Source organism: Bartonella sp. AC158YNML (genome assembly GCF_042196725.1).
Classification (GTDB): domain Bacteria; phylum Pseudomonadota; class Alphaproteobacteria; order Rhizobiales; family Rhizobiaceae; genus Bartonella.
This window is the reverse complement of the sequence record NZ_JBHIQU010000011.1, coordinates 1-47,003: the sequence shown is the minus strand read 5'-3', so window position 1 is coordinate 47,003 and position 47,003 is coordinate 1. Positions and strand designations below refer to the sequence as shown.

Genomic DNA, 47,003 nt, shown 5'->3' with positions numbered 1-47,003 from the left:
GAGGCCCATTATGTTAAAGGACGTAAAACAAAACAGTCCCTTCAGGGTATTTTAGGTGTACGCTATAGTTTTTAATTTATAGGGGTATTTTTTGATTGATTTCAGTGTGTGAGGGGATTTTCAAACCTAGATATGAAATGTCTAGGTTCGCTTTCTTAAAAAAATAAAGCTTTCATAAAAGGTATATATATTTTTACGTGTTGGATTTTTCTTATAATTTTTTATTGCTTAAATGATAATTTTGATGAGAAGCATTTGGGAGTATAAAAGAAGCTTCAACATTTTCTGAGAGGCGGGTACACTCTTATAATGTATTTCTATTTTTATTAAGTGTTCTTTATAATTCATTCTATATTTTTGAGAATTTTTGTAGATTTTTGCAGAGTCACTTGGCAAAAGGCTGCTTGCTCGTTATAGAAATAGCCAGAGAATGTTATCAATGAAATAAAGGTGGTTAAATGGCTTTAGAGCGTACTTTTTCGATGATTAAACCAGATGCAACACGTCGTAATTTGACGGGTGCAATTACGAAAATGCTTGAGGATGCAGGACTGCGTGTTATTGCATCTAAACGTGTCTGGATGAGTAAGCGTGAGGCTGAAAAATTCTATGCTGTTCATAAGGAGCGTCCTTTTTTTAGCGAATTGGTGGAATTTATGTCTTCTGGTCCAACAGTGGTACAGGTTCTAGAAGGCGAGAATGCAATAGCTAAAAACCGTGAAGTAATGGGGGCTACGAATCCTAGTGATGCAGAAGAAGGGACAATTCGTAAGGTTCATGCTTTATCGATTGGCGAAAATTCTGTCCATGGATCCGATAGTGCTGAAACAGCAAAAACAGAAATCGCTTTTTGGTTTTCTGAGATAGAAATTGTTGCTTAATAAAAGCGTAAAGTAAATAAGAAGCAAAAAACTTGAAAAACTATGTTTCGGGTTTTTTGCTTACAAAGTTATAGATTTTTTTGCAAAGACATATCGCATTCATCGTTTTTTTAGCTTTTAATGTTGCGACTGCTTTTGCGAGGCGGGACAAAAAGCATATTTATTTTTTTCTTAAAGAGTTTTTATCTATATGCCAGCTTCGTTTGTGATGTGCAAAAGAAGTGTTTTGATTGATTGTTCGTGAATAGATTTAAAATAAGTAAGCCTCACGGGCTTTCTTCTTTTGTTTAAGGGCAAAAAGGTAAATTATCATTATAAATCTTACATATTCTTTTCACAAAATAACATGCTTTAAACCTGCACGAAAATAATCCCATCCTGTCCACAATGTAAGGAGAGCAGCAATCCACAGCATAGTAATGCCAAATTCTACCGTATAAGGGAAAATTTTATTACCGGCCGGTCCCGCTAAAAGAAAGATAATAGCGATCATTTGTACAAAAGTTTTCCATTTCGCAAGACGAGAAACTGGAACACTCACTTTTAATTCAGCTAAATATTCACGTAATCCTGATACAAGAATTTCGCGGCAAAGAATGATAATGGCTGCCCATAGAGTCCATCCAGCGATAGTGCTGTCTGCGGCAAGCAAGAGCAAACAAGCAGAGACGAGAAGTTTATCGGCAATTGGATCTAACATGCGACCAATATTGGATGTTTGTTCCCAAATACGGGCAAGGTAACCGTCAAGAAAATCGGTAATAGATGCAATAATAAAAATGGAAACGGCAATCCAGCGTGCGATATCACTTGATTGTAGGCGTCCTTCTACAAAAAAGCAGGCTACAACCATTGGAACTGCAACAATTCGTGCATAAGTTAAAATATTTGGAAAAGAAAAAGTATGATTTTTCATAGAGCCATTTTAAATTTTTGTGAAAAAATATATTCCCTAAACGTAACAAGGCGGAGGTTATGAAACAAGTCTATTTTTCATGAAAATGGTTATGAATTTTCTGTGCAATTGTCATAGAGATTCCCGTAACTTTTTTTAAATCTTCAAGTGAGGCATTAGCAATAGCTTTGGCACTTCCAAAATGATGAAGCAACGCACGCTTTCTTGTTGGACCGATATTTTCGATTTTATCAAGAGGGTTTTTGAATGTTGCTTTTTTTCGTTTTATTCTATGCGTTCCAATGGCAAAACGATGAGCTTCATCACGCAAACGTTGCAGAAAATAAAGGATAGGATCACGTGGGGGAAGTGTAAAGGAGGAGGAACCTTTTATAAAAAATCGTTCACATCCTGCATTACGGTCAACACCTTTAGCGATTCCAACAACTGTGAAGAGGTCATTTAATTGTAATTCATCAAGTATTGCATGTACACTGTTGATTTGTCCTTCGCCTCCATCAATTAAGATAAGATCAGGCCAGATGGGAAAAAGATCATCATCTTTTATGTCATGATTTCTATAGGGGAGATCATGCTCTTTGATAAGGCGTGAAAATCTTCGTTTAATCACTTCTTTCATCATGCCAAAATCATCGCCAGGCGTAATATCTGTTGAGCGAATATTGAATTTGCGGTATTGATTTTTAACAAATCCCATTTGACCAGCAACAATCATTACACCTACAGCATTTGTTCCCATAATATGAGAATTGTCATAGACTTCTATGCGGCGCGGAGGAGAAGGAAGTTGGAATGTTTCAGCAAGACCTTGAAGCAATTTTGTATGGGTGGCTGTTTCAGCAAGCTTATGTTCAAGTGCTTCATGAGCATTCAGATAGGCATGATTAACAAGATTTTTCTGTTCACCTTGTTTGGGTAGAGAGAGAGAGACTTTGTGATTTGCTTTAAGACTAAACGCTTCTGTAAGAAGTGTCTTTTCTTCAATTTCTTCAGATAAAAGGATGCTTTTGGGAAGTGGTTTATCATCATAAAATTGGGCAAGAAAACTTGCTAAAATTTCAGTACGGGGAAAAGAGGGATCTGCTTTAGGAAAATAAGCACGGTTTCCCCAATTTTGCCCCATGCGAAAAAAGAACACTTGGATACAGGTCATTCCTTCTTTTTGCGCAATCGCAAAAACATCCGCTTCTTTTATCGTTTGAGGATTTATACCTTGATGGCTTTGTATGTGAGAAAGGGCTGATAGGCGGTCACGATAGGAAGCTGCTTGTTCAAAATCAAGATTTTCTGCGGCTTTATGCATAGCTTGAACCATATCGTTTTTAACAGATTGATCTTTTCCCGAAAGGAATGCTTTTGCTCCTTTTACCAGTTCTTTATAATCACTGTCACTAATTTCATGTGTACAAGGTGCAGAACATCGCTTAATTTGATAAAGCAAACAGGGGCGTGTACGGTTTTCAAACACTGCATCGGTACAGGTCCGTAATAAAAAAGCGCGTTGTAAAACATGAAGTGTTTGTGTTACCGCACCAGCAGAGGCAAAAGGACCAAAATAATGGGCTTTTCGTGTTCGAGCACCACGATGTTTATAAAGTGCAGGTGCTCGATGATCATCTGTAATCATAATATAAGGGAAACTTTTATCATCACGCAGGAGTACATTAAAATGTGGACGCAATCTTTTGATCAGATTGGCTTCTAAAAGAAGAGCTTCTGTTTCAGTGTGGGTGACAATAAATTCCATATGATATGTTGCACGAATCATGCGAGTAATACGATTATTATGTCTTTGTTCACGTGTATAGTTTGAAACACGTTTTTTGAGATTACGGGCTTTGCCAACATAGAGAATATCACCATTTTCACCAATCATCCGGTAAATCCCTGGCTTATGCGGAAGGTGTCTAACAAACTCTTGTATGAATTTGACACCTTGGAATTGATTTTTCTCATTACTTTGATTGGCATTATTCCACGTAATGTTAGAGAGAAAAGAAAGTTTTTCTCGTTCATTTTGCGAACAATTTATATTATTTTTTAGGACCATTCCGTTTATTAAGAATATGTTTTTTGTTTAATATATAAAATATTCTTTTCTATAAATAGCGCATTATAGCATAAGAATATGACTTTAGAGTACCTATTTTTCATAAAATATGAGGGGTGTTATTTAAGACAGATTTATGAATTCACTCAATTTATTCGTTAAAATGGTCAAAATAGAAAATCCATCATGATAAGAGCATAAACTTTCTCAAAAAGAGAAAAAATTAATTCACGCTAATCGTTATTCGTTTATCATTATTATATGTTTATATAATCTAAAAAAATCAAAGAGTTATAGCATTTAATACCTTTGTATCTTAATCACGATATTTTCATTTAAGGGAAATATAGGGAAAAATCTAACATAACAGATGTTCTTTTTGAATCCACTTATGCGTTATTTGGGCATTTTCATCTTGACCAAGACGATTGATAAGAAAGGGGGTGAGTTTTTTCATTTCTTCTTCCAAAAGATAGGGAGGGTTAATAATAATCATACCGCTTCCATTCATTGTAGGTGATGTTGATTTTTTTCGGATACGCATTTCAAGTTGGAGAATTTTAGGAATTCCTGTTTGATAAAGCGCATGAAGAAAACTTTCAATTTCTTTGTCATATTTAACAGGATACCATAAAGCGTAGATCCCTCCAGAAAAACGGCGATAGGCTTTCATTAATCCCTCAATAAGGCGGGAAAATTCTCCAGTTTTTTCAAAGGGAGGGTCAACAAGGATAAACCCACGTTTTTCTTTTGGTGGTAAATGAGCATTTAAGGAAAGCCAACCATCTAAATGCAGAACTTTTGTCTGATAATCGCCGGCAAAGTTTTTTGCTAAAATGTGATAATCTTCATTATGCAATTCTATCGCAGTGAGGCGATCTTGTTTCCGTAATAATTGGCGAATAAGAACGGGAGATCCAGGATAAAATACAATTTCTTTTTCCCCTTTATTGAGGACATTAATGATATCATACCACGGATCAAGAAGTGCTCTTAAATCTTTTGGGATAGGAGTTGAAAAAATGCGTTGAACACCTTCACGCCACTCTCCTGTTTTATGTGCTTCTAAAGAAGAGAGGTCATAAATGCCGATTCCTGCATGTGTGTCTATAACGCGAAAAGCTTTTTCTTTGCGTTTGAGATATTCTACAATGCGAGTGACAATAATGTGTTTAAAAACATCAGCAAAATTGCCAGCATGATAAATATGCCTATAATTCATTGAAGAAACTCTATAATATGGATAACTATATCAGATTATTAGCATAGAATAATAGAATTGATATCCATAAAAATTTTCTTGTAGAAATCAAATAAGACTCTCATTAAAAAATTGTACGCATAAAATATTAATATCATGGAGGCATTTATTCATTAGGATTTTAAATCTTTTATATGAAAGTTGGATAGTAAGAGGGTGAACATTTCACTGGAATCTCTCTATTGAATAAAGATGAAAGCGGGCATCGTCATATTCCTAATATTGTGACTTATTTACTAGCGCTCTTGACACTTGAGCTGGTCTATAAGGGCTATTTTAATAGTTTTTATCTCTCTATGCTAACCTTGTTTATGATGTGCAAGTGAGTGATTTTTATAAATGAATATATTTTATGCGTTAATAAAACATATTCCCAGATATGATCACGTGCACAAATGTTGCCTCATATGCATTTTGAGTGAGCCCATATTGCGGTATCACACTTAATGTTTAGAAAAGTATGATGTTGCACCTTTTAAAAATTTGACTGATTGATTGACGACGATCATTGATCATATTGCTTATGAAAAATTGATATCAGGATTCCTGCAACGCAAAGAGTTATTGAAAATATTATTCGTAAGAGATAGGTTTTAAGGAACCTTTAATGTTAGATGATGTGTCAAAAAAAGCTCTTGCAGGGAATATACTTTCGGAAAATTTTAGATACATGTAAATTTTTTATAGAAGGTTATGATATTATTCTCATTGGTAAAGTTGATTAGGGAGAGATATTCACAATTTCATGTATGATACCGTTTTTAAAAGGAAAGACATTGGATACAATATTTGCAGGAAGATGAGCCGTCCAAGAGATCATATGAAGTTTCTTTAGAAAAGTTTTTAAGCCTTTTGAACTTTATAGGAAGTGGTTTATAATTTTTGAATGGTTTATATTATAATGCTCTAAAAGGGATGAGAGGATAAAAGGTTCTTTTGCACTAAAAGGCGTGTGATTGCTTTTAAGTTGAGAAAAAAATATATAAGTAAAATACATGGTATTTGATATATTACTTCAGAGTAAGCATGCACAAATGAAATCAAATTTAAAAGCATAGAGTTAAAAAAATGGGTAATATTTTTTCACCAACGCATTTAATTGTAATTTTACTGATTATATTTGTGCTTTTCGGGCGCGGTAAAATTTCTGAATTAATGGGTGATGTTGCTAAGGGAATTAAGGCTTTCAAAAAGAATATGAAGGAAGACGATGACAGCATTGAGGATAAAGTTGAAATGGCAGCTCCTTCTCAAATGATTGATATAGAACCTCAACAATCTCAGCCATTATCGGTGAAACATGTAACCGCACGCAAAAAGGCTTCTTCTGCCTCTAAAAGAGGCAAGGCATCTATTACTAAAAAACAGCGTGTCAAATAACAAAAACGTTATCATCATTGTGCATTATTTTTTACGGGGAAGTCGAGTTAAGAGATGTTTGGGATTGATGGGTCGGAGTTTGTTGTAATCTTACTTGTTCTCATTATTGTCATTGGACCGAAAGATTTACCTAAAATACTAAAGGCAATAGCAAAGGTAAGAGCTTATGTATGTTCAACAGTAAATGAACTTCGTTACCAGTTTGATGATGCAATAAGACAAATTGAGCTCGATAATTTGCAAAAAACATGTTCAGATATTAATGATCTTAATCCAAGTAAGAAGTTGACAGAGACTTTTGATCCCATACAGGATGCAGTAGAGGATATCCATGATAATTCTGATGTTAAGGCAACACATCATAAATTAGAAAAAGATGAAGAACTTTGGGCGTGTGATCAAAAGACAACCAATACAGATGTGATATCTATTACACCCTATCATTCTGAAAGCATTTTTGTCGTTTCTAAAGATAAAGAAGATGTATCATGAATGTTAAGAAAGATGAAGTTGATGCCAATATGGCAACACTTATAGAACATTTAATTGAACTTCGTCAGCGAATTATTGCTACCTTGGTTGTATTTTTGATCACTTTTATGATGTGTTTTTTTGTTAAAGATTATATCTTAAGTTTTTTACTATGGCCGTATCAGTGGGCAATGAAAATAGCAGGGAGTAATCCTGAGAGTATTCGTTTGCAATCGACACAAGTATGGGAAACTTTTTTAACAAAGATGAAACTCGCGGCTTTTGGGGGGATTATTTTATCTTTTCCCTATACGGCTTTTCAGTTTTATAGTTTTATTGCACCAGGGCTTTATAAAAATGAACGTATGGCTTTTTTACCCTTTCTCATTGGTGGTCCTATTTTATTTTGTATTGGGGGAGCGTTTGTTTATGCTCTATTGGCACCAATAATACTATGGTTTAGTCTTTCACAACAATTTCTTCCAGATGTTCATTTAAGAATAGATTTTATAGTGCGTATTTCCGATTATTTGAGCTTTATGACATCATTTATCCTAGTTTTTGGTTTGATTTTTCAATTACCTCTTATCATCAGTCTTTTAACAAAAGTTGGATTTTTAACATCTCGTGATTTGGTATCAAAACGAAAATGGGCTATCTTGCTTTCTTTTATTATTGCGGCAATAGTAACCCCTTCGGATTTTTTTACGATGTTTGCAGTGGCTTTACCAACGATAGCACTTTACGAGATCTCAATTTTAATTGCTTACGGTATAGAAAAGAGAAGAAAATCCGCTTAAGAGAATTGTATAATCTTATGCGATAACAAATGAATAAAAACAATATAAATGAGGAATTTTGATGCTTGATATTAAGTGGATTCGTGAAAATCCTGAGAAATTAGATAAAGCACTTGTAAACAGAGGTCTTGAACCACAATCTGAAAGGTTAATACAACTTGATCTTGCACGTCGGTCGCATGTTGCTAAAGTACAATTGGCGCAGGAACGTCGCAATGCTATTTCAAAGGAAATAGGACAAGCTTTAGCTGTATCTGATCAACAAATGGCTGAAGGCTTTAAAGCTGAAGTTGAAGAGATTAAAGTCTTTCTTTCTTCTGCAACAGCGGAAGAAAAACAGCTGACGGAGAGTCTTGAGAAAATTCTTTCAGCTCTTCCAAATATTCCATTGGATGATGTTCCGGAAGGTAAAGATGAAAGTGATAATGTCGTCATTCGACATTTTGGTACACCTCCAACATTTAATTTTACACCAAAGGAGCATTTTGATCTTGGTCAAGATCTTAAGCAGATGAATTTTGAGCGAGCTAGTCGTTTGTCTGGAACACGTTTTACAGTGCTTTCAGGGGCGTTAGCACGGCTAGAACGAGCATTAGGACAATTTATGCTTGATGTGCATGTGAATGAGCATGGTTATACAGAAGTCTCAGTACCTCTTCTTGTTCGTGATGAGATTGTTTACGGAGCAGCACAATTGCCGAAGTTTGCAGAGGATCTTTTTCAGACAACAGATGGTCGATGGCTTATTTCTACTGCAGAAGTACCATTAACTAATTTGGTTAACGATGAAATTCTTGAAATATCAGATTTACCACTGCGATTTTCTTCTTTATCTCCTTGTTTTCGTTCAGAGGCTGGAGCAGCCGGTCGTGATACGCGCGGTATGTTGCGTCAGCATCAATTTTGGAAAGTTGAAATGGTCTCGATTACCAGTGAAGATCAGTCTTTAATTGAATTGGAACGTATGACTGAATGTGCAGAAAATATATTAAAACGGCTTGATTTGCCTTTTCGCACAGTGGTTCTTTCTACGGGTGATATGGGGTTTGCAGCGCGTAAAACCTATGACATCGAGGTTTGGCTTCCTGGTCAAGAATGTTATCGTGAAATTTCTAGCTGTTCAGTTTGTGGAGATTTTCAAGGTCGTCGTATGAATGCGCGCTATCGTAAAGACGGCGATAAAAAATTGCATTTTGTTCATAGTCTTAATGGTTCTGGTACGGCTGTTGGCCGTTGTCTTATTGCAGTGCTTGAAAATTATCAACAAGCTGATGGATCCATTATTGTTCCAGATGTTTTACAACCCTATATGGGAGGCATGCGTTGTATTACTGCTTAATTTTGCGAAAGGAAAGACAATATGCATTTATTGCCAAGAGGTGATGGTATGCAAATGCAAGGCTTAGCCATTTTAAAGGAAGTGGTTTGTAGGGATGATAAAAGTGCACTTCTGTTAGAGATTGAATAAATACTATGGGGCAAAATGGTATTTTACAATTTCGTGAAGAGTTAGCCGCTCTTGTACTGAAAATGCGTAGAAAAGGCATTGATGACGTGCGATTTTTTTCGGCATTAGAAAAAGTTCCACGTCAACAGTTTGTTTCTGCCCCTTGGTTTAATAGTGCTTATGATAATAAAGTTATTCCCCTTGAGTGTGGTGAATATATGGAGCGTTTGGAAGAACAACTCTTAATTCTTTCAGCATTATCGTTGAAAAAAAAGCATCGTGTCTTAGAAATCGGTACGGGATCTGGTTTTTGTACGGCTCTTATAGCCTGTTTGAGTGACCGTGTAACGACGATTGATCGTTATAAAACGCTTGTTGATTTGGCAGGCCAAAAATTTCAAGCTTTGGGAATTGAAAATATTGTTGTACGGCAAATTGATGGAAGTCATAGTGTGACAGGTTTGGGGTCATTTGACCGTATTCTTATTTGGCCATCGCGTTCTGATGAACCCAAGGAATTTTTAGAACTCTTAGCTGAAAATGGCATTCTCATTCAGGCTATAGGGCCTGATGAAGGGGTACAAACGGTGACGCGCTATACAAAAATTGGGAGTCGATTTGAGTGTTTAGAACTTTTTCAAGTGCGTTATCAACCTTTTATTAAAGGTATTGCGGAGATACTTTAAATTTTAAAATTTAAGAAATAGCGCAAATTATTTCACCTTTTTATTTTACGTTAAATTCATTTTGATATCATGTAGAGATATTTATGAATAAAATATCTCATTTTAACTCTTCGGTAATTTTAAAAAGCTTTAATAGAATGAGTTGAGTATTGATGAGTGGGCAAAACTATGTGTTTAAGAGCTTTGGATAATATTTTCCGGCATAAATTTCAGAGAATAACTTTTTTAGCGGTGGTAACTATTGTTGCTGGTTGTAGTTCTGGTACGCAACGTTTTTCCACTGTGTCCTCTCATCGTATGTTCTCTCATCAATCAAATATATCTAGCACTATACCTACAGATCCGCGAATGCTATCGGACGGTGGTGATATGATACAGAGTACTGAATTGCCACCTGTGGAACCAAGCGATGATTCTTGGCGAGATGACAGTTCTCCTTATAATTCTCCACAGCAAGGTAGGACAGCTTCTTTGGATGGTCGCGTTATGGGGGCACCTCCGCGTAATCTTGGAACACTTTCTCGTTCACAAATGGATAACTCTCCTGTTTTCCGGCGGAATTCTTATATTGTCCAGAGTGGAGATACACTACTCAGTATTGCACGACAAATAGGGGTTAGTGTTGAGGCATTAAAATTAGCAAATGGCATAAACAGCAATTCCATTTATATTGGTCAAGTCCTTGTGGTTCCAAGTAGGCGTACATTCGCAACTTCAAATACGCGCAATAATAATGATTGGGCGGCGTCAACAGCAGAATCTTCATTCCAATCTCAAGTTACGTCCTCTGTAAAACACAAAAAGGCTTCTTCTGTATATAAAGCTCCTGTAACAATGTCCCCTTCTGCAAAGATGAACAGATCAAGCTCTGAGAAAAATTCTTCTACACAGATGATGCGATTGGACCATGAGACTGGTTTATCAAGTACTGTTACGAATACAGATAATATTATGACACCGCAGGGTACAGGAATTTCTAAGATGCGTTGGCCAGTACGAGGGCGTTTATTAAGCCAGTTTGGTCAAAAAAAAGGAACAATAATGAATCGAGGAATAGATATTGCAGTGCCTGAGGGGTCATCGGTAAAGGCAGCGGAAAATGGTGTCGTTATCTATGCGGGAGATGGATTAAAAGAGCTTGGTAATGTTGTTATGATTCGACATGAAAATGATATTATCACTATTTATGGATGTAATAGTAAGCTTGTTGTTAACAAAGGACAAAGAATAAGACGCGGTGATGAGATTGCTAAATCTGGTGTTTCAGGAAATGTTAAAACGCCACGTGTCTATTTTGAGATGCGTAAGAATTCATTACCTGTTGATCCTCTTAAATATTTAGAAAACTAATTTATGGATTAATTTGAGAAATTTTATAGTTTATAGAAATTTCATGAAAAAATTGATTATTTTTACGTAAAATAATACTGTAGCAGAAAAAATCACTGGTTTAAGGGAAGCCGTTTGTTGAGTTTATTAGATATTATCATCTTTGTGTTTATGAAGAGATAAGGTGATAGTATCATACTGTTTTCAGCTTCTCAATGTTCTAACTGCTCTTGCATTTATAGGGGGTACGAGAATGAGAAGGGGGATTTTACGCTTTTCTTAAATAGTTTTTATCTACAGGTTCATTTCACGTGTGTAACGTACAAGAAAATCATTTTGATGAATTCAAAGGGGATAAAATGAGAGAGTTTTACTGTATTTAAGTCTTTCATTTGATATCAAAAACGATGAATTATCTCTATAATTAAAGGTTTTTTCCTTGGAAAAATTGGTTTGTATCATTTATTGAGTTAGTGAGAAGGTTTATATTGTAGAATATATAATAGAGGGAAATAAATCTGTTTTTTTTAAGATTTTTCTTGTTGTATTCTGTCTCTTAAGGATTTATTGCATTTTGATAAAGCTGAGATTCCATCATGTGGTCATTACTTTTTATGATAAATTCTTTAGGAAAAATTTTCTGGATCGGAGTTTTATTTTAATAGAGGGGGAAATACCTGAAGTTTAACTATAGGAGATAAAAATGTTTATTACAAACGCTTATGCTCAAGTTGCAGGCGATGTTCCCGGTGGATTTTCATTTGTTAGTGCTGTCCCGTTCATTTTAATTTTTGCAATTATGTATTTTTTTATAATTCGTCCACAGCGTGCACAAATGAAAAAACGACAAGAAATGCTTAATGCAATACGTCGTGGTGATACAGTTATAACGGGTGGTGGCATTATCGGCAAAGTTACGAAGGTTCACGATGAAAGTGGCGAATTAGAGGTTGAAATTGGTGAGAGTATGAATATTCGTGTTCTTCGCTCAACATTGTCTGATGTACGCGTTAAAGGTGAACCAATTGCAGAAAAAAAATCAAAGCTTCATACTAAAACAAAAACACCACAAAAGTCTAAATCTAAAACAACAGCGAAAGAAAATGTGAGTGTATCTAAAGAAAAAAAAGCTATATCAAAGGAAAATAAGGAAAATGCATCTTAAGGTGGAGTTGTAGTTTATTACATTTTTTAAAGCATTTTTATAAAAAGTATTGAAATATAAAGATAGTTTCATTGAAGGAGTAGCTTTTATAGTCGTTACAGAAGATGGTTTTTTTCTTTAGATTATTAAAATAGTTGTTTTATTTATAGAAGATTACGGAAAATTTTCCTGTCCTTTAAGCAACATCATTATTTTTATAAAGAGATATTTTTTATTTTCGAGTAAATAAGCTGAGGAAATTTTTTAAAAGGTAGATTTATTTGAACATATAGCATTTAATCGCGGTTTGTTGTCAAATTTTCATCTATTTGTTGTAGGAGAAGATTAGGGAGTATATAAAAATTTCTAATCTCAATGCTCTTATAAGCGAGGGTTAACATATCAATGTTTGTATCAACCTTCCATTAATTTTTGTGGGAGGTAAAAGGCAGTTGGACTTATCAAAAATAAAGGGTGCTTATTCATGTTCGATGCAATTCAAATTCGTGAGGCGCATTTTCCAAGTCGTGCACCTATTGATGCTTATGGAAATGGTGGGTTTCGTTTTGCTGATATGTCTCATAGAGGTTCTATTATTTGTGTCCCATCAGGTATTTATGGCATTGATATGGCAGGACCTATTCCTACTCAAGGGGATATATCTCGTGTTTTAGAAGAAGCATCTGAAATCGAAGTTTTATTAATAGGTACTGGAATTGAATTATTGCGATTACCTGAAGAGTTACGGGTTCTTTTATGGGAAAAACGTATTTCATCTGATACAATGAGTACGGGAGCGGCTGTACGTACATTTAATGTTTTATTGGCTGAAGATCGCGCTGTTGCTGCGTTATTATTTGCGGTAGAATAAAGTGTTATTTAATAATAAATTGCTCTAGTTCATTATGAAAATTTTGCATAATTATTAATTGGATGAATTTTATGATCAGTGCATTTTCTATAAAAAGATAGCATTGTCATCCATTCAATCAAGAAGTGTTTTGCGTTGTTTGTTGTTCTAAGTTTTACTGTGCATGTTACGGTTAGTTTTTAGCTGTTTTTACTACGAATGAAAGTTTTAAGTCCGATAAGACAAATTTTATCAAAAAAGTTATTTATTTAATTTTTAAAAATTTCTTTCTGAAAAGAAAAAAGTAATTGGAGCAAATAATGAAAGAATGATATCAATAAAAATGCTTTTATTATTTAGAGAAATGTAAAACAATACCATTAGCTATGAACAGATAAGTATTTATAACGATCACATTAATATTAGCAAAATGTGATATGATTTATGTAGAAAAATCTGTAAAAATTATACTTTATCCAATTTTACAGAATTATTTGATTACTATAGTAATATTATTAAGTTTCGCACTTTAAAGGCTATGATTGGTGATATACGAATAAAGAATCTAAAGAAATTATTGGCTCGCAGTTTATAATTTTTTATAAAGATTTTTTGAAAAAACAGAAATTGATGGCGAGGAAATATTTAGCCTTTATAAGGATTGTGTAGGGATTTTTGTTGACTATAATTTAACAGATAGAGGAAATGGTTTAGCAAAACTACAGTAGCTTGTTATCAGTAGAGCTAATTTGGGTGTGAAATTTTCTTTTGATGACTTTCAACTTCAGGATGGTGAATGTTCACACTATTTCAAGATATTCTTTATGACGCAAGTAATTTTTATGAATTTTGCGAAAAAATAATTAAAGTTCATGTGAAATAGTTTTTTTGTGTATTGGTTTTATTTAAAAAATTATAAACACTAAGTTACTGTTTTTCCGTTACTTAAAAAATGTGAATATTATCATTATTAGAAAAAAGTTAAAACATATTAGAGAATAATAATTGGGGGGAGTTCATGAAAAATTTTATATTATCTGATCTCGAAAAATTAATTGATAAATATAGTGATCGTATCGATTTTGGCCCTACCATTGATGATATACAGATTAAAAAGGCTGAAGAAACTATTGGTTTGCCATTTACAACCTCTTACAAAAACTGCCTGAAAAGTTTGGGAATTTCAGAAATTGGTTGTGATGAAATATTGACCGTTTATGAGGATAGTGTAGGGTCTCCTACTGATTGTGTTCCTGCTGGTGATATTGTTTATCACCACTTACTCGATATAAAAAATGGTTTAGCTAGGCCACAGCAGCTTATTGTTTGTGAAAATACTTTTTGTGAGATACTTTACTTTGATTATTCTCAATTTCAAGACGGTGAATGTCTACTTTATTTCGGGTTTCCAGCTGGTGCTTCATATTATTACGCCAGCAATTTTTATGAGTTTCTCTATAAAAGAATTAAGGTTAATTTTGAATAATTTTTTAAATTGAGGTTGAAAACAGCTGTTGAATAAAAAATGGGGGAGATTGATTGGTATGCGCTCTTTCATCATTGAATTCGTTGAGAATAGAAGTGTGTCATGATGCAAACCAAAGATGTAACAAAAATTTAAAAAAAACTTGGTTGGGTACCTTATCGCGATGATATCGGTCGTCACCATGCTTTTATTATTTATCTGATCGTTTTGTAAGCATCGACTACGAGGTAAAATATGGGTGGAGGGATAGAAAGCTTATGCTAGCAGCAAATCTCAGCACTATCCCCTATATTCTTGCTTGGGAATATATTAGGGGTAAGAGATTTTGCTTTGAAAGTATACTTTTTTCAGAAGATAGATATCTTGATGTTAAAATGAAAGACCTTTCTGAAAACCGTATTCAGGAGTCCTTAAACAAGATAATCACATGGGCAAAAACACAAAATATTGAACAAAAATTACACCAAGAAGTTTCCAATGGTAGCTCTAAAAGCTCTGCGGTTGCTCGAGTTTTGCTCGGTGATAGAGAGTCATTAAAGTCTTGTAGTCCTACATCAAATTTGAATATATTAGAATTTTCTGATTACAAAACAACAACATGGGTTGAGCGTCTTCTTCTTTTTGCACAAGCCTATAAAAAGGGCGAGTTGGATGATATTTTGGTGTGTATAACACCTCAAAAGCGGCTAACGAGCCTAACAACGGTACCAATATTTTAAAAGTTCATGGTTGGATTGCAACAGCCCCTGGGAAAATGAGGTTAGTTTTACCTGACCGTTTTGTTAAATTTCATTTTGATTTGTGGTATCTCAATGATAAATTAAATGTCTATATTAGTGCCATAACGTCTACAGAAGAGCTTTCTAGAGCCTGCTGGTATATTCATTATGGTAAAGCTTACGAACTTGTACGACCTGAGAATATTTATCCAACTTTTACCAGTCTTGGAAAAGGTCTTAATATTTATTTTGATACACCCACAAAGCGAGAACTTATCAACATTTCTGAGTGGGTAATTCAGTGGGCTCGTACTCAGGATTTTGAGGCAGAAATAAAAAAAAGAGTGCCTATTCAAACATATCTTCAAGCATCTAGTTCTTGCTCCCATATGATCTGGCATTTGGCTTGCTTAGCGTCGACGGGTAAGATTGAGGCCTTGAAATCTTATCAAAATTTTCTTGAAACAAACAAGGTTGCTCAATATGCGACAAGCTATTCTCTCTTTAGCTGTGTTAATCGCGCTGTTGAATTTGCTGAAGAACATTTTATTCCGTGTAGACCTAGTGAAAAAGCAAATTTTATAGGGCGGATGATGTTTTACTTCATGGTATCGCCTTTGCTTTATCGAGTGATAATAAAACCTTTCACCTTGATTACAAAAGCATTTTTGCACATGGTCAGTTGGATTCGGTCAAAAGCACGAGAAAGCTTTATTTCGAGAGTATTACGATTTGGGCAGATGAAAAATTCAAATGAACAAAAGGTAAAGGATATTATAGGTTCGCAAGATTGGATTGTTCTTAATACCATTGTTGAACAATTAAAAACGATGGGTTGGATAACTTACCGCGGTAAAAACTACAATTATAATGCTTACTTTATAAGCAAAGACCGGCTTATCAACATAGTATATAGTCTTGAGAGGGAAGGCAAAGAGTTGATTATCACATTCAAAGCTTCACTTTCAACGCTTAGCTTCTCTACTATTTATCGAGATATTTTTCCAACGAGATCTCAATATACGTCCATTAAAGAGGCGGAAGATATATATACAATCTCTGATATTGCTATGAAGCAAGGAAAATTGAAACAGGTTTGTGCAGACATTTTTGAGTGGACTCATCAGCAAAATGTACAAAAAATTATCTCTGATTATGCAGTTTTATCACCAAATAATGAAGCTGATCTTGCAGAGCGTCACCTTGTTGCCCTTATTCTCATGGGGGATGTTAAAACGCTCAAATTTTATAAAGAGAGTTTTAGAGTAGGAAAGCATTTAGATTTTTCTGAAGAGATTACGAAAGATCTTATGAATCGTGTCCTTATTCTTGCACGACGTTATTGATTAGGTTTCAAAGAGTCTCTTTCACCTTTGAATCTTGATGCTAAAATAATGCTTTTTACAGAAGAAGAGACTTTTTTAACCATGAAAAGTACAAGAACGCTTTTCATAAGTTTAGGTTGGTTTGTTTATGGAATTGAGGGAAAAGAGAATTTTCTAGCAATTTACCAATTGCCAGATCGCGAGGTGCAAATTTTATACAATGACGAAATTACAACAGCTTCTCCGCGATTTGATGTTGGGTTTTCGGTTACTACAGGCATTCTTTCTGCTGTTTGTAGAGCAATTGATCCCATAAATTCTCAAAGTTTACCGGATCTACAACTTTATTTTAATAAAAATGGGCTGAAAATTGTTGAAGAAAAGATTAATGCAAGTCGCCTAGAGTTAGAGCTTGATTATACTTTAGAATGGGCAATGGAAAGTATAGATCTTCTTCAGCGTATTGGTTTTAGGTATAGTATACCCCCTTGGCAAATGAGCAAAATTGATGAGTGTGACAATGCACATTATAGTTTACTTCATATTGGTACGCTTGCTTTGTTGAATAATATTGAGTCCTTACAATCTTATCACAAAAGCTTTGTGGAAAGAGAACATTTAGGTTTTGATAATAATATTCAAAAGCACCATCTTGAACGTGCAATGATTATGGCAAAAGAAATAGCAAAGGTAAAGCAACCAAGCTACGATTTGATTAAGAAGATGGAAAAGAGTTTTCTAGCTGCTTAGAGATTGCATTCTATTTTGGTTAAAAAATAACTTCTGACGCAAATAATAACAAAGAATATCTATTGACATTAAAGATGCTTTCATCGAGTGCATTTATATGCCGTAAAAGGGGGGGAGCTCCACCGTAGAGATTGGCAAGGAGTCCAATTAAAAGTATATTTCCGTTGTTCATATATGCTTTAAGATGCTTATTACCTGTTTTTTATTTTAGTGAAAATATAAGGGCGAATAATAAGCTTTCGTGAGGGTTGCTTTATTTATTAATTTTTATTCTAAAAATACCCATTATATTTTATAGCAGAAAGTCTGTTGTTAAGCGTATTGGCGTGGTGTAATTGATTCTGCAAAGAAAAAGGTAAAAACAAATCGAGTTTCTTGATTTTATTATGCTTTTGAGAATACTCTCTCTCATAGGGTGGTACTATTTTAGTGCAAAACCGACTTTTAAAAAAATAAAATATTTTGGATGTTTGGTGCGGTTAAGAAAAGTACTTAGAAAAGAATCCTTAACTTATAATACATTAAGAGACACATTTAAAAATCTTATTTCTAAGCTGTATTTTCTGACTCTCTTATTTTTTAATAGTGAATAAAAAAGAATATTAATTTAATTGCTAAAGAAGGAACGTTAATAGGTTCATAGCATGATAGGTTCTCTTCCTTATTGTCTTGATATTTTACGGACCATAGATCGTGACCGCTATATATCGGTTTTATTTGCGCCTAAAAAAAAGCGCAAAGCATTGGCTGCTCTTTACGCATTTAATGCTGAAGTTTCTCGTATTCGCGAAAATGTACATGACCCACGCATAGGAGAAATACGGTTACGTTGGTGGTATGATTCTATTGTTCATGGTGAAATGCAAACGAGTGGAAATAATCCGATTTTGACTGATCTATTGACAGCAATGACTCTTTTTAATTTACCTAAGACCGCTTTTTTACGTTATTGCGATGCACAAATTTTAGATCTTTATCACAATCCAATAGAAACGCTTCATGAGCTCGAGCATTATTATGGTGAGACAGCAAGTATCATTTTACAGCTTTCTTGTCAGATATTAGATCCTGATGTTGCACAAGATTTTACAGATATCTATGAACATGGAGGGATTGCTCAAGGATTAAGCGGTGTATTACGCCTTTTATCATTCATGCAATCACGATATCATTATTATTTACCTACTGATATGTTGAAGGCTGTAGGGGTGAAGAGGGAAGATTTAGAATCTCATCGTTTCAGTGATAAACAAAAGGGCTGCATTGTTGAATCTATGGTAGCATTATCACGCGATCATTATAGCAAATTTTACACGTATTCTCGTGTTTTACCTAGAGCTTTTAAGCCAGCATTTCTTCCATTGGTAATTATACCGGCTTCTCTTCAAAAAGCTCTTCAGCTGGGGGCGGAAATTTTTCAAGAAAATGCAACTTTGCCATTGATACATCGCTATTGGTTGATAACAAGGACAGCAATAAGTGGTAATTTTCCAAAAACATTGTAAAAGAACATTGTTACGTCGAAATTAAACCGATTTTTTCGTATTGAAGAAAGAAGGAGATATGGTGCTTTCAAATCATTTCTTTATTATCAAGAAACGGTGATGTGTTGGTGGCTATGAGTGCAAAAGAATAAGAAATTTTATAATCTTGAAAAAACAGTATATTTTCTCATCAAGTAATATATTTTATTCGTGTATTGGATAGGGGAGATGCAGAGAAGGCAAAATATGAGATAAAGTTTAATACATTCGTTCGTTTGATGAAGAACTTTTGATATTGAGTAGTCTGAATGTATTGGTCGCATCTCATTTATAAATGAAATACAATTTCTATTTTATTATTGAGAAAAGTTATCTTAACAGCCTATTAAGTCTCTAGAAAAAACTCTAATTTTTGAGAAAGTGTGAAGCTATAATTGATAATTATTGTGATATGCGAACATATTGATTGAGAACTCATTTTTTTCTCATATTGAATGAGAATCTTGAATAGAAAAGGATTTCTTCATTTTAAATTACTTTTATAATGAATTTTAAAAATATTTTATATATATCATAAGATGTATATCAATGAAAGTCATTTAAGAAGAAGCAATAGGCTCCTTATGAATGAATATTAAGAGTAGCAGTCGATGATATAATAGTAAATCTATTGAGTTCCTCCATTTTTATGCTTATGGAGAAGAAAGCCGGCACCATCATTATATTGGCTAGCTTGGGGGACTACAGCTCTTGGCTTTAAGACGGTTCATAAGAGCTACTTTCAGTCCTTTTTTAACAATTTTTATCCACACACGCATCCCGCTTTTATATGCAAGCAAGTGGTTTTAATTGATTCAATATACACAGATTTGAAATGAGAGAATCTTACAATATTCGGGACTCTCATTCAATATACAAAACAGTAAATTATCATTATAAATCAGTATATTGTCAATAAATGACAGGAGGGATATATAGCTTAATTAGCGACAACATTTACAGCCTTTGGATGGGTAATATTTCTTCATGCGTTGAAAAAACGATTCTACATTCCATTTAGCATTTTCTCGCAAATCTATACATGTACTGATTTGCGAGAAAATTTATCATTATACAAATGCTGCTTCTAAGATATAAGCAAATAAAAGATCTATCTTACCTCTTTAATGATAAACGAAGAGCGATAGACACTTTATCAAATAAGCCCTTTAAATTATGCACACTCTTTTTACTGGAGAGCGTTAAAGATCTGATTATAATTTGTGCTATTAATTTCCAAAGGATGTTCTTTATTGGCAACTTGGAGCATTTCTAGCTTAAGATCTTCTCTTATCATCATATCTATATTGGCGCGGACCTCAGTTGAAAGAGTATGAGACGTGATATCTTTAGGCATTGTTACAGTCTTTATTTGATAAATGATACGGTTTGTTGCAACCGGTCCTTTTATGACACCATAATGACCTTTGGGACCAGAAAACAAGGCTTTAACACCTTCAACACCAAGGACTTCAGATGAATCTTGACGCCGGAGGGCTGGTGTTGTTTGTTTTGTAACACCAAGGGTATGAGCAAGAGCAACAAGACTTTTTCCTTCCGTGAGCTGTTTGAGAGCATTTTTGGCTTTTTCATCAAGAAGACGTTGGATTTCCTCATTTTTCCATTGAGAAAGAACATCTAGCTTAGCTTCTTCAAGTGTCTTATCGTGGGCAGGAATAATTTTATCGACCTTATACCAGAGATACCCACCATTTTGAAAAGAGAGAGGATCAAGATCGACACCTTCGTTTGATTGATAGATGGCATTCAGTAAAATATCTTTTTGAGGTAAATCCGTGAGTATTGCACCTTCAAGCGTTTTCCCCGTTTTATCAATGGTAATTGTGCGCAAAGATAACTTGTATTGGTCAGCTAACTCTTTGAGAGAAGCACCCTCAAAACGAGCATTTTCAATGGCTAGATAATTATTACGAATATCATCCGTAGCACGATTTTGGGCAAGTATTTGGCGAATATTTTCTTCTACACTTTCAAAAGGAAGAGAGCTTGAGGGTTCAATATGTGTGATGCGAATGATAACAGGTCCCTGTAAGTCATTGATTACAGCACTGACTTGCCCTTGTTGGAGTTCAAAAATTTCGGATGCTAGATGGCTAGGAAGTTCATTTTCTGCGAGAGGCCCTTTTTGTATGTCATTAAGAGTCTTTTTTTCAGCTTTTACCAGTTCATCAAAACTCAATCCATCGGCTATTTTTTTTGCTGCATTATCGGCTTCTTCGCGTGAGGGGAATCGCAGTTCTTCGAATGTACGCTTTTCAGGGGTTACAAAACGTGAAGCATTTTGGGTATAATAAGCTTTTGCCTCATCTGTTGGGATATCTTTAGGTTTTACGAAATCATTAAGTTCCATAGATAATAAAGAGACAGTGCGGTATTCTGGAGTACGAAATTCATTTTGATGTGTTTCAAACCATTTTTGCAGTGTTTCGTCATCAGGATCAGCTGTTATTTCCTTTTCTTTTAGATCAATCATGAGATAATCTGCGATACGCATTTCTCCTTGATAAAGAGCAAGTGCTTTATAGAAGAGATCTGGTGCTTTCATATCAGAGAATAAAGCTGAAATAATTTGGTTACGCTTTTCTTTTCTGGTGTAATAATTAAGAAAAGCACTTTCACTGATACGTAAATGCTGAAGATAGTTATAAAATAAATTTTTATCAAAAGTGCCATTTATTTGGAACATATTATCAGTTCCAATCATACGCGCTATTGTATCTTTTGAAAGACTTATTTTCATTTTACGGGCTTGTTCATCAAGCAGTGTATTTTGTTGTAATTGATTAAACACAAAAGCGGGAATTTGGTATTGCTGCATTTCATTTGGCGTAAACATTCGTCCAAGATGAGCGGCATGTGCTAAACGTGCGCTTTGATCGGCAAGAGCGAGACGATAATCATCGACAGTTACTGTGGATTTTCCAGAAGTAATAAGGCCTCTTTCATTTTTGGTGTGTAACTGTGGTATCCCCCATAAAAGAATGAAGCATAAGAGTAAAATAGCAAGGAAAATTCTGGCAATCCAAGAATTTGCAGCATTTCTTACGATGTCAAGCATTGTTTAATTCCACTTTTAACATGAGTTATTATCAAAGCAGTAACGGAATTTGCAACAAAGACACGAAAGATGCAAGCTTTAAAGACTTGCTTTCACTTTATAATTTGGTACTTACAGATAAATAATATATTATAATAGCTCTTGAGGTGAAAATATGTCTCCAAATATTCGGCCTTTTCTTGCTGGAAATTGGAAAATGAATGGAACGAGTGAATCGCTTGGAGAGTTGCGTGCTATTGCTACAGGCGTTAGCTCTGATCTAGGTCATTTGTTTGAAGCTTTAATTTGTGTTCCAGCAACGCTTTTATCGCGTGCTTCTGATACGCTGGATGGTGAAAATCTCCTTTTAGGAGGACAAAATTGTCACTTTGATGACTATGGCCCTTATACTGGAGATATTTCAGCTTTTATGCTTAAAGAAGCGGGAGCAAGTCATGTTATTATCGGGCATTCAGAACGTCGTACAGTGTATCAGGAAAATGATGCTATTGTTTGCGCCAAAGTGCAAGCAGCGTGGCGAGCAGGGCTTGTGGCTCTTGTATGTATTGGTGAAACATTGGAAGAACGCAACAATAATAAAGTGCTGGATGTTCTCGCACAGCAGCTTGAGGGATCTTTACCAGATGATGCAACAGCAGAGAATATCATTATCGCTTATGAACCTGTTTGGGCGATAGGCACCGGCAATACAGCAACTGTAGAAGATATTGCAAAAGTGCATCATTTCATTCGTGATGAGATGTGCTCTCGTTTTGGGGAGGAAGGGAATAATATGCGCCTTCTTTATGGTGGATCAGTAAAACCATCCAATGCATTTGAGCTTTTAAGCATTGCTCATGTTAATGGTGCTTTGATAGGTGGAGCAAGTTTAAAAGCGATTGATTTTTTAACTATTTGCGATGTTTATCGTAAATTATAGCGGAGAAATTTGAGTTACCCCTTGGATTGTGTGTTATTTATGTGTAAATAACCATGAAAGAGTTATTTGAAGAGCAGGGTTTATGCAAACAGTACTTATTGTTATTCATTTATTGATTGTGATTACTTTGGTTGGCGTTATATTAATCCAACCTTCAGAAGGTGGTGGGCTCGGTGTGAGTAATAGCTCAGGGTTGATGAAAACTCGTGGATCTCGAAACCCTTTAACACGTTTGACTGCTATTTTAGCCTGTTGTTTTTTTGTTGTGTCTATTGGACTTACCGTGGTGAGTAATATATCAAATTCTAGTTCTGATATTTTAAAGCGTATACCGGTTAATTCCGAGCAGAATTCTACCGATAAAGGCTCAGGATCAGTCCCATCAGCAGATGGTGAGTCTTCCCCTTCTATTCTTGAGCAGCTAGGAGGTCCTTCGAATTCTCCGCAGGAACAGAAACAGTCCACAAATCCTGAAGCAGAAAGCCCAGTTCCACCGGTTCTTGAAAATACAGTTCCGGATAACACTACAAAATAGTTTTTTAAGAAAATATAGACTTTTTAAAAAAGGTGATTTTTTCACCTTTTTTATTTTAGAAGAAAAATTGTTTCTTTTTGCATTTTTTGCTGGAAAAATCATTATAAATTGCTTATCACCATAAGCCCATGGCACGTTATGTTTTTATTACTGGTGGTGTGGTTTCTTCCCTTGGAAAAGGCATCGCAGCAGCGGCGTTAGCAGCGTTATTACAGGCTCGTGGCTATCGCGTACGTCTTCGCAAACTTGATCCTTATTTAAATGTTGATCCAGGTACGATGTCACCTTATCAACATGGTGAAGTATTTGTGACCGATGATGGTGCAGAAACGGATCTTGATCTTGGTCATTATGAGCGTTTTACTGGGCGTTCTGCAAATAGCCAAGATAATATTACAACAGGGCGTATTTATCGCAATATCATTGAACGAGAGCGGCGTGGTGATTATTTGGGGGCAACAGTCCAAGTTATTCCTCATGTTACAGATGAAATTAAGAGATTCATTACGATGGGAAATGAAGAATTTGATTTTGTTTTGTGTGAGATAGGTGGAACGGTTGGTGATATTGAAGCAATGCCTTTTCTAGAAGCGATTCGTCAGCTTCGCAATGAGCTACCGAGACAAAATGTCGTTTATGTCCATCTCACATTAATGCCTTATATTCCTTCGGCAGGTGAATTAAAAACGAAACCAACACAACATTCTGTCAAAGAATTGCAAGCAGTTGGTATTTCTCCTGATATTTTGCTTGTACGTGCAGATCGATCTATTCCAGAAACAGAACGATGCAAATTATCACTTTTTTGCAATGTTCGCTCCAATGCAGTCATTCAGGCATTAGATATGCCAACAATTTATGATGTTCCTATGGCATACCATAAGGAGGGTTTGGACTCTGAAGTTCTTTGCGCTTTTGGAATCGATTCGGCTCCTTCCCCCAAGATGGATCGTTGGGAAGATATTACGCATCGCATTCACCATCCTGAAGGAGAAGTTACGATTGCTGTTGTAGGAAAATATACGGGCTTAAAGGATGCTTATAAATCCCTTATCGAAGCGATTGCGCATGGTGGTTTAGCGAATAAAGTGAAGGTTAATATTGAGTGGATTGATTCGGAACTTTTTGAAAAAGAAGATTCTGTTTCAGCTTTACAAAAAGCCCATGGAATTTTGGTTCCAGGTGCTTTTGGGGCACGAGGGTCTGAAGGGAAGATTCGAGCAATTCAATTTGCACGAGAGCGTAAAGTTCCATTTTTAGGAATTTGTTTTGGAATGCAATTAGCTTGTATAGAAGCTGCACGCAATATTGCACAGATTGAGAATGCTTCATCAAGTGAATTTTGCGAAACAGACAATCCAATTGTAGGTTTAATGACAGAATGGCTTAAAGGAGACGTTCTTGAAAAACGTACAAGAAATGGTGATCTCGGCGGTTCAATGCGCCTTGGTGCTTTTGCTGCTGAATTAAAGGAAGAGAGTCATATTGCTCAAATTTATGGGATGACCAAGATTGTCGAGCGACATCGTCATCGTTATGAGGTCAATATTGATTATAAGGATAAGTTAGAACAGTGTGGTTTGATTTTTTCTGGGATGTCTCCTGATGGTATTTTACCAGAAACGATAGAATATGTAGATCATCCATGGTTTATTGGTGTTCAATATCATCCAGAATTAAAATCTCGTCCTTTTGATCCACATCCGCTTTTTTCTTCTTTTATTGAAGCCGCTGTAGAACAAAGTCGATTAGTTTAATGCATAAATTTGGTTACTTTGCTTTTGAGGGATAAAATGACTAAACCAAATGCCCGTGTGAAAGTTGGAAATATGATTTTTTCAAATGAAATGCCTCTTTCATTAATTGCAGGGCCGTGTCAGATGGAAAGTCGAGATCATGCTTTTGAAATGGCTGGTCGTATTAAAACAATTACCGATCAGCTTGGTATCAGGTTTGTTTATAAATCAAGTTACGATAAAGCCAACAGAACCTCTTTGAGTGCGGCACGCGGCATTGGTCTTGAAAAAGCAATGGCTATTTTTTCTGATTTAAAAAAAGAGTTTGATTGTCCCATATTAACTGATGTGCATACAGAAGAGCAATGTACAATTGTTTCTTCTACAGTTGATATTTTACAAATACCGGCTTTTTTATGTCGTCAAACAGATCTTTTGGTAGCAGCCGCTAAAACAGAATGTGTTATTAACATTAAAAAAGGTCAGTTTTTAGCGCCGTGGGACATGGAGAATGTTTTAAAAAAGGTTGTTTACAGTGGTAATCCGAATGTTATGCTTTGTGAGCGAGGCACGTCATTTGGTTACAACCGACTTGTTTCTGATATGCGTTCGTTGCCTATTTTACGTTCATTGGGTGCTCCTGTTATTTTTGATGCAACACATTCTGTTCAAGAGCCGGGTGGTCATGGTTCTTCATCTGGTGGACAGCGTCAATTTGTTGAAATTTTAGCGCGTGCGGCTGTTTCTGTTGGGGTCGCAGGTATTTTTTTAGAAACGCATCAAGATCCAGATAATGCGCCTTCTGATGGACCCAATATGATTAAAATTGATGATTTACAAAGATTGCTTGAGACTTTAATGAAATTCGATTATCTGTCAAAGAAACTGAATTGAGAAGAAAAAGTATTTCATTAATAGGTTGTTAGAAATGAATCGCGACTTTTATCGGGTAAGGAAATACATATGACTATAATTGTCGATATCATTGGACGTGAAGTTCTTGATAGCCGTGGTAATCCAACGGTAGAAGTTGATGTTCATTTGGAAAATGGTGCGTTTGGTCGTGCTATGGTTCCTTCGGGAGCTTCAACGGGAGCACACGAGGCTATAGAACTTCGTGATGGTGGTTTGCGCTATCAAGGAAAAGGTGTTGAAAAAGCAGTTGCTGCAGTCAATGGCGAAATTCTTGAAGAACTTGGTGGTCGGGATGCAACAAATCAAATCGCTATTGATCAAGCCATGATTGCTTTGGATGGAACGCCAAACAAAGCCCGTCTTGGTGCCAATGCACTTCTTGGTGTTTCATTAGCTGTTGCAAAAGCAGCTGCGGCTTCATTAAATTTACCTTTGTATCGTTATATTGGGGGTACACAAGCGCATATTCTTCCAACACCTATGATGAACATTATTAATGGTGGCGTTCATGCTGATAACTTGATTGATTTTCAAGAGTTTATGATTATTCCTATAGGAGCGCCTACTGTTCGAGAAGCAATTCGTTATGGTGCTGAAATTTTTCATGCGTTGAAAAAGCGTTTAAAGGGTGCAGGTTATAATACCAATGTTGGTGATGAAGGTGGTTTTGCACCTCAATTTAAAAGCGCTGATCAAGCAATTGATTTTATTATGGAATCTATCATGATATGTGGTTATAAACCAGGTGAACAAATTGCCATTGGTTTAGACTGTGCTTCAACCGAATTTTATAAAAATGGCTCGTATTTTTATAAAGGTGAGGGAAAATGCCGTGACACCCAAGAGCAGGTAGAGTATTTAGTGCAACTTGTGAAAAGTTATCCTATTGTTACAATTGAAGATGGAATGGCAGAGGATGATTGGGAAGGTTGGAAGCTACTCACGGATACAATTGGAGAAAAATGTCAGCTTGTTGGCGATGATTTGTTTGTAACAAATTCAGCACGTTTGCGTGATGGTATTAAAATGGGGGTAGGCAATTCTATCCTCATAAAAGTGAATCAAATTGGTACATTAAGTGAGACACTTGATGCTGTAGAAGTAGCACATAAAGCAGGTTATCGTACTATTATATCTCATCGTTCAGGCGAAACAGAGGATTCTTTTATTGCAGATCTTGCGGTTGCAACGAATTGTGGACAAATTAAAACAGGTTCTCTTGCACGTTCGGATAGATTAGCAAAATACAATCAACTTATTCGTATTGAAGAAATGCTAGGAGCCCAAGCGCGTTATGCTGGTGATGTATATCGTTGATAGTTGTGAGCACAAAGTGTGATAGTATGATATTATTTAGATTATGAAATTGAGATTTCTTATCAAAGACATATACGCAGTAATTTTATAGGTATTTAAATTTATAGGGATTAAGATGAGAGGTATAATTATTACTCAAGATCAAGGAATGTATCTCGTTTCGGGTGATGACGGTAAGCGTTATCAGTTTGCGACTTGGGATTGGTTGGGAAAGAAACCACCAAGGATTGGTGATACTGTTGATTTTGTCTATGAAGGCGGTGTGGTTAGTTCTGTTTTTCCGTTGTTGAGATCAAGTACAGAGAACTCAAAGATAATGTTTGCACTTCTTTGTTGGGTTGCAGGTATCTTTGGTGTTCATCGTTTTATGGTTGGGAGAGTTCGGACGGGTACTTTAATGCTCGTTTTATCTTTATCAGTTTTTGGATTGATGATTACCGGTATTTGGGCAATAGTTGATTTTATACTCATTGTTGCTGGAAAATTTACGGATAAAGATGGGAATCAGATCACAGACTTGTAAAAATCTTATAATAAAAAGGAGGTAATTTAGCCCGCTTTTTATTTTTATCAATATATTAAGTTCATAATAGCTCTGCGTTATTGTATTACATGTCTTTAATGTAAAATATTAAAAGGCTATGCACAGTTGAACAAAAATATTGAAAAAACTGTGCTATTTTATATAGGTAAAACAAAAGCGCAAATCAATTACAGCGTACTTTAGGTTGCTTCTTATAGCAGGGAAAACTTAGTTATTTGGGGGGGCAAAACTATTCCAATTACACATTTATCATGGTTTTTATGCGTTTTATTTATACCGTGAGGTTAATCCGCATATCATCGAATTAGAAATAATCTCTTTATGAATAACACATGAGGAGAAGCTTTATAGGTGGGCAAGGATGAAAGGTAAGATTATTGGTCATGATCAAGGAGATTATTTCGTTTCAGGAGCTGACGGTAAGCGTTATCAATTTTCAAGTTTCGACTGGTTAGGAAAAAAATACCAAAGGTAGGGGATACCATTGATTTTGTATATGAAGATAATGTTGTTAAACCTGTTCTCCTTCTTGAGTCAAAAAGAATTAGAGCAATCAAGATCAGCTTTGGCAGTTATTTGTTTTGGGGGATGGTTAGGTATTCACCGCTTCATAGCTGATAAAATTGGAATGGGTATCGTAATGCTTCTCATTAAATGTAACAGGTATAGAACTTTTTATCAATATACCGTGGTCATTTATTGATTTTATAGTTATTTTATCTGGGTATTTTAGGGATGCAAATAGCAATAAAATTACCAAGTTATAGCAATTCAACAAAAGTATAATATAAACAAATATTTTATTTATTTATCAATATATTAATTTAATAATGTAAATTACTTTAGTCTATGTCTTTAATATTAAATAAAAGTATTGAAAAAGACTGTACTATTTCATATGAAAAAAACAAAAGTACAAATCAAACAGCGTGTTTTGTATTGCCGCTTATAATTGCGAGAATTTGGGGTTGTTGGGGAATTTTTAGCTTTTTCAATTTTCATATATCACTGTGAGTACAGATCGTATTCATGCTGTGAAGTTTATTTAACATGTTATCATATTAGAAGAAAAGATTCTTTATGAATAACAATTTTATAGGTGGTGAAGATGAAAGGTAAGATTATTAGTCAGGATCAGGGAAGTTATTTCGTTTCAGGTGATAATGGTAAGTGCTATCAATTTGCGGATTGGAATTGGACAGAAAAAAACGCCGAAGATTGGTGATATGGTTGATCTTGTCTGTGAAGGGTATAACGGTAAATCTATTAAGCACCTCCATCTTTACGTTTATGAAGAAGCAAGCTGGCACCACCATTATATTCGCCAGCCCCTAATGTTGTGACAGATCTTGCATTAAGCCGATTCATAAGAACCATTTTTAAATCTTTTCTTATACAGTTTTTACCCACACGCCAGCCCTGCTTATGACGTGCAAGCGAATGGTTTTGATTGATTCAAGATAAACAGATTTGAAATAAAAGAATTTTACCGTATTCGGGGTTCTAATTCAATATGAATAACGCTAGATTATCTATATAAATCAATGTTTTGACTAGATGAAGCTGTATTTTCATTTCAGGGAAAATTTAAATAGAATATGAAAGATTTTTTCTCAGGATACAAAAGCAGGAATGACTCGCTTTCATTCACCTTTATCTTCCTTTACATATATGCTGCTTGTGTTCGATTGGATGTTGATTTACAAGCTACAGCGAAAGTACAAGCTTTATAAAGAAAATACGCTATAAAACGCGTAATAGAATGGTCATGAATTGGAAAGACATTTGGGCTTTGTCAGATATTATTTCCAATAATGATAGCGCTTATGGCTTTTTATTCTTATGGTGTTTTTACACATTCTTTGCATTACATCTGTAAAGGTTAAATGCAAGACAATGTATAGCCCCCCCTTGATTTGAGCGTAAAAAGTTGATGTGATACTCAGATTTTGGGATGTCTTTATCAGTAGAAACATATTGAGAGTGATTAAATAAGCATGCTCTGTGTTATGCAATATTTTATTTTTTCTACATTCATCCGTGGTCTTCTTTAGTGAAAATTGTTTGGCAAAGGATAGGAGATAAAACAAACTCGAAGCATATCTCCATGGGTTTTATTCTTGGCTTTTTGAAACGATTGAGTTTTCTTATGAGGAGGCTAAAAACATTTTGAATCATGGGGGAGGGAGCAAAGTGGAGCTACAGCTTTGTCTTTGTACAGACTGTTGAGAGTAGTGTCTGTATTTTTATAGCAGAATGGTCAAGATATCTTCATTCTTATTTTGTTATTAAGATAAAAAATTTTTTATAAAAATATGTTATGTTTTCTATTGAAAAAAGTTATACGGTGGAGAGAGTCTTTTATATTGAGAATAAGTTCTTTTTACATTGTAAAAGAACGTATGCAGGAAGGTAATTGATAGATTTCTGATCTGAGGGAAATATTTTTATCCATTGCGTTTTGTATATTTCAATTTTAGGAAAATGAACAATGATTATACATTGGGAAATTACATATTGGGATAGAAGGGGCCTTCATTACCTTGCGGACAGGTCCAAGTGATATTTTGGTTCGGATCTTTGATGTCGCACGTTTTACAATGTATGCAATTTGAAGCGTTGATCATATAAGTCAGATGATCATTATGTTCTAGCCATTCGTAGACAGCGGCGGGGCAATAGTTTGTGGAAGGTCCTCCGTAGATTGCATATTCAGAGTCCTTTTGTTTTTTTAATGAGGCTATTTTTAAATGGTAAGGTTGATTTTCTTCATGGTGTGTATTGGAAAGGGCAACACTTGAAAGGCGATCAAAGGTTACAACGCCATCTGGTTTTGGGTAAGCAATGGGTTGAAATTTTTCTGCTGGTTCAAGGCATGCATAATCTTCTTTTCCATGGGAGAGTGTTTTAAATAAGGAAAATCCGAACAGTTGTTGCCACCACATATCAAAACCGGCAAGTTTAATTCCATATTTTGTCCCATATTTTGCCCAGAGCGGTTTGGCATTTCGCACTTTATAAAGATCTTTGCCAATGAGCCCTTTTCGCCATTGTTCTTCGATTTCTTTAACCTCATCATGGACACGCCCTTGAGCAAGAGCGGTAGCGATTTTATCGGCAGCTAATATGCCAGATAAGATGGCATTGTGTGATCCTTTGATACGAGGAACATTGACAAATCCAGCAGAGCAGCCAATAAGTGCCCCACCCGGAAAGGTGAGTTTTGGTACAGATTGCCAACCTCCTTCGCTGATAACACGTGCACCATAGGAAAGACGCTTTGCACCTTTAAAGATTTTATAGAGTTTTGGATGTGTTTTAAAACGTTGAAATTCTTCAAAGGGAGAAAGATAAGGATTTTTGTAATCTAAGTGCACAACAAAACCGACAGAAATGATATTGTTTTCTTGGTGATAAATAAAGCCACCACCACCGGTATTATTGTCTAAGGGCCAACCCGTGAAATGTTGTACTAAACCGCGTTGGTGTTTGTTGGGATCAATTTCCCAGAGCTCTTTGAGACCAAGACCAAATTTTTGTGGTTCACGATTTTTGCTAAGGTTGAAATGTTGTATCAGTTGTTTTGCAATTGAGCCGCGTGCTCCTTCCGCAATTAAAGTATATTTTGCCAATAAAGCCATACCAGGCATATAATTTTTTCCAGGAGTTCCATCTTTGTTAAGCCCCATATCACCGGTGAGAACACCAATAATCGCTTTGTTATCGTTTTGGATAATCTGTGTTACGGCAAAACCGGGATAGATTTCAACACCCAATGCTTCAGCTTTTTTGCTTAACCAGCGGCAAACGTTTCCAAGCGAAACGATATAACATCCGTCATTTGATAAGATTTTGGGATGCAGAATATTGGGAAATATTGTAGCTTTTTGAGGCTTTAGAAAAAAAAACTGGTCATGGGTAACAGGGGTCGTGAAGGGATGATCATTGTCATTTCGCCATTCTGGTAAGAGTGTATCGATGCCAATGGGGTCAATAACTGCGCCAGAGAGAATATGGGCACCAACTTCGGTCCCTTTTTCAACAATTGTGACAGAAAGCTCAGGATTAATTTGTTTCAAACGAATTGCGGCAGAAAGCCCTGCAGGTCCTGCTCCGACAATGACTATGTCAAACTCCATACTTTCACGTTGGTCATGTAGAGGTGTTTTCATGGCTTATAAAGCTTTCTCCAATTCTGGAATAATTTGGTGGAGATCACCTACAAGGGTGTAATCGGCAATTTGCATGATGGGAGCTTCTTCATCGTTATTAATGGCAACAATAATTTGTGCATCCATTATACCGGCTAAATGCTGGATTGCACCGGAAATGCCAACGGCGATATAGAGTTCAGGGGCAACGACCTTTCCTGTTTGTCCAATTTGCCAATCATTGGGAGCATAGCCTGCATCCACTGCTGCGCGGCTGGCACCTAAAGCAGCATTTAATTTGTTTGCAAGAGGAAGAAGCAGGGCCATAAATTTCTCTTGAGAACCAAGACCACGCCCGCCTGATATAATAACACGGGCTGAGGTGAGATCAGGACGATCACTTTTGTTTGTCTCTGATTTTACGAAAGAAGAAAGATTTGGATTGGGAGCTGGTGTTATTGTTTTAATGGGAGCAGAATTATTTTGGGAAGGCGTTGGGGTGAAAGAAGCGGTGCGAACTGTTATAATCTTTTTATAATCATTGGTGCGTACAGTTTCAAATGCATTGCCTGCATAAATTGGTCGTTTGAAGGTATCGGGTGAAAGAATGGCGGTAATATCTGAAATTTGCATAAGATCAAGAAGAGCTGCTACGCGCGGCATCACATTTTTCCCAGTACTGTTGGATGCTGCCATGATCACATCATAATCATTTGCTAACGTGAGAATTGTATCTGCCATAGGCTCGGCAAGTTGATGGGCTAAATAGTCTGCTTTTGCAATAAGAACTTGCCGCACACCATCAAGTTTAGCACTGTTTTCCGCTATCGTTTGAATTTTTTCTCCGCAAACCAGAATATCGATATCATTACTGAGTACGCGTGCAGCGGTGAGTACTTTTGCTGTTTCTTCTGTATTATGATCGGCCAGTAAAAGAATTGCCATAAGTTTTTACCCTTTTATGTAAGTGTTGCTTTTACTCTAGTGGAGAGAATATTAAATGCAGTTCTTTTGTTTTAGCGCACTGACAAGCTCTCCTACATTAGCTACTTTAATACCGGATTGACGGGGTTTGGGTTCTTCAACGCTTAAAATTGTTAAGCGTGCTTTCGTATCGATGCCAAGATCAGTCAGCGCTTTTTGTTCAATGGTTTTCTTTTTTGCTTTCATAATATTAGGGAGAGAGGTGTAGCGCGGTTCATTGAGCCGTAGATCGGCGGTCATAACCATGGGAAGGGGAAGAGAAAGGGTTTGTGTTCCATTATCAACTTCACGAATAACTGTAGCATGCCCATTTTCTATGTTAAGATGTGAGGCAAAAGTTGCCTGTCCCCACCCAAGAAGAGCGGCGAGCATTTGTCCTGTTTGGTTGCTATCGTCATCAATCGCCTGTTTTCCTAAAAAGACCATATCAGGTTTTTCTTCATCAACTATGGCTTTGAGAACCTTAGCAATTGCTAAGGGTTCAAGTGTTTGATCCGTGGTGATAAGAAGTGCGCGATCAGCCCCCATTGCAAGTCCTGTTCGTAGAGTTTCTTGGGCTGCTTCTGGTCCGATTGAAACAAGAATAACTTCTGAAATTTTACCGGATTCTTTCTGGCGAATTGCTTCCTCTACGGCTATCTCATCAAAAGGATTCATAGACATTTTTACGTGAGACAGATCAACGCCTGTGCTATCGGGTTTGACACGTATTTTGATATTATAATCAACAACACGTTTGATAGCGACAATTATTTTCATGATGATCCTCTTTGTTGTATGATTACAAGTTTATAGCAATACTCATAAGAAACAAAATTGTTTAGAATGAAGTCTTATTTATAACTTGTGTTTTCTTTCATATAAGCTTTTTTTACGTTTACTTGTACTTTCTTGTTGTCATTTTCAATCTTCATATCTTCTGCATTGCCATAATTGCCTTATTTGCTTGAATAAAAAGTAAAAAAATCACTCTGTCTTATGATATTTTTTTCATTTTATATGCTCTGTTTATGATGGCGCATCAGGGGCTTTAGGCAATGAAAAAATTAAGTGAAAAAAATAAAAATGGGGGAATGATTTTGCTCTTCAAATCTTGAGGACAAAAAAATAGAGATTTTTCTTTCAAATATTTTAAATAAAGATTGGGGCGAAATATTTCTAACAAAAAAGTTTTTGGGCGTTCTTAAAGCTCTATTTACTAAAATAGAGCACACTTTATTCATCATTTGTGCGATTCTTTTCAAAAAGGTTAATGAGGGGTAAGCGTTTGTGAATACGAAGGGTCATACGATCAACCAGCCGATCAATCAGGTTAGGAATGATAAATTCTCTTCTTTTATTGAACAGAAGGAGAGAACGGATGCGCCTATGGATGTAACGATGTCGGATATTGCTCAAAAATTACGCACTGTTCATGCACAAATGCAAATGAAGCATTCTTCCCGTTCTTTGATAGAGCAGGGGGCTTTAGAAGAGCATTTTAAATCTTACTTAGATGATATTAGTCGGGCCATTTTGGCTGAATATTATATCCGTCGTCAAAGAGAAAAAAAGCTTTTTGAATCTTTAGAGCAGATTAAAACAATTGTTCAAAGTTTACAGAGTGAAAAAAAGAGCTTAGAAGAAGTAGCGGTAACACGACCGGTGTCTCGTTCAAAATCACCTGATTCTGTTGTACAAAAACTTGCTCATATGGAATATGAGGGAAATAAAGAACGCTTATCACTTCAAAAGGTTCAAAATTTTTCGAGACAAAACGGTATAATTCCACTCCAAACAAATGTTAAAAATGTGGCGCAGAAAGAAAATAAAAGCTCTTTGCCAAGTGATACTATGAAGCCTTCTTTTAAAAAGGTTGAGGGAGCCGTAGAGTGTGCTTCGATAGAAAAAAAGGATATGGGTATTCAGGCACCTAATCGTGGCATTGAGAACGATTTTTCTTCTTTAAAGGCGCAGTCTCAAGAGAGTGTTTCGTTTTTATCTCATTTGGTAAAAAAAAGTGTTCTTTGTTTTTTAACCGTTGCATTTATGGTAGCGATAACGTTATGTCTTTACAGCGTTTTAAAAGGAGCGCGTTTTTTTTAGTTTTTATGATGTTGATGTTAATAGATGTGAAATGTATTGCGCATTCGTGGATTATGCGAAAGTTGTATAGCAATTAAAATTATCCTTTTAAACACGCAACAGAGATTATTGGAAAAGAGGATAATTGGAGAAAGATTCTCTCAATTGTTAAAAAGCCTCAGATTATCTTGAAGGTTCTGTAAGTGAGTATTTATTTACCAATTGCTGAAATGTCTCTCAATATGCTGATTTTGATTGGTATGGGAGTCGTTGCTGGTTTTTTTTCTGGTCTTTTTGGAATTGGGGGCGGTTTTCTTATCACTCCTTTATTGATTTTTTATAATATCCCTCCTGCTATTGCTGTTGGAACAGGTGCAAATCAGATGATTGCGTCATCTGTAACAGGAGCGATTACCCATTTTAGAAGACGTACGCTCGATATCAAACTTGGTATTCTTTTGGCGATTGGAGGAGGGGGGGGGGCTTTAATCGGGATTCAGATTTTCTCTGTTTTGAAAAAATTAGGTCAATTAGACTTAATGATTTCTCTTCTTTATGTGATTCTTCTTGGAAGTGTAGGAAGCTTGATGATTGTTGAAAGTTGGTATGATATGATGCGCAAGCGTAAGGCAGGAAAAGCCAATATTCGTCTTGCTGGTCGACATAACTGGATTCATCGCTTACCGTTAAAAATGCGTTTTCGGACATCTATGATCTATGTCAGCATTATTCCAGTTTTAGGGATTGGTCTCATTGTAGGGTTGTTGTCTTCTATTATGGGAATTGGTGGGGGGTTCTTTATGGTACCAGCATTGATTTACCTTCTGCGTGTTCCAACCAATGTGGTGATTGGAACTTCACTTTTTCAGATCACATTTGTGTCTTCTTTCACGACAGTTTTACAAAGTATGACTCATCAGTCCGTTGATATTGTCCTGGCTTTTTTATTAATGCTGGGAGGAAGTATTGGTGCGCAATATGGAACACGGGCTGGACGGAAGTTAAAGGCGGAACAATTGCGTATGGCACTTGCGTTTTTGGTGTTGATTGTGTGTATGCGTCTTGCTTTTCAATTATTTATACGCCCCGATAATCTTTTCTCTCTGGATATTCTTATGAGATAAAAATGGGTAGATTATTTTCTTTATGCATCATTACAAGTTGCTTTTGTTTTGTTTCTTTTTCTACATGGTCACATGTTGGGACGACAGCGACATTCGTTGATCAAGTTGATCACGAAACTGTTCAAATTATCGTAACAACAAATACGATTACTGTGGATGCAAATTTTGCTGGTCGTGATCTTTATATTGCTGGTGTTTTGGAAAATATTGATCCGTTATATGCTCGACAAAACCGTTATGATGTTGTTGTGAGCTTGGAGGGACAAGATCGGACAATGGTGATGCGAGAAAAAAAACGTAATGCCGGTGTTTGGGTTAATACAGATTCTCTTATTTTTAAAAAGGTTCCTCTTTTTTACTCTATGGTCACAACACGTGAAATTGACGATATTACGAGTGTTGAAGATTATAAACGCTTGGGGTTAGGATTACTTTATTTGCCATTGCAGACGGATGAAAAAGATCAGAAAAAAATACAGATCTTTCGCGATGAACTTATAAAACTGCAAAAAGCCAAAAGCCTTTATTATGAGGAAGTAGGGGGTGTTCGTTTTGGTTCTGACACGCTTTTTACTGCACATTTTCGTTTACCAACCAATATTCCTGTTGGACATTATAAGGTTCGTGCTTATCTTTTTCGTGATGGTCAGTTTATTGATAGTACAACAACGACTCTTGAAATTGTTAAAGCACATATCGCTTATACAATTTTTTACGCAGCACATAAGTATCGTTTCTTATATGCTATTGTTGCGGTGATCATTGCTGTTACCACAGGATTTTTATGTCGTTTGATTTTTCGAAAAGACTAGCGCAAGGAAAATGTTGAGGCTTTTATTTTTTATGAAAAATGCGTAAGATAAGAAAGATAGGCACAACAACAATCGCTCCCGTCATGGTGATATGAAAGAAGTTTGTGAGCGTTATAAATCCTGTTGCCCATAGAGACTGAAAAAAATCTATAATTTTCTGTATGAGACTTTTGGGTGTCCATCCCAAAAAATTCATTATGATGCCAATAAAAAATGAAAGGATGAGCAATTTTAAACTAACATGGTGGCTTAATGTGCCTCCAAGAAAAGCACGAAAAGAATCTGACAATTTTTTCTTTCGGTTCATTTTAATATACTTTCAAATATCTTGTTTTTTCATTGTATCATCATAGTACAGTGATGTCTTTGTTATAAAGGAGAAAGATTTTTTATTTTTTCTTACTTTTTTGGAGTTTATTACCTTAGTACTGGTGTAATATCAGTGCTTTAAAATATACGCGCGTTCTCTTGCCTTTTTTGCGATATTTTCATGGCGCTTTTTTCATTAAATGAAGAGATATCCTTTCGTTTCTGAGAACTTGTAGGGGAGTTCTTGTAGCGTTTCGATATTTCGTATTAGGATAAGAGTTCTAGTCTATTGAAGATTTTATAACGGATTTATTATTGTTGTGTATTGAAATAATATTTCAAGGCATTTTACTTAAAAAAAGACTATCTATTCTGATAAGGGTATGCTTATATAGGTATTATATTTAGGTATTTCAACCTTAGTGCATTGAAAAGATATTTTTTGCTGAAAAAATGTAAGCAATGAAGTAAGTGTTGTTAGAGGAGCAAAGGTATTTAAAATACGATGTGGAAAAAAGTTTTGTTATGTGCGGGTGTGTAAAGGAATATCAGGGGGGAGCCCATGCTCCTTTTATTTAGAAATAAAATGTAATTTAAAAGCTGTTATTTGGCAGAGGATTATGGAAAAATTCAAAATTCCTCTTGTAGGGGGAGGAGATCATGTCGGTTGATGGGTGAATTTTCCTGTTTTGTTAAAATGTCAAATTGTTATTAGAGCTCTTTGTTATTAAGGCGCTTAAGCTAACGAGGAAGAGTCTTTTGATGGCATAAAAAGACGAGAGGAAAGAAGAGACGCACTTGCCCAACAAAAGAGAGAAAATAGTGGTTTTATAGTCTTCAATCGTAGGCGTTATGACATCATGAATAAGCTCTGTTATGGGGGGCATTGTATGTCAGAGTGTTTGTTGTTGCGTGTTTTGGTTTGTCTTGGCTTATAGGTATGGGCAGAAGGCGTGGTTGGTAAGTGGTGTTGTTTGAAGGTTTTAATACTTTGTTTGAGGCGCTTATGGATCATCTAACCTTATTATTAAGCATGTGCTTGTTGTGTGGGAAATTTATATAATAAACTTTAAAAGGAAAAGTCTATGAACTTGAAGAAAAAAATATTAAAGAATAGCAGCTCTCTTGTTTCTGCTTTTATAGCACTGGGGATGGTTGCACAACAGGTTTCAGCAAAAACTCCTGCTGACACCCTTGTGATGGCTTGGAATATTGATTCAATTAGTACATTTGATCCCGCTCAACTTAGTGATGTTTATGGAAGTGAAATTGTCCGCAATGTTTGTGATAGTTTGGTCAGTACCGCAACGGATGATCCTGCTAAAATGGTTCCGGCATTAGCTACACATTGGGATGTTTCAGGGGATGATCACAGTACGGTGATTACTTTTCATTTGCGTGATAGTTTGAAGTTTAATGATGGCAGATCAGCCAATGCCAATGATCTTGTTTGGGGTATGAAGCGGATTGTCAAATTGAAGATGACCAATGCGGCAATTTTTAATGAATATGGAATTACAGAGCAAAATGTTGATGATGCTTTGCAAGCCCCTGATGAAAAAACAGTGGTGATGAAATTTGATAAGCCTTATCCAGCAGAGCTTATTCTTAATAATATTGTTGCAAGTCCAGCAACAGCTTTGCTTGATCGTAAGACAATTATGAAGCACGAAAAAGATGGCGATCTGGGAAATCAGTATTTGAAGAGTCATGCTGCTTGTGTTGGTCCTTATCAGTTAAGCAGTTGGCGCCCTGGAGAAGCTCTTTTGTTACGTGCGAGTTCCCATTATTGGGGCGAGGCGCCTAAATTGAAGCAGATTCTCATTCGTCATGTTATGGAGCCTGGAACACAACGTTTATTGTTGCAAAAGCATGATATTGATGTTGCTCGTGATTTGTCCCCTGAAGATCTTGCAGATCTGCAAAAAACAACAGATGTTAAAATCGAAGAAGTGTTAGAGCCATCCATGATGTATTGGGGATTTAACATGACAAATCCCATTTTTGCTAAGGAAAAAGTACGCTTGGCGATGCGTTATCTTATTGACTATGAAGGTCTTGGCAAGAAGCTTCTCAAAGGGATTGGTGTTCCACGGGCAAGTTTTATTCCTCTTGGTAACTTTGGGGCTCTGGATGAAAAAGAAGGACAACCCTTTACATTTGATGTTGCAAAAGCCAAGCAGCTTTTAGCAGAGGCCGGTTATCCGAACGGATTTGAGGCAAATTTTCTTGTCTCAAATGCTCCTTATACTTTGTTACTTGCTCAGTCACTTCAAGATAGTGCTGGACAGGCAGGGGTGCGTCTTAAAATTGAACGTGTGGCAGGTACACAGTTGTTTTCAAAAGTGAATGCACGGGCTTTTGATACGGCTTTTATCGGATGGAATAACGATTCTGCGGATCCCCATACAATGGCTTCACGTCTTGTTTATAACCCTGATAATCGGTTTGAGGCAAAAAATACCGCCTATCCTAGTTGGCAGCATGGGTATTTTGATGCCGATATGAATCAAAAAGTTGAAGAGGCGTTATTTCAAAAAGATCCGCAAAAACGAGCGCAACTTTATGCTGATTTACAACGTGAACTGATGCAAAAAGGACCTTATGCGTTTATCTTTCAAAAATATAGCGTTATCGCGATGACACCTGATATCAAAAAGTGGGTTTGGAATAGTGCGCCACAAATTTTTTATAGTAAAATTGAAAAATAAGTGTGTCTTTAAATATTGTAAAATACAACAAAAATGAAATCATAATAACTTCAGCGTTTTGCATAGTGTTCAAGAACTTTGTAATACGCTGGAGATCATGGGGAATGATTGGATATGTTGTTGAATATTTCTATTTTAAAAGGGATCTGTCATTTTCATTAAAGATGTGTTGGTATGGATGTTAAAACTGAATATTTCAACTTCTGTGAAGTGAAAAGTGGTAAATTTATTTGCTCAAAAATCAGTGCAACAAATGTCGCGGAATTTTAGCATTGCTGAAGAAGCAAAGACTTTGCAATGGTGAATAAAAGTTTTATTATGGAGAAGGTACGAGGAATATCAGTTTTTATGGTGTCTATGTTTCTTACTTTGAAAGATGGTAAGATGCCAATTGGAGGGTGTTATTTTACGGGGAGTGATGAGAAATTGCAAGTTTCCTTTTGAAGAAGGAATAAAAGTCGTTGTACTTGGCAAATTGATGAATTTTCTGTTTGATCGAAACGTTAAATTATGATGAAGGCTTTTTATTATTAAAACACTTGAACCAACAGGGGGTGCTTTGATGACATTAAAAAAACGTCAGAAAAAACAAGGGGAAACTTGTTTAACAAGAGAGAAAAACAATAGAGGTTTGTTAGTCTTTAATCGTAGCATTATGCTCTCATGAATAGGCTCTGTTACTGGTAAGCGTTTATTGTATAGCAAAAGTGTTTGCCATTGCACGTTTTGGTTTAGCTTATAAGGGTGGGCAGGAGGAGTGATTGGTAAGTAGTGGTATTTGAAAGTTTGAATACTTTGTTTGAGGCGTTTATGTATCGTCTCATTTTATTATTTAAATATGTTTGTGTTGCGTGGAAAATTTATACAATAAACTTTAAAAGGAAAAGTCTATGAGCTTGAAAAGAAAAATATTGAAAAGGAGCAGCTCTCTGGTTTCTGCTTTTATAGCACTGGGGATGGTTGTACAACAGGTTCCAGCAAAAACACCCGCTGATACTCTTGTGATGGGTTGGAATCTCGATTCAATTAGTACATTTGATCCAGCGCAAATCAATGATCGTTATGGGAATGAAGTTCTTGTCAATGTTTGTGATAATTTAGTTGACCCCGCTAAAGATAATGCAGCTAAAGTTATTCCTTCTTTGGCCAAAAGCTGGGATGTTTTAAGTGATGATCAGAAAACGGTGATCACTTTTCATTTGCGTGATGGTTTGAAGTTCAACGATGGTCGTTCTGCTAATGCTTATGATCTTGTTTGGAGCATGAAGCGGGTTGTTAAATTGAAGATGGCTACTGCGGCGACATTTAATGAATATGGTATTACAGAACAAAATGTTGATGAGGCTTTTCAAGCACCGGATGAGAAAACGGTGGTGATGAAATTTGATAAACCTTATCCAGCAGAGCTCATTCTTAGCCATTTTGCCACTAGTCGTACTCTTGCCTTGTTGGATCGAGAGACAATTATGAAACATGAACAAGATGGTGATCTGGGAAATCGGTATTTGGCAAGCCATTCTGCCTGTGTTGGTCCTTATCAGATAAGTAGCTGGCGTCCTGGAGAAGGGATTTTGTTGCGTGCAAGCTCCAATTATTGGGGTGAGGCACCTAAATTAAATAAGATTTTAATTCGCCATGTTGCGGAGCCTGGAACACAACGTTTATTGTTGCAAAAACACGATATCGATGTTGCACGTAATTTGTTGCCAGAGGATTTAGCAGATCTCCAAGCTACAACGGATATTAAAGTTGCAAGAGTATTAGAGCCATCTGTAATCATATGGGGATTTAATGTGACGAATCCAATTTTTGCCAATGAAAAAGTGCGTTTGGCGATGCATTATCTTATTGACTATGAAGGACTCGGTAAGACGCTTCTTAAAGATGTTGGTGTTCCACGGGCAAGCTTTATTCCTCTTGGTAATCTTGGAGCTTTGGACGAAAAAGAAGGACAACCCTTTAAACTTGATCTGCAAAAAGCAAAGCAGCTGTTAACTGAGGCTGGTTACCCAGATGGTTTTGAGGCCAATATTTTTGCAGGGGCATCTCCTTATCCTTTTGCTTTGCCTATTGCTCAGTCTCTCCAAGATAATGCAAAAAAAGTGGGAGTGCGCTTTAAAATTGAACGTTTTGTGGGGACGCAATTATTTTCAAAACTCTCTGCACGTGCTTTTGATACGATTTTTTTCGGATGGAATAATGATTCTGCTGATCCTCATACAATGGCTTCACGTCTTATTTACAATCCGGATAATCGGTTTGAGGCAAAAAATACCGCCTATCCTAGTTGGTGCCATGGGTATTTGGATGAAACGATGAATCAAAAGGTTCAGGATGCTTTATTTGAAAAAGATCCACAAAAACGGGCGCAAATGTATGCTGATTTGCAACGTGAATTTATGCAGAAAGGACCCTATGCTTTTATTTATCAGACGTATCATACGATAGCGATGACACCTGATGTCAAAAAATGGGTTTGGAATAGTGCTCCACGTATTTTTTATAGTGCAATTGAAAAATAAGTGGATTTTAATGCTGTAAAATACAACAAGAATGAAATCATGATAACTTCAGCGTTTTGTATGGGGGGTAAGAATTTTGCAAAACGTTGAAGCTTATCGGTAACGCATTGATATGTTGTGTATAGAATGTAATTTCAAGATACGCTATTTAAAGAGCTCTTTTATCCTATCACGCCATAAAACACTGTTGTTTAGAGCGGTGATATAAGGCATGAAAAGCTTTACATATTAAGTGTTTTTAGATACCGTGATCAGTACAGGGCATGGTTTGGGCTGTCGCCACCTATGCAGGAAACCGCATGAGTGGTCAGCAAGTGGAACTTGCCCCGTGAGAAGCTAGTCCGGTGGATTGGTAGAAATCTCCATCCTTTGAGATGTTGGGAGGAGGTTAATTTCATTAAAATTAAAAATGTGTTTGTGTGAATGTTAAGACTTAATATTTCAATTTCTGTGAATTGAAAAATGGCAAATTTATTTGATGAAAAAATAAGTGCAACGAATGTTGCGGAATTTACTGTTTCCGAAATAGCAGGGGCTTTAAAGCGTGTTGTTGAGGAGAAGTTTGGTTATGTACGGGTGCGTGGGGAGATATCAGGTTACCGTGGTGCTCATGCTTCAGGACATGCTTATTTTGCTTTAAAAGATGATAAGGCGCGGTTGGAAGCTGTTATTTGGCGTGGAGTGATGGAAAAGCTCAAATTTCCTCCTGAAGAAGGGATGGAAGTGGTCGCTGTTGGTAAACTTACGACGTATCCAGGATCATCAAAATATCAAATTGTCATTGAAGCTCTTGAACCAACAGGGGTTGGTGCTTTGATGACACTTCTTGAAAATCGTAAGAAAAAGTTTTTAGAAGAAGGCTTATTTGATGAAGCAAAGAAAAAAACTTTGCCTTATATGCCCCGAATTATAGGCGTTGTAACATCACCAACAGGTGCTGTTATTCGTGATATTATTCACCGTATATCCGATCGTTTTCCTTTGCATATTTTGGTTTGGCCTGTACGTGTTCAGGGGGAAACAAGTGGGAGGGAAGTCGCTGCTGCTGTTGAAGGTTTTAATGCGTTGCCTTTAGGAGGCGTTGTTCCTAAGCCTGATCTTCTTATTGTTGCGCGGGGAGGGGGAAGTTTAGAAGATTTGTGGGGATTTAATGACGAAGCCGTTGTTCGTGCTGTTTATAACTCTTCTCTTCCTGTTATTTCTGCTGTTGGGCATGAAACGGATTGGACCTTGATTGATTATGTGGCTGATTGGCGCGCTCCAACTCCCACAGCCGCAGCAGAGCGGGCTGTTCCTGTTAAGCTTGATCTCGAGGTGCTAGTGGTATCGCTTGGTGCACGTTTGCGTACGGGACTTGCGCGTTATTTTGATTTTTATCGACAAAAACTGCGTGCTACTCTAAGAGCTCTTCCGACTGCTGATCAACTTTTTGCTCTACCACGGCGAGGTTTTGATGAAATTTCAAGTCGTTTGCAGCGTGCTCTTTGTGTAAGCTATGATAAAAAACGTTTTTCTTTTTATGCACTTGGTGTGCGTTTTTCACTGCGTTTACTTAATACTGAAAAAGCAGAACACAATATGAAGGAATATACTGCACGTCTTCAGCGTGCTTTTGTGCGCAATGTTGAAAAACAACGGGCTGGGTTAGAGGTAGTCTCTAGGCTTTTAAGAAGCACTTCGTATCAGAATATTTTGGAGCGCGGCTTTGTTTTGGCTTTGGGGAAAGAGAATAAGCCCATCAAACGGTTGGTACAGATTCCTGAAACGGGGCAAATAAATTTACGTTTTTTTGATGGTGATATCAGTGTTGCAACACAAGAGCCTGTTTCCGCTAAACGTTCAAAATACAAGCAAATAAAATCGTCTAGCGATGATCAAGGAACCCTCTTTTGAATACAACAATATATTGATTTATATTAGATAATTTAGCACTATTCATATTGAATTAGAGCTCCGAATAACGTATGATTCTCTCATTGCAAATATGTGTATCTTGAATCAATCAAAACCACTTGCTTGCACATTACATGGGGCCCCATGAGGGTAAAAACTGTACAAGAAAGGACTAAAAATGGCTCTTATGAACCGTTTTAATGCAAGGTCTGTTTGCATCATTGGGGGATGGCAAATATAATGATGGTGCTGGCTTTCTTCTTCACAAACGTAAAGATGGGGGTGCTCAATGGTTTTATCGTTATACCATTCATGGTCGACGCCGTGAAATGGAAGTGGGTGCTCTTTGAGAGATGTTTTTTTAAATGAGCCCGTGAATGTGCAACTGGATGGCGTTCTGTTTTACGGTGAGTGCTATGCTTGCGGAAGGTCTTCTTAAGGGAGTGGATGGAAAAATTCGTTGCGCATGGGCTGGAACTGATCCACTTTATTGTGCTTATCATGATAATGAATGGGGAAAGCCTGTTGTAGAGGATATTTGTTTGTTTGAAAAAATTTGTCTTGAAGGTTTTCAAGCTGGACTTTCTTGGTTGACAATTTTAAAAAAACGCTCTTCTTTTCGCATTGCATTTGATCATTTTGATTTTGAAAAAATTGCTCATTATGATGAGTTAAAGGTGCAAATGTTGATGCAGAACAAAGATATTGTTCGCCATCAAGGAAAAATTCGATCAGTACTTAATAATGCACTTAGAGCACAAGAAATTATAATAGAGTGGGGGAGTTTGTCCCACTATTTTTGGTCTTTTCAGCCACCACAATCAGAACATTATGAAAAGATAGACTTTCAAACACTGTTGGCTCATCCCATAACACCTGCTTCTCTTCGTCTTTCTCAAGATTTAAAGAAACGTGGCTGGACATTTATTGGTCCAACGATTTGTTATGCTTTTATGCAGTCCGTAGGGATTGTCAATGATCATCTTGAAGGATGTTTTTGTCGATAAATTGGTAAAGTCGCGTTCGTGAAAGCAATGATCAATAGGCTAATAATTGAATTATTTAATAAATGTACAGATTATGCACTCCATTGTATAAGATAATTGAAATATACAAACTTATACAAGATTGATGATTTTTTACGGTTGTTGGCAATCAAAACGACAAAGCGATAATTTTGAAGATGAAAAAACAGATGCAAAAAGAAGTGATATCTAATTGTCATGTATTTCGAGTTAGATAATGGTGATGTCTTGTCTGTTCAAGATTAATTGTCGTAAGACCATTGTTGGATATGATGAATATTTGGTGTTTTCTCTTAAAAATAGTGGGTAGAGGGGGTACCTTTATACAACGAATTGATTTATAATGATAATTCACTGTTTTGTATGTTGAATGAGAGTCTCGAATATCGTAGAATTCTTTCATTTCAAAGTTGTTTATGTTGAATCAATCAAATCACTTGCTTGCACATTACAAGCGGGGCTGGCGTGTTGGTAAAAACTGTACAAGAAAGGATAAAAATGGCTCTTATAAACCGTCTTAAGTGCCAAGGGCTGTCGCGCAACACCCACGAGTTGGCAAATATTAATGATGGTGCCGGCTTGTTACTCCATAAGCGTAAAGATGGGGGTGCTCAATGAATTTACCGTTAAGTGAAACGTGGTCAATGTACAAGATATATTGTACAATTGCATACCTTAGAAAATGCCAAATGAAATACACTGTCTTGTTAAGAGGATTTTGCGTACTTTTGCTTGTTTAAAAGGTAAAATGGCGCAATATGGCTTAAAGAGTAACGGTGCTCTTTGATTTTGGAAGTTTTTGATATAATATATTTTGATATGTGTGATGAAGAAAGTGATGTTGGTTCAAAAAACTCCATTTCACTAGGAATAGCTTTTAAACAAGTCTTATCATTTAAAGAAACATTATCGTTATCATTGCATGAAACATTTTGGTTGTCGTATTTTACTTCACTTTCTTTCATATTTTCCTCTCTCTAGATTTCAATGATTTTTTGATACTGAAAGGTATAAATAAATGAGAGAGAATAAAAACAATATTGTCGATACCAACAATCAAAATGTTTCATGCAATGATAACGATAATAGCTCTTTAAATGATAAGACTTGTTTAGAAGCCATTCCTTATGAAATCGCATTGCAACAAAACGGTTGGGGCGAAATAAAGCCTATCACGGCGGCTCTCTTACCCGTCGAGCCTTTTAGCTTATTACAGTTGCCAATGTCATTAATGAACTATGTTTATGATGTTGCGGATAGCCAACAACCCCCTATGGATTTTATTGCTATCTCTGCTCTCTGTGCTTTGGCTGCTGTGATTGGCAATGGCGTGCGGGTTGCCCCA

36 protein-coding genes and 4 pseudogenes are annotated in these 47,003 nt (G+C 36.1%); 30 read left to right on the top strand and 10 right to left on the bottom strand.

Going from position 1 to position 47,003, the window contains the following annotated elements; all coding sequences use genetic code 11:
- The first annotated feature begins 458 nt into the window (after window positions 1–458).
- Window positions 459–881 carry a nucleoside-diphosphate kinase gene (gene ndk, locus ACFIM1_RS06955; RefSeq protein WP_375607689.1) on the top strand — a complete coding sequence of 141 codons (423 nt, stop codon included), beginning with the start codon at window positions 459–461 and terminating at the stop codon, window positions 879–881.
- A gap of 334 nt (window positions 882–1,215) precedes the next feature.
- On the opposite strand, the gene pgsA is transcribed toward ndk, so the two are convergent.
- The 3 genes from pgsA to ACFIM1_RS06940 form a co-directional block, all read right to left on the bottom strand.
- On the bottom strand, window positions 1,216–1,797 hold the full coding sequence (pgsA, locus tag ACFIM1_RS06950; protein WP_375607688.1) for a CDP-diacylglycerol--glycerol-3-phosphate 3-phosphatidyltransferase: 582 nt from the start codon (window positions 1,795–1,797) through the stop codon (window positions 1,216–1,218).
- 70 nt (window positions 1,798–1,867) lie between these two features.
- A complete protein-coding gene (gene uvrC, locus ACFIM1_RS06945; protein ID WP_375609544.1) occupies window positions 1,868–3,847 on the bottom strand; it encodes an excinuclease ABC subunit UvrC in 1,980 nt (659 codons plus the stop codon).
- Between the two features lie 358 nt (window positions 3,848–4,205).
- Complete coding sequence (locus ACFIM1_RS06940; RefSeq protein WP_375607686.1) at window positions 4,206–5,069, bottom strand: 23S rRNA (adenine(2030)-N(6))-methyltransferase RlmJ; 864 nt, start codon at window positions 5,067–5,069, stop codon at window positions 4,206–4,208.
- Between the two features lie 1,107 nt (window positions 5,070–6,176).
- Between ACFIM1_RS06940 and tatA the strand changes: the two genes are divergently transcribed.
- The 13 genes and pseudogenes from tatA (at window position 6,177) to ACFIM1_RS06875 (ending at window position 19,000) form a co-directional block, all read left to right on the top strand.
- Window positions 6,177–6,488, top strand: coding sequence for a twin-arginine translocase TatA/TatE family subunit (tatA, locus tag ACFIM1_RS06935; protein WP_375607685.1), 312 nt, complete (start codon window positions 6,177–6,179; stop codon window positions 6,486–6,488).
- A gap of 54 nt (window positions 6,489–6,542) precedes the next feature.
- Window positions 6,543–6,980 (top strand): Sec-independent protein translocase protein TatB, encoded by a 438-nt coding sequence (tatB, locus tag ACFIM1_RS06930; RefSeq protein ID WP_375607684.1) that lies wholly within the window; start codon window positions 6,543–6,545, stop codon window positions 6,978–6,980.
- Window positions 6,977–7,759 (top strand): twin-arginine translocase subunit TatC, encoded by a 783-nt coding sequence (tatC, locus tag ACFIM1_RS06925; protein ID WP_375607683.1) that lies wholly within the window; start codon window positions 6,977–6,979, stop codon window positions 7,757–7,759. The genes tatB and tatC overlap by 4 nt, the downstream gene beginning before the upstream one ends.
- 61 nt (window positions 7,760–7,820) lie before the next feature.
- Window positions 7,821–9,098, top strand: coding sequence for a serine--tRNA ligase (gene serS / locus ACFIM1_RS06920; RefSeq protein ID WP_375609545.1), 1,278 nt, complete (start codon window positions 7,821–7,823; stop codon window positions 9,096–9,098).
- Between the two features lie 134 nt (window positions 9,099–9,232).
- Window positions 9,233–9,892 (top strand): protein-L-isoaspartate(D-aspartate) O-methyltransferase, encoded by a 660-nt coding sequence (locus ACFIM1_RS06915; RefSeq protein WP_375607681.1) that lies wholly within the window; start codon window positions 9,233–9,235, stop codon window positions 9,890–9,892.
- Window positions 9,893–10,060: 168 nt separating this feature from the next.
- Entirely contained in the window at window positions 10,061–11,242 is a 1,182-nt protein-coding gene (locus ACFIM1_RS06910; RefSeq protein WP_375609546.1) for a peptidoglycan DD-metalloendopeptidase family protein, read from the top strand.
- A gap of 682 nt (window positions 11,243–11,924) precedes the next feature.
- On the top strand, window positions 11,925–12,386 hold the full coding sequence (gene yajC / locus ACFIM1_RS06905; RefSeq protein WP_375607679.1) for a preprotein translocase subunit YajC: 462 nt from the start codon (window positions 11,925–11,927) through the stop codon (window positions 12,384–12,386).
- Between the two features lie 463 nt (window positions 12,387–12,849).
- Window positions 12,850–13,236 (top strand): Mth938-like domain-containing protein, encoded by a 387-nt coding sequence (locus tag ACFIM1_RS06900; RefSeq protein ID WP_375607678.1) that lies wholly within the window; start codon window positions 12,850–12,852, stop codon window positions 13,234–13,236.
- Window positions 13,237–14,233: 997 nt separating this feature from the next.
- The gene (locus tag ACFIM1_RS06895; RefSeq protein ID WP_375609547.1) at window positions 14,234–14,701 is read left to right on the top strand and encodes an SMI1/KNR4 family protein; all 468 of its coding nucleotides are present in this window, start codon (window positions 14,234–14,236) and stop codon (window positions 14,699–14,701) included.
- A gap of 194 nt (window positions 14,702–14,895) precedes the next feature.
- A pseudogene (locus ACFIM1_RS06890) lies at window positions 14,896–15,420 on the top strand (DUF6990 domain-containing protein); the annotation flags it as partial.
- A complete protein-coding gene (locus ACFIM1_RS06885) occupies window positions 15,366–16,766 on the top strand; it encodes a DUF6990 domain-containing protein (RefSeq protein WP_375609548.1) in 1,401 nt (466 codons plus the stop codon). The pseudogene ACFIM1_RS06890 and the gene ACFIM1_RS06885, both read left to right, overlap by 55 nt.
- A gap of 81 nt (window positions 16,767–16,847) precedes the next feature.
- Window positions 16,848–17,495: a DUF6990 domain-containing protein gene (locus ACFIM1_RS06880; protein ID WP_375609549.1), complete on the top strand. Its 648-nt coding sequence runs from the start codon at window positions 16,848–16,850 to the stop codon at window positions 17,493–17,495.
- Between the two features lie 644 nt (window positions 17,496–18,139).
- The gene (locus ACFIM1_RS06875; protein ID WP_375609550.1) at window positions 18,140–19,000 is read left to right on the top strand and encodes a phytoene/squalene synthase family protein; all 861 of its coding nucleotides are present in this window, start codon (window positions 18,140–18,142) and stop codon (window positions 18,998–19,000) included.
- A gap of 1,207 nt (window positions 19,001–20,207) precedes the next feature.
- On the opposite strand, the gene ACFIM1_RS06870 is transcribed toward ACFIM1_RS06875, so the two are convergent.
- Window positions 20,208–22,097, bottom strand: coding sequence for a peptidyl-prolyl cis-trans isomerase (locus ACFIM1_RS06870; RefSeq protein ID WP_375609551.1), 1,890 nt, complete (start codon window positions 22,095–22,097; stop codon window positions 20,208–20,210).
- Between the two features lie 154 nt (window positions 22,098–22,251).
- Here ACFIM1_RS06870 and tpiA point away from each other — a divergent pair, with 154 nt between their 5' ends.
- The 7 genes from tpiA to ACFIM1_RS06835 all read left to right on the top strand — a co-directional run bounded on the left by tpiA (window position 22,252) and on the right by ACFIM1_RS06835 (window position 28,766).
- A complete protein-coding gene (gene tpiA / locus ACFIM1_RS06865; protein ID WP_375606259.1) occupies window positions 22,252–23,016 on the top strand; it encodes a triose-phosphate isomerase in 765 nt (254 codons plus the stop codon).
- 82 nt (window positions 23,017–23,098) lie between these two features.
- Window positions 23,099–23,551: a preprotein translocase subunit SecG gene (gene secG, locus ACFIM1_RS06860; protein WP_375609552.1), complete on the top strand. Its 453-nt coding sequence runs from the start codon at window positions 23,099–23,101 to the stop codon at window positions 23,549–23,551.
- Window positions 23,552–23,679: 128 nt separating this feature from the next.
- A complete protein-coding gene (locus ACFIM1_RS06855; RefSeq protein WP_375606257.1) occupies window positions 23,680–25,308 on the top strand; it encodes a CTP synthase in 1,629 nt (542 codons plus the stop codon).
- Window positions 25,309–25,344: 36 nt separating this feature from the next.
- Window positions 25,345–26,181: a 3-deoxy-8-phosphooctulonate synthase gene (gene kdsA / locus ACFIM1_RS06850; protein WP_375609553.1), complete on the top strand. Its 837-nt coding sequence runs from the start codon at window positions 25,345–25,347 to the stop codon at window positions 26,179–26,181.
- A gap of 69 nt (window positions 26,182–26,250) precedes the next feature.
- Window positions 26,251–27,519 (top strand): phosphopyruvate hydratase, encoded by a 1,269-nt coding sequence (gene eno / locus ACFIM1_RS06845; RefSeq protein ID WP_375609554.1) that lies wholly within the window; start codon window positions 26,251–26,253, stop codon window positions 27,517–27,519.
- Between the two features lie 115 nt (window positions 27,520–27,634).
- Window positions 27,635–28,042: an NINE protein gene (locus ACFIM1_RS06840; RefSeq protein ID WP_375607667.1), complete on the top strand. Its 408-nt coding sequence runs from the start codon at window positions 27,635–27,637 to the stop codon at window positions 28,040–28,042.
- Window positions 28,043–28,559: 517 nt separating this feature from the next.
- Window positions 28,560–28,766, top strand: a complete 207-nt coding sequence (locus tag ACFIM1_RS06835; RefSeq protein ID WP_375694531.1) for an NINE protein — start codon at window positions 28,560–28,562, stop codon at window positions 28,764–28,766.
- Between the two features lie 566 nt (window positions 28,767–29,332).
- Here the strand turns inward: ACFIM1_RS06835 and ACFIM1_RS06830 are convergent.
- The 4 genes and pseudogenes from ACFIM1_RS06830 to ACFIM1_RS06815 form a co-directional block, all read right to left on the bottom strand.
- A pseudogene (locus ACFIM1_RS06830) lies at window positions 29,333–29,440 on the bottom strand (integrase); the annotation flags it as partial.
- A gap of 1,133 nt (window positions 29,441–30,573) precedes the next feature.
- A complete protein-coding gene (locus tag ACFIM1_RS06825) occupies window positions 30,574–32,235 on the bottom strand; it encodes a 4Fe-4S dicluster domain-containing protein (RefSeq protein WP_375609555.1) in 1,662 nt (553 codons plus the stop codon).
- Window positions 32,236–32,238: 3 nt separating this feature from the next.
- Entirely contained in the window at window positions 32,239–33,159 is a 921-nt protein-coding gene (locus ACFIM1_RS06820; RefSeq protein ID WP_375609556.1) for an electron transfer flavoprotein subunit alpha/FixB family protein, read from the bottom strand.
- A 51-nt stretch (window positions 33,160–33,210) separates the two neighbouring features.
- Complete coding sequence (locus ACFIM1_RS06815; protein WP_375609557.1) at window positions 33,211–33,957, bottom strand: electron transfer flavoprotein subunit beta/FixA family protein; 747 nt, start codon at window positions 33,955–33,957, stop codon at window positions 33,211–33,213.
- A gap of 510 nt (window positions 33,958–34,467) precedes the next feature.
- On the opposite strand from ACFIM1_RS06815, the gene ACFIM1_RS06810 reads away from it, so the two are divergent.
- The 3 genes from ACFIM1_RS06810 (at window position 34,468) to ACFIM1_RS06800 (ending at window position 37,198) form a co-directional block, all read left to right on the top strand.
- Window positions 34,468–35,283, top strand: a complete 816-nt coding sequence (locus tag ACFIM1_RS06810) for a hypothetical protein (RefSeq protein WP_375609558.1) — start codon at window positions 34,468–34,470, stop codon at window positions 35,281–35,283.
- A 182-nt stretch (window positions 35,284–35,465) separates the two neighbouring features.
- The gene (locus ACFIM1_RS06805) at window positions 35,466–36,386 is read left to right on the top strand and encodes a sulfite exporter TauE/SafE family protein (RefSeq protein WP_375609559.1); all 921 of its coding nucleotides are present in this window, start codon (window positions 35,466–35,468) and stop codon (window positions 36,384–36,386) included.
- Window positions 36,387–36,388: 2 nt separating this feature from the next.
- Window positions 36,389–37,198, top strand: coding sequence for a TIGR02186 family protein (locus tag ACFIM1_RS06800; RefSeq protein WP_375608511.1), 810 nt, complete (start codon window positions 36,389–36,391; stop codon window positions 37,196–37,198).
- Between the two features lie 22 nt (window positions 37,199–37,220).
- Here ACFIM1_RS06800 and ACFIM1_RS06795 read toward each other — a convergent pair whose 3' ends face one another.
- Window positions 37,221–37,505, bottom strand: coding sequence for a DUF6460 domain-containing protein (locus ACFIM1_RS06795; RefSeq protein ID WP_375607286.1), 285 nt, complete (start codon window positions 37,503–37,505; stop codon window positions 37,221–37,223).
- A 1,087-nt stretch (window positions 37,506–38,592) separates the two neighbouring features.
- On the opposite strand from ACFIM1_RS06795, the gene ACFIM1_RS06790 reads away from it, so the two are divergent.
- The 5 genes and pseudogenes from ACFIM1_RS06790 to ACFIM1_RS06770 all read left to right on the top strand — a co-directional run bounded on the left by ACFIM1_RS06790 (window position 38,593) and on the right by ACFIM1_RS06770 (window position 45,640).
- Window positions 38,593–40,218: an ABC transporter substrate-binding protein gene (locus ACFIM1_RS06790; RefSeq protein WP_375694529.1), complete on the top strand. Its 1,626-nt coding sequence runs from the start codon at window positions 38,593–38,595 to the stop codon at window positions 40,216–40,218.
- Between the two features lie 890 nt (window positions 40,219–41,108).
- A complete protein-coding gene (locus ACFIM1_RS06785; protein WP_375607284.1) occupies window positions 41,109–42,740 on the top strand; it encodes an ABC transporter substrate-binding protein in 1,632 nt (543 codons plus the stop codon).
- A 462-nt stretch (window positions 42,741–43,202) separates the two neighbouring features.
- A complete protein-coding gene (gene xseA / locus ACFIM1_RS06780) occupies window positions 43,203–44,633 on the top strand; it encodes an exodeoxyribonuclease VII large subunit (RefSeq protein ID WP_375609561.1) in 1,431 nt (476 codons plus the stop codon).
- Window positions 44,634–44,811: 178 nt separating this feature from the next.
- A pseudogene (locus ACFIM1_RS06775) lies at window positions 44,812–45,041 on the top strand (Arm DNA-binding domain-containing protein); the annotation flags it as partial.
- An 8-nt stretch (window positions 45,042–45,049) separates the two neighbouring features.
- Complete coding sequence (locus ACFIM1_RS06770; protein WP_375609564.1) at window positions 45,050–45,640, top strand: DNA-3-methyladenine glycosylase I; 591 nt, start codon at window positions 45,050–45,052, stop codon at window positions 45,638–45,640.
- Window positions 45,641–46,365: 725 nt separating this feature from the next.
- Here ACFIM1_RS06770 and ACFIM1_RS06765 read toward each other — a convergent pair.
- Window positions 46,366–46,623 carry a hypothetical protein gene (locus ACFIM1_RS06765; protein ID WP_375609562.1) on the bottom strand — a complete coding sequence of 86 codons (258 nt, stop codon included), beginning with the start codon at window positions 46,621–46,623 and terminating at the stop codon, window positions 46,366–46,368.
- A 53-nt stretch (window positions 46,624–46,676) separates the two neighbouring features.
- Between ACFIM1_RS06765 and ACFIM1_RS06760 the strand changes: the two are divergent.
- Window positions 46,677–47,003: pseudogene (locus tag ACFIM1_RS06760) on the top strand (DUF3987 domain-containing protein); the annotation flags it as partial.

Coding starts and splice junctions, on each gene's coding strand:
- ndk (WP_375607689.1), top strand. CDS start 459: ATGGCTTTAGAGCGTACTTTTTCGATGATTAAACCAGATGCAACACGT.
- pgsA (WP_375607688.1), bottom strand. CDS start 1,797: ATGAAAAATCATACTTTTTCTTTTCCAAATATTTTAACTTATGCACGA.
- uvrC (WP_375609544.1), bottom strand. CDS start 3,847: ATGGTCCTAAAAAATAATATAAATTGTTCGCAAAATGAACGAGAAAAA.
- ACFIM1_RS06940 (WP_375607686.1), bottom strand. CDS start 5,069: ATGAATTATAGGCATATTTATCATGCTGGCAATTTTGCTGATGTTTTT.
- tatA (WP_375607685.1), top strand. CDS start 6,177: ATGGGTAATATTTTTTCACCAACGCATTTAATTGTAATTTTACTGATT.
- tatB (WP_375607684.1), top strand. CDS start 6,543: ATGTTTGGGATTGATGGGTCGGAGTTTGTTGTAATCTTACTTGTTCTC.
- tatC (WP_375607683.1), top strand. CDS start 6,977: ATGAATGTTAAGAAAGATGAAGTTGATGCCAATATGGCAACACTTATA.
- serS (WP_375609545.1), top strand. CDS start 7,821: ATGCTTGATATTAAGTGGATTCGTGAAAATCCTGAGAAATTAGATAAA.
- ACFIM1_RS06915 (WP_375607681.1), top strand. CDS start 9,233: ATGGGGCAAAATGGTATTTTACAATTTCGTGAAGAGTTAGCCGCTCTT.
- ACFIM1_RS06910 (WP_375609546.1), top strand. CDS start 10,061: ATGTGTTTAAGAGCTTTGGATAATATTTTCCGGCATAAATTTCAGAGA.
- yajC (WP_375607679.1), top strand. CDS start 11,925: ATGTTTATTACAAACGCTTATGCTCAAGTTGCAGGCGATGTTCCCGGT.
- ACFIM1_RS06900 (WP_375607678.1), top strand. CDS start 12,850: ATGTTCGATGCAATTCAAATTCGTGAGGCGCATTTTCCAAGTCGTGCA.
- ACFIM1_RS06895 (WP_375609547.1), top strand. CDS start 14,234: ATGAAAAATTTTATATTATCTGATCTCGAAAAATTAATTGATAAATAT.
- ACFIM1_RS06880 (WP_375609549.1), top strand. CDS start 16,848: ATGAAAAGTACAAGAACGCTTTTCATAAGTTTAGGTTGGTTTGTTTAT.
- ACFIM1_RS06875 (WP_375609550.1), top strand. CDS start 18,140: ATGATAGGTTCTCTTCCTTATTGTCTTGATATTTTACGGACCATAGAT.
- ACFIM1_RS06870 (WP_375609551.1), bottom strand. CDS start 22,097: ATGCTTGACATCGTAAGAAATGCTGCAAATTCTTGGATTGCCAGAATT.
- tpiA (WP_375606259.1), top strand. CDS start 22,252: ATGTCTCCAAATATTCGGCCTTTTCTTGCTGGAAATTGGAAAATGAAT.
- secG (WP_375609552.1), top strand. CDS start 23,099: ATGCAAACAGTACTTATTGTTATTCATTTATTGATTGTGATTACTTTG.
- ACFIM1_RS06855 (WP_375606257.1), top strand. CDS start 23,680: ATGGCACGTTATGTTTTTATTACTGGTGGTGTGGTTTCTTCCCTTGGA.
- kdsA (WP_375609553.1), top strand. CDS start 25,345: ATGACTAAACCAAATGCCCGTGTGAAAGTTGGAAATATGATTTTTTCA.
- eno (WP_375609554.1), top strand. CDS start 26,251: ATGACTATAATTGTCGATATCATTGGACGTGAAGTTCTTGATAGCCGT.
- ACFIM1_RS06840 (WP_375607667.1), top strand. CDS start 27,635: ATGAGAGGTATAATTATTACTCAAGATCAAGGAATGTATCTCGTTTCG.
- ACFIM1_RS06835 (WP_375694531.1), top strand. CDS start 28,560: ATGAAGATAATGTTGTTAAACCTGTTCTCCTTCTTGAGTCAAAAAGAA.
- ACFIM1_RS06825 (WP_375609555.1), bottom strand. CDS start 32,235: ATGAAAACACCTCTACATGACCAACGTGAAAGTATGGAGTTTGACATA.
- ACFIM1_RS06820 (WP_375609556.1), bottom strand. CDS start 33,159: ATGGCAATTCTTTTACTGGCCGATCATAATACAGAAGAAACAGCAAAA.
- ACFIM1_RS06815 (WP_375609557.1), bottom strand. CDS start 33,957: ATGAAAATAATTGTCGCTATCAAACGTGTTGTTGATTATAATATCAAA.
- ACFIM1_RS06800 (WP_375608511.1), top strand. CDS start 36,389: ATGGGTAGATTATTTTCTTTATGCATCATTACAAGTTGCTTTTGTTTT.
- ACFIM1_RS06795 (WP_375607286.1), bottom strand. CDS start 37,505: ATGAACCGAAAGAAAAAATTGTCAGATTCTTTTCGTGCTTTTCTTGGA.
- ACFIM1_RS06790 (WP_375694529.1), top strand. CDS start 38,593: ATGAACTTGAAGAAAAAAATATTAAAGAATAGCAGCTCTCTTGTTTCT.
- ACFIM1_RS06785 (WP_375607284.1), top strand. CDS start 41,109: ATGAGCTTGAAAAGAAAAATATTGAAAAGGAGCAGCTCTCTGGTTTCT.
- xseA (WP_375609561.1), top strand. CDS start 43,203: ATGGCAAATTTATTTGATGAAAAAATAAGTGCAACGAATGTTGCGGAA.
- ACFIM1_RS06770 (WP_375609564.1), top strand. CDS start 45,050: ATGCTTGCGGAAGGTCTTCTTAAGGGAGTGGATGGAAAAATTCGTTGC.
- ACFIM1_RS06765 (WP_375609562.1), bottom strand. CDS start 46,623: ATGAAAGAAAGTGAAGTAAAATACGACAACCAAAATGTTTCATGCAAT.